54 protein-coding genes and 1 pseudogene (1 of these 55 running past the window's edge) are annotated in these 56,081 nt (G+C 70.9%); 32 read left to right on the plus strand and 23 right to left on the minus strand.

What is annotated here, in order from left to right:
- The first annotated feature begins 117 nt into the window (after positions 1-117).
- From ACWD3E_RS30155 to ACWD3E_RS30190, 8 genes are all read left to right on the plus strand, one after another.
- On the plus strand, positions 118-762 hold the full coding sequence (locus ACWD3E_RS30155; RefSeq protein WP_451390732.1) for an HAD family hydrolase: 645 nt from the start codon (positions 118-120) through the stop codon (positions 760-762).
- A gap of 99 nt (positions 763-861) precedes the next feature.
- Positions 862-2,097, plus strand: coding sequence for an MFS transporter (locus ACWD3E_RS30160; protein ID WP_451390906.1), 1,236 nt, complete (start codon positions 862-864; stop codon positions 2,095-2,097).
- Positions 2,048-3,220, plus strand: coding sequence for an acetoin utilization protein AcuC (locus ACWD3E_RS30165; RefSeq protein WP_451390733.1), 1,173 nt, complete (start codon positions 2,048-2,050; stop codon positions 3,218-3,220). Before ACWD3E_RS30160 ends, ACWD3E_RS30165 begins: the two co-directional genes overlap by 50 nt.
- A 104-nt stretch (positions 3,221-3,324) precedes the next feature.
- Positions 3,325-4,140 carry a phosphatase gene (locus ACWD3E_RS30170; protein ID WP_451390734.1) on the plus strand — a complete coding sequence of 272 codons (816 nt, stop codon included), beginning with the start codon at positions 3,325-3,327 and terminating at the stop codon, positions 4,138-4,140.
- A 129-nt stretch (positions 4,141-4,269) separates the two neighbouring features.
- Entirely contained in the window at positions 4,270-4,482 is a 213-nt protein-coding gene (locus tag ACWD3E_RS30175) for a helix-turn-helix domain-containing protein (protein ID WP_004984898.1), read from the plus strand.
- 133 nt (positions 4,483-4,615) lie between these two features.
- Positions 4,616-4,714 carry a 30S ribosomal protein bS22 gene (locus ACWD3E_RS30180; protein WP_003948845.1) on the plus strand — a complete coding sequence of 33 codons (99 nt, stop codon included), beginning with the start codon at positions 4,616-4,618 and terminating at the stop codon, positions 4,712-4,714.
- Positions 4,715-4,891: 177 nt separating this feature from the next.
- Positions 4,892-5,950 (plus strand): NAD-dependent epimerase/dehydratase family protein, encoded by a 1,059-nt coding sequence (locus ACWD3E_RS30185; RefSeq protein WP_451390735.1) that lies wholly within the window; start codon positions 4,892-4,894, stop codon positions 5,948-5,950.
- A 69-nt stretch (positions 5,951-6,019) separates the two neighbouring features.
- Positions 6,020-7,129 carry a lysophospholipid acyltransferase family protein gene (locus tag ACWD3E_RS30190; RefSeq protein ID WP_451390736.1) on the plus strand — a complete coding sequence of 370 codons (1,110 nt, stop codon included), beginning with the start codon at positions 6,020-6,022 and terminating at the stop codon, positions 7,127-7,129.
- Between the two features lie 69 nt (positions 7,130-7,198).
- Here ACWD3E_RS30190 and ACWD3E_RS30195 read toward each other — a convergent pair whose 3' ends face one another.
- From ACWD3E_RS30195 to ACWD3E_RS30205, 3 genes are all read right to left on the minus strand, one after another.
- Entirely contained in the window at positions 7,199-8,425 is a 1,227-nt protein-coding gene (locus ACWD3E_RS30195; RefSeq protein WP_451390737.1) for a DUF5667 domain-containing protein, read from the minus strand.
- A 265-nt stretch (positions 8,426-8,690) separates the two neighbouring features.
- The gene (locus ACWD3E_RS30200) at positions 8,691-9,467 is read right to left on the minus strand and encodes an ECF subfamily RNA polymerase sigma factor, BldN family (RefSeq protein ID WP_451390738.1); all 777 of its coding nucleotides are present in this window, start codon (positions 9,465-9,467) and stop codon (positions 8,691-8,693) included.
- 328 nt (positions 9,468-9,795) lie between these two features.
- Entirely contained in the window at positions 9,796-10,737 is a 942-nt protein-coding gene (locus tag ACWD3E_RS30205) for an HAD family hydrolase (protein WP_451390739.1), read from the minus strand.
- A gap of 114 nt (positions 10,738-10,851) precedes the next feature.
- On the opposite strand from ACWD3E_RS30205, the gene ACWD3E_RS30210 reads away from it, so the two are divergent.
- From ACWD3E_RS30210 to ACWD3E_RS30250, 9 genes are all read left to right on the plus strand, one after another.
- Positions 10,852-11,127 (plus strand): glutaredoxin family protein, encoded by a 276-nt coding sequence (locus ACWD3E_RS30210; protein WP_451356165.1) that lies wholly within the window; start codon positions 10,852-10,854, stop codon positions 11,125-11,127.
- Positions 11,128-11,424: 297 nt separating this feature from the next.
- Positions 11,425-12,216, plus strand: a complete 792-nt coding sequence (locus ACWD3E_RS30215; protein ID WP_451390740.1) for a redox-sensing transcriptional repressor Rex — start codon at positions 11,425-11,427, stop codon at positions 12,214-12,216.
- Positions 12,213-13,946 (plus strand): glutamyl-tRNA reductase, encoded by a 1,734-nt coding sequence (locus ACWD3E_RS30220; protein ID WP_451390741.1) that lies wholly within the window; start codon positions 12,213-12,215, stop codon positions 13,944-13,946. Before ACWD3E_RS30215 ends, ACWD3E_RS30220 begins: the two co-directional genes overlap by 4 nt.
- Positions 13,943-14,902: a hydroxymethylbilane synthase gene (hemC, locus tag ACWD3E_RS30225; RefSeq protein ID WP_451390742.1), complete on the plus strand. Its 960-nt coding sequence runs from the start codon at positions 13,943-13,945 to the stop codon at positions 14,900-14,902. Before ACWD3E_RS30220 ends, hemC begins: the two co-directional genes overlap by 4 nt.
- On the plus strand, positions 14,899-16,605 hold the full coding sequence (locus ACWD3E_RS30230) for a uroporphyrinogen-III synthase (protein ID WP_451390743.1): 1,707 nt from the start codon (positions 14,899-14,901) through the stop codon (positions 16,603-16,605). The genes hemC and ACWD3E_RS30230 overlap by 4 nt, the downstream gene beginning before the upstream one ends.
- A 91-nt stretch (positions 16,606-16,696) precedes the next feature.
- Positions 16,697-17,689 carry a porphobilinogen synthase gene (gene hemB, locus ACWD3E_RS30235; RefSeq protein ID WP_451390744.1) on the plus strand — a complete coding sequence of 331 codons (993 nt, stop codon included), beginning with the start codon at positions 16,697-16,699 and terminating at the stop codon, positions 17,687-17,689.
- 104 nt (positions 17,690-17,793) lie between these two features.
- Complete coding sequence (locus tag ACWD3E_RS30240) at positions 17,794-18,999, plus strand: aminotransferase-like domain-containing protein (RefSeq protein WP_451390745.1); 1,206 nt, start codon at positions 17,794-17,796, stop codon at positions 18,997-18,999.
- Positions 19,000-19,147: 148 nt separating this feature from the next.
- Positions 19,148-20,614, plus strand: coding sequence for an FG-GAP-like repeat-containing protein (locus ACWD3E_RS30245; protein WP_451390746.1), 1,467 nt, complete (start codon positions 19,148-19,150; stop codon positions 20,612-20,614).
- A gap of 100 nt (positions 20,615-20,714) precedes the next feature.
- On the plus strand, positions 20,715-21,467 hold the full coding sequence (locus tag ACWD3E_RS30250) for a DUF3592 domain-containing protein (RefSeq protein ID WP_451390747.1): 753 nt from the start codon (positions 20,715-20,717) through the stop codon (positions 21,465-21,467).
- A gap of 12 nt (positions 21,468-21,479) precedes the next feature.
- Here the strand turns inward: ACWD3E_RS30250 and ACWD3E_RS30255 are convergent, their stop codons facing one another.
- The gene (locus ACWD3E_RS30255; protein WP_451390748.1) at positions 21,480-21,665 is read right to left on the minus strand and encodes a DUF397 domain-containing protein; all 186 of its coding nucleotides are present in this window, start codon (positions 21,663-21,665) and stop codon (positions 21,480-21,482) included.
- A complete protein-coding gene (locus ACWD3E_RS30260) occupies positions 21,662-22,447 on the minus strand; it encodes a helix-turn-helix domain-containing protein (protein ID WP_451390749.1) in 786 nt (261 codons plus the stop codon). The genes ACWD3E_RS30255 and ACWD3E_RS30260 overlap by 4 nt, the downstream gene beginning before the upstream one ends.
- 145 nt (positions 22,448-22,592) lie before the next feature.
- Here ACWD3E_RS30260 and ACWD3E_RS30265 point away from each other — a divergent pair, with 145 nt between their 5' ends.
- Entirely contained in the window at positions 22,593-22,994 is a 402-nt protein-coding gene (locus ACWD3E_RS30265) for an ATP-binding protein (protein ID WP_451390750.1), read from the plus strand.
- On the opposite strand, the gene ACWD3E_RS30270 is transcribed toward ACWD3E_RS30265, so the two are convergent.
- Entirely contained in the window at positions 22,991-23,377 is a 387-nt protein-coding gene (locus ACWD3E_RS30270) for a VOC family protein (protein ID WP_451390751.1), read from the minus strand. The two genes, ACWD3E_RS30265 and ACWD3E_RS30270, sit on opposite strands and share 4 nt — an antisense overlap.
- Positions 23,378-23,450: 73 nt before the next feature.
- On the opposite strand from ACWD3E_RS30270, the gene ACWD3E_RS30275 reads away from it, so the two are divergent.
- Positions 23,451-24,437: a helix-turn-helix transcriptional regulator gene (locus ACWD3E_RS30275; protein ID WP_451390752.1), complete on the plus strand. Its 987-nt coding sequence runs from the start codon at positions 23,451-23,453 to the stop codon at positions 24,435-24,437.
- Positions 24,438-24,468: 31 nt separating this feature from the next.
- Here ACWD3E_RS30275 and ACWD3E_RS30280 read toward each other — a convergent pair whose 3' ends face one another.
- Entirely contained in the window at positions 24,469-25,149 is a 681-nt protein-coding gene (locus tag ACWD3E_RS30280; RefSeq protein ID WP_451390753.1) for a DUF4232 domain-containing protein, read from the minus strand.
- 194 nt (positions 25,150-25,343) lie between these two features.
- Between ACWD3E_RS30280 and ACWD3E_RS30285 the strand changes: the two genes are divergently transcribed.
- Positions 25,344-26,705, plus strand: a complete 1,362-nt coding sequence (locus tag ACWD3E_RS30285; protein ID WP_451390754.1) for a helix-turn-helix domain-containing protein — start codon at positions 25,344-25,346, stop codon at positions 26,703-26,705.
- Positions 26,706-26,769: 64 nt separating this feature from the next.
- On the opposite strand, the gene argS is transcribed toward ACWD3E_RS30285, so the two are convergent.
- Positions 26,770-28,533: an arginine--tRNA ligase gene (argS, locus tag ACWD3E_RS30290; protein ID WP_451390755.1), complete on the minus strand. Its 1,764-nt coding sequence runs from the start codon at positions 28,531-28,533 to the stop codon at positions 26,770-26,772.
- Between the two features lie 127 nt (positions 28,534-28,660).
- Here argS and lysS point away from each other — a divergent pair, with 127 nt between their 5' ends.
- Positions 28,661-30,406, plus strand: coding sequence for a lysine--tRNA ligase (gene lysS, locus ACWD3E_RS30295; RefSeq protein WP_451390756.1), 1,746 nt, complete (start codon positions 28,661-28,663; stop codon positions 30,404-30,406).
- Between the two features lie 50 nt (positions 30,407-30,456).
- Here lysS and ACWD3E_RS30300 read toward each other — a convergent pair whose 3' ends face one another.
- The 3 genes from ACWD3E_RS30300 to ACWD3E_RS30310 all read right to left on the minus strand — a co-directional run bounded on the left by ACWD3E_RS30300 (position 30,457) and on the right by ACWD3E_RS30310 (position 33,624).
- A complete protein-coding gene (locus ACWD3E_RS30300; RefSeq protein ID WP_451390757.1) occupies positions 30,457-31,728 on the minus strand; it encodes a DUF2637 domain-containing protein in 1,272 nt (423 codons plus the stop codon).
- Between the two features lie 102 nt (positions 31,729-31,830).
- On the minus strand, positions 31,831-32,682 hold the full coding sequence (locus ACWD3E_RS30305; protein ID WP_451390758.1) for a DUF3558 family protein: 852 nt from the start codon (positions 32,680-32,682) through the stop codon (positions 31,831-31,833).
- Positions 32,683-32,793: 111 nt separating this feature from the next.
- The gene (locus ACWD3E_RS30310) at positions 32,794-33,624 is read right to left on the minus strand and encodes a DUF3558 domain-containing protein (RefSeq protein ID WP_451390759.1); all 831 of its coding nucleotides are present in this window, start codon (positions 33,622-33,624) and stop codon (positions 32,794-32,796) included.
- Between the two features lie 230 nt (positions 33,625-33,854).
- Here ACWD3E_RS30310 and ACWD3E_RS30315 point away from each other — a divergent pair, with 230 nt between their 5' ends.
- The 3 genes from ACWD3E_RS30315 to ACWD3E_RS30325 all read left to right on the plus strand — a co-directional run bounded on the left by ACWD3E_RS30315 (position 33,855) and on the right by ACWD3E_RS30325 (position 35,741).
- Positions 33,855-35,048 carry an RtcB family protein gene (locus ACWD3E_RS30315; protein WP_451390760.1) on the plus strand — a complete coding sequence of 398 codons (1,194 nt, stop codon included), beginning with the start codon at positions 33,855-33,857 and terminating at the stop codon, positions 35,046-35,048.
- Between the two features lie 118 nt (positions 35,049-35,166).
- Complete coding sequence (locus ACWD3E_RS30320) at positions 35,167-35,457, plus strand: hypothetical protein (RefSeq protein WP_451390761.1); 291 nt, start codon at positions 35,167-35,169, stop codon at positions 35,455-35,457.
- On the plus strand, positions 35,445-35,741 hold the full coding sequence (locus ACWD3E_RS30325; RefSeq protein ID WP_451352812.1) for a hypothetical protein: 297 nt from the start codon (positions 35,445-35,447) through the stop codon (positions 35,739-35,741). The genes ACWD3E_RS30320 and ACWD3E_RS30325 overlap by 13 nt, the downstream gene beginning before the upstream one ends.
- Here the strand turns inward: ACWD3E_RS30325 and ACWD3E_RS30330 are convergent, their stop codons facing one another.
- The 4 genes from ACWD3E_RS30330 to ACWD3E_RS30345 all read right to left on the minus strand — a co-directional run bounded on the left by ACWD3E_RS30330 (position 35,742) and on the right by ACWD3E_RS30345 (position 37,553).
- Positions 35,742-35,921 carry a hypothetical protein gene (locus ACWD3E_RS30330; RefSeq protein ID WP_451390762.1) on the minus strand — a complete coding sequence of 60 codons (180 nt, stop codon included), beginning with the start codon at positions 35,919-35,921 and terminating at the stop codon, positions 35,742-35,744.
- Positions 35,921-36,697 (minus strand): SDR family NAD(P)-dependent oxidoreductase, encoded by a 777-nt coding sequence (locus ACWD3E_RS30335; protein WP_451390763.1) that lies wholly within the window; start codon positions 36,695-36,697, stop codon positions 35,921-35,923. Before ACWD3E_RS30335 ends, ACWD3E_RS30330 begins: the two co-directional genes overlap by 1 nt.
- Before the next feature lie 64 nt (positions 36,698-36,761).
- Positions 36,762-37,100 carry a YnfA family protein gene (locus tag ACWD3E_RS30340; protein ID WP_451390764.1) on the minus strand — a complete coding sequence of 113 codons (339 nt, stop codon included), beginning with the start codon at positions 37,098-37,100 and terminating at the stop codon, positions 36,762-36,764.
- Between the two features lie 30 nt (positions 37,101-37,130).
- Complete coding sequence (locus ACWD3E_RS30345) at positions 37,131-37,553, minus strand: winged helix-turn-helix transcriptional regulator (RefSeq protein ID WP_451390765.1); 423 nt, start codon at positions 37,551-37,553, stop codon at positions 37,131-37,133.
- A gap of 138 nt (positions 37,554-37,691) precedes the next feature.
- Here ACWD3E_RS30345 and ACWD3E_RS30350 point away from each other — a divergent pair, with 138 nt between their 5' ends.
- From ACWD3E_RS30350 to ACWD3E_RS30375, 6 genes are all read left to right on the plus strand, one after another.
- Complete coding sequence (locus ACWD3E_RS30350; RefSeq protein ID WP_451390766.1) at positions 37,692-38,582, plus strand: NADP-dependent oxidoreductase; 891 nt, start codon at positions 37,692-37,694, stop codon at positions 38,580-38,582.
- A gap of 136 nt (positions 38,583-38,718) precedes the next feature.
- Positions 38,719-39,804, plus strand: coding sequence for an LLM class flavin-dependent oxidoreductase (locus tag ACWD3E_RS30355; RefSeq protein ID WP_451390767.1), 1,086 nt, complete (start codon positions 38,719-38,721; stop codon positions 39,802-39,804).
- Positions 39,801-40,373 carry an FMN reductase gene (locus ACWD3E_RS30360; RefSeq protein WP_451390768.1) on the plus strand — a complete coding sequence of 191 codons (573 nt, stop codon included), beginning with the start codon at positions 39,801-39,803 and terminating at the stop codon, positions 40,371-40,373. Before ACWD3E_RS30355 ends, ACWD3E_RS30360 begins: the two co-directional genes overlap by 4 nt.
- A gap of 384 nt (positions 40,374-40,757) precedes the next feature.
- Positions 40,758-41,489, plus strand: coding sequence for a response regulator transcription factor (locus ACWD3E_RS30365; RefSeq protein ID WP_451390769.1), 732 nt, complete (start codon positions 40,758-40,760; stop codon positions 41,487-41,489).
- Entirely contained in the window at positions 41,490-42,926 is a 1,437-nt protein-coding gene (locus ACWD3E_RS30370) for a HAMP domain-containing sensor histidine kinase (protein WP_451390770.1), read from the plus strand.
- 87 nt (positions 42,927-43,013) lie between these two features.
- A complete protein-coding gene (locus ACWD3E_RS30375) occupies positions 43,014-44,282 on the plus strand; it encodes an ArgE/DapE family deacylase (RefSeq protein WP_451390771.1) in 1,269 nt (422 codons plus the stop codon).
- On the opposite strand, the gene ACWD3E_RS30380 is transcribed toward ACWD3E_RS30375, so the two are convergent.
- Together ACWD3E_RS30380 and ACWD3E_RS30385 are read right to left on the minus strand one after the other, a co-directional pair.
- Positions 44,251-46,095, minus strand: a complete 1,845-nt coding sequence (locus ACWD3E_RS30380) for a phosphatidylglycerol lysyltransferase domain-containing protein (protein ID WP_451390772.1) — start codon at positions 46,093-46,095, stop codon at positions 44,251-44,253. The two genes, ACWD3E_RS30375 and ACWD3E_RS30380, sit on opposite strands and share 32 nt — an antisense overlap.
- Positions 46,096-46,197: 102 nt before the next feature.
- Complete coding sequence (locus ACWD3E_RS30385; RefSeq protein ID WP_451390773.1) at positions 46,198-46,434, minus strand: hypothetical protein; 237 nt, start codon at positions 46,432-46,434, stop codon at positions 46,198-46,200.
- Between the two features lie 122 nt (positions 46,435-46,556).
- On the opposite strand from ACWD3E_RS30385, the pseudogene ACWD3E_RS30390 reads away from it, so the two are divergent.
- Positions 46,557-46,700, plus strand: a pseudogene (locus ACWD3E_RS30390) (M55 family metallopeptidase); the annotation flags it as partial.
- Between the two features lie 98 nt (positions 46,701-46,798).
- Here the strand turns inward: ACWD3E_RS30390 and ACWD3E_RS30395 are convergent.
- The gene (locus tag ACWD3E_RS30395; protein WP_451390774.1) at positions 46,799-47,410 is read right to left on the minus strand and encodes a CGNR zinc finger domain-containing protein; all 612 of its coding nucleotides are present in this window, start codon (positions 47,408-47,410) and stop codon (positions 46,799-46,801) included.
- 79 nt (positions 47,411-47,489) lie between these two features.
- Here ACWD3E_RS30395 and ACWD3E_RS30400 point away from each other — a divergent pair, with 79 nt between their 5' ends.
- Complete coding sequence (locus ACWD3E_RS30400) at positions 47,490-48,275, plus strand: MBL fold metallo-hydrolase (RefSeq protein WP_451390775.1); 786 nt, start codon at positions 47,490-47,492, stop codon at positions 48,273-48,275.
- Between the two features lie 15 nt (positions 48,276-48,290).
- On the opposite strand, the gene ACWD3E_RS30405 is transcribed toward ACWD3E_RS30400, so the two are convergent.
- The 5 genes from ACWD3E_RS30405 to ACWD3E_RS30425 form a co-directional block, all read right to left on the minus strand.
- Complete coding sequence (locus ACWD3E_RS30405; protein WP_451390776.1) at positions 48,291-51,500, minus strand: type I restriction endonuclease subunit R; 3,210 nt, start codon at positions 51,498-51,500, stop codon at positions 48,291-48,293.
- Complete coding sequence (locus ACWD3E_RS30410) at positions 51,497-52,666, minus strand: restriction endonuclease subunit S (RefSeq protein WP_451390907.1); 1,170 nt, start codon at positions 52,664-52,666, stop codon at positions 51,497-51,499. The genes ACWD3E_RS30405 and ACWD3E_RS30410 overlap by 4 nt, the downstream gene beginning before the upstream one ends.
- Before the next feature lies 1 nt (position 52,667).
- The gene (locus ACWD3E_RS30415; protein ID WP_451390777.1) at positions 52,668-54,308 is read right to left on the minus strand and encodes an N-6 DNA methylase; all 1,641 of its coding nucleotides are present in this window, start codon (positions 54,306-54,308) and stop codon (positions 52,668-52,670) included.
- A 98-nt stretch (positions 54,309-54,406) separates the two neighbouring features.
- Positions 54,407-55,861: an argininosuccinate synthase gene (gene argG, locus ACWD3E_RS30420; protein ID WP_451390778.1), complete on the minus strand. Its 1,455-nt coding sequence runs from the start codon at positions 55,859-55,861 to the stop codon at positions 54,407-54,409.
- A 67-nt stretch (positions 55,862-55,928) separates the two neighbouring features.
- Positions 55,929-56,081, minus strand: the end of a protein-coding gene (locus ACWD3E_RS30425; protein ID WP_451390779.1) for a LysR family transcriptional regulator. Its footprint extends 750 nt past the window's final position; 153 of the gene's 903 nt are visible here — the last part of the coding sequence; its start codon lies off the right edge, out of view; the stop codon is at positions 55,929-55,931.

A 56,081-nucleotide genomic window follows, 5' to 3' on the forward strand; every position in this document is an offset into this window, starting at 1 on the left:
GGTACTGCAGGGGGGACCCTGTGGGAGAGTAGGACGCCGCCGAACAAATTTTGGGAAAACCCCCGCATCTCCGGATGCGGGGGTTTTCTGCGTTCGGGGTCGCTTACGCTCGTGCTCATGCGCTATGACCTCATCATCTTCGACAATGACGGCGTTCTGGTCGACAGTGAGCCCATCTCCAACCGGATCCTCGCGGCCTATCTGACCGAGCTGGGGCACCCGACGTCGTACGAGGACTCCATCCGGGACTACATGGGGTCGGCGATGCACCGCATCCATGAGCTGGTGCTGGAGCGGACCGGGCAGCGGCTGCCGGAGGAATTCGACGACGTCTTCCATGCTCGCGTGTTCGCCGCGTTCGAGCGGGAGTTGAAGGCCGTGGCCGGCGTCGACGGCGTGCTGGAGAAGCTGGCCGCCGGCGAGGTGCCGTACTGCGTGGCCTCCTCCGGGAGTCATGAGCGGATCCGGGTGGGGCATCGGACGACGGGGCTCGACCGGTGGTTCGAGGACGAGCGGATCTTCAGTGCGCAGGACGTGGGGCGGGGGAAGCCGGCGCCCGATCTCTTCCTCTACGCGGCCGAGCGGATGGGGGTCCCGCCGCGGCGGTGCCTGGTCATCGAGGACTCTCCGCTGGGCGTACAGGCGGCCGTGGCTGCCGGGATGGACGTGTACGGGTTCACCGCGATGACCCCGGCCGCGAAGCTCGCCGGTGCCCAGCAACTCTTCTCCACCATGGGGGAGTTGGCTGACCTGCTGGTATGACCGGCTCGGTCGACCAGCCAAAGATGAAAGCAATTCATCTTTGGCTGGATCTACCCACAGGTAGCCCGGGGCCCTACGCTCGCCGCCATGGCTGATGTCATGACTGATGTGCTGCGGCGCGGTAGGGCCTCGCTGGCGTTCAGCTTCTTCGCCCAGGGCGCCACCTTCGCCCTCCTGGTGACGCGGATCCCCGCCATCCAGGACCGGTACGGCATCTCGGACGCGCTGCTGCCCGTCTTTCTGGCCGCGGTGCCGATCCTCGCCGGGATCGGGAGCGTGACCACCGAGCAGCTGGTGAAGCGGGTACGGCCCAGCCGGCTGCTGCGCTGGTCCCAGCCGCTCGTGCTGCTGGCGCTGCTCGGCGCCGGGGCCGGCGGGCACGGGCAGGTGGCCGAGGTGGCGGTCGCGCTGGGCGCGTTCGGGCTGGCCGTGGGGGCGCTGGACGCCTCCATGAACATGCTCGGGGTGAGCCTGCAGCGGACGTACGGGCGCAGCATCATGCTCAGCTTCCATGCCGCGTACAGCCTGGGCGGGATCGTGGGGGCCTCGCTCGCGTGGGTGGGGGCGCACTGGCACCTCGCGCTGTGGGTGTCGTACCTGCCGGTGGTGGCCGTGCTGCTGCCGGCGACGCTGGCGGGGAGCCGGTGGTACGTCGACGGGGAGCCGGGGCCCGTGGCGGCCGGCCAGGAGCAGGGCGGGGACCAGGAGCGGGGCGGGGAGCTCGTCTTCAAGCTGTTGCTGCCGCTGTGCCTGGTGATGACCTTCGCCTACATCGGGGACTCGACCGTCTCCAACTGGAGCGCGAAGTACCTGAAGGACGTGCTGGGCAGCTCCGAACAGCTCGCGACCGTGCCGTACAACGTGTACATGGTGACCACGCTGGTGGGGCGGGCCGTCGGGGACCTCGGGGTGCGGCGGTTCGGGGCGGTGGCCGTCGTACGTCTGGGGGCGCTGGTGGCGGCCGGCGGGTTCGCGGTGGTGGCCTCGGCGCCCGGGGCGTGGGTGGGGATGCTCGGGTTCACTCTGCTGGGGCTGGGTCTGTGCGTGCTCGTGCCGCAGACTTTCGCGGCGGCCGGGCGGTTGTTTCCGGGGGCTTCCGATGCGGCGATCGCGCGGCTCAACATCTTCAACTACGTCGGATTCCTCGTCGGTTCGCCCTTGGTGGGGGCGCTCGGGGACTCCTGGAGCTATCGCGGCGCCATGCTGGTGCCGATGGTGTTGGTGCTGGTGACACTGGTGTACGCCAGGTCGTTCGCGACTCAACCGGACCGATACGGTGGCGGGCATGAGCGGCGGCGCACGGCTGATGTGGGACGAGGCAGTAACGGGCTATGACTTCGGCCCGGACCATCCGATGGATCCGGTCCGGCTGGAGCTGACCCGGAAACTGGTGGGGGCCTTCGGGCTCGACCGGGAGCTGGAGGTCGTCGCGGCGAAGCCCGCCGGTGAGTCGACGCTGCGACTCGTCCACCGGGAGGACTACATCGAGGCCGTGAAGGCCGCGTCGGCGGATCCGGCGGGGGCCGACGGGTCGTATGGGCTGGGTACGGTCGACGATCCCGCCTTTGCCGGGATGCACGAGGTGTCGGCGCTGATCGCCGGGCAGTCGGTGGGGGCGGCGGAGGCCGTGTGGCGTGGGGACGTCGAGCACGCCGTGAACTTCGCGGGCGGGCTGCACCACGCGATGCCGGGCGGTGCGGCGGGCTTCTGCATCTACAACGACGCCGCGCTGGCCATCGCGCGGCTGCTGGAGCTGGGGGCCGAGCGGGTCGCGTACGTAGACGTGGACGTGCACCACGGGGACGGGGTGCAGGCCGCGTTCTGGGAGGACCCGCGGGTGCTGACGATCTCGCTGCACGAGCATCCCCGTACGTTGTTCCCGCAGACCGGGTGGCCGCAGGAGACCGGGGCCGGGGCCGGGGAGGGGGCCGCGGTGAATGTCGCGCTGCCGGCGGGGACCGGGGACGCGGGGTGGCTGCGAGCGTTTCATGCGGTGGTGCCGGAGCTGCTCGCGGAGTTCCGGCCGCAGGTGCTGGTCTCGCAGCACGGGGCCGACACGCACTTCGAGGATCCGCTGGCGCATCTCGCCGTCTCGCTGGACGCGCAGCGGGCGGTGCAGGTGGCGTGCCATGAGCTGGCGCACGAGTACGCCGGGGGGAAGTGGGTCGCCCTTGGGGGCGGGGGGTACGCGGTGGTGGACGTCGTGCCGCGGTCGTGGACGCATCTGGTGGGGATCGCGGCGGGGAGGGACGTGGCTCCCGAGACGATGATCCCTGAGGGGTGGCGGCAGGAAGTGTTCGCGCGGACTCGGCAGTTGGGGCCGCAGCGGATGACTGACGGGCGGTGGCCGGTGTCGTTCGCCGCGTGGGAGTCGGGGTACGACCCCGCTGATCGCCTGGACCAGGCGGTGCTGGCGACGCGGCGTGCGGTGTTTCCGTTGCGAGGCCTGCTGGCCTGAGCGGGTGGGCCGACTCGGTGGTCGAAAGTTTGCCCGTTACTCCAACCGTGCGGTGTTCCCCCGTTCTCCGGGTGACCGTCCGGGCGATCCGTCACCATCGCTACGTGTTGGGCGTGGGCGCTCTTCGGGCGCATCTGTTGGCTGCTCGGCTGGCCGGGGTCGTCGGTACCTCGCGGGAGGTCAGTCTTCGTAGCTATCGGCTGTTCGCGGCCCGGGACCCTCGGATGTTGATCGGGATCGATCCCGAGTGGGCCTGGGGGCAGCGGGAGTTGCTCGCGTTGATGGCGCAGAAGTGCGGGGTCTCCGGTGATCCCGCGCTCACCTCCGGGCCGGACGTGATCGATCCCGAGCTGACCCTGGCCGCGCTGGACGCGTTCGCGGAGCGGATCGGGGCCGTGGCCCGGCGCGGGGCGCCGGTGCTGTTCGGGACCGGGCATCCGCACCGGCTGCTCGGGTTCTACGCAGGCTTGGCGGACGCGTTGTCGGCGGCGGGGTGTGAGGTGCTCACCCCCGCGCAGGGTCGCTGTGTCGACATATTGACCCGGTTCGGTCTACGTACGTGCAACCTCGACTACATCAGAGGTGTCGCTGTGGTGCGAGAAGACGAGGGCGAGCGCCCCGGTTGTGAGCCGGGTCTGCACAGCCACTCGCCGCTGCCGGTTCGGGTGGTGCTGGGTGCCGCGGCCGAGAGCGGCGGACCTCTGCCCGAGCTGGTCGTAGGGGACCACGGATGGGTCTGTGGCGCAGGTCAGCTGGGGTTCGAGGCCATCGGGCTGGCCGACACCGACGACCCCGCGCCCTTCGTGGGGGAGGCGGAGGGGGTCGTGTCCGTCGTCGTTCCGCTTGATGACGGCGTGCGGTCTGATTACTACTATCCGCTCATCCGCTACGTACTCAAACGAGCGTGTCTGTCACAGTAGGCCGCCGATACGTGCACCTCTTCCCCACTCGCATCATCCGCCCCTACATTGGGGAGTGAGCACGCAGCGACGAAGAGTCACCGGAAGGGGAAGCCGGTGGCCGTCGAGTGCGGAAGGTTCAGGTGTGTCATGGCTGCAGCTGGCGAGAGGCCTCTGAACGAGGTTCAGTTCCTTACCGTGGCGGAGGTTGCCTCGGTGATGCGAGTGTCGAAGATGACCGTGTACCGGCTGGTGCACAGCGGTCATCTGCCCGCGATCCGGGTGGGACGGTCCTTCCGTGTCCCGGAGCAGGCGGTTCACGAGTACCTTCGCGAGAGCTATGTGGGGGTGGAAACGGCCTGACGGCACTTCCGGTGAACACCGGGACATCCCTCGATTACGACCTCAGCGCTCGGGCGGGTAGGCTGGCCCCTCGTAGGTCGTATGGGCCCATGGCGCCCAAACACCGAGTGATGAGAAGTGAGCGAGGGTAGTCGTGGGCTCTGTTATCAAGAAGCGGCGCAAGCGGATGGCCAAGAAGAAGCACCGCAAGCTGCTCAAGCGCACGCGCGTTCAGCGCCGCAACAAGAAGTAAGCGGCGGCGACGTCAGAGCGTGTCCCCTGTGGCCCTCCATCCCGATGGGATGGGGGGCCACAGGCATATTCCGATAGGGGAATTTCCCTCACCTCGTGCATGAGGCGGTCATCACAGCGCAACACCGAACCGCTAGGTTGGCCGTACACGGGTAACGCGGGAAGGAAGGCGCGGATCTTGGGGAAGGTCGTGCTCGTCACCGGAGTCGCCCGGCAGCTGGGCGGCCGGTTCGTCCGACGGATCCAACGGGACCCGGACGTCGACCGGGTGATCGCCGTGGACGCGGTGCCGCCCGCGCACCACCTCGGCGGCGCCGACTTCGTCCAGGCCGACATCCGGCAGCCCACCATCGCGCGTGTGCTGGCCGAGACCGGCGCCGACACGGTCGTCCACATGGACGTGACGGGCACCGCGCTGCGCGGCGGCAGCCGGGCCACGGTCAAGGAGACCAACGTCATCGGCACCATGCAGCTGCTCGGCGCCTGCCAGAAGTCGCCGACCGTGCAGCGGCTGGTGGTGAAGTCCAGTACGAATGTGTACGGGTCCGCGTCCCGGGATCCCGCCGTGTTCTCGGAGACCACCTCGCCCAAGTCGCTGCCCAGCGGCGGCTTCGCGAAGGACGCCGTGGAGGTCGAGGGGTATGTGCGCGGGTTCGCCCGGCGGCGGCCCGATGTCGCCGTGTGTGTGCTGCGGTTCGCGAACATCCTGGGGCCGGCCGCCGAGACCCCGCTCGCCTCGTACTTCGCGCTGCCGGTGCTGCCTACCGTGTTCGGCTACGACCCGCGGCTGCAGTTCGTGCACGAGGACGACGTCATCGAGGTGCTGCGGATCGCCTCGCACGAGCCGCGCCGGTCCACGCTGAACAGCGGCACCTTCAACATCGCCGGGGACGGCGTCCTGCTGCTCTCGCAGTGCTCCCGGCGCCTGGGCCGCCCCACCGTGCCGCTGCTGCTGCCCGCGGTCACCTGGACCGGCTCCCTGGTGCGCACGCTCGGGATGACGGACTTCTCGCCCGAGCAGATCCGGCTGCTCACCCACGGCCGGGTGGTGGACACCGTCCAGATGCGCGAGACGCTGGGCTTCACGCCCAAGTACACGACGGCGGAGACGTTCGCGGACTTCGCACGCGGGCAGGCCCCCGGGCTGCTGCCGCCGGAGGCCCTCGCGGGGGCCGTCGACCGGATCGCCGCGCTGTCCGCGAGAAGCGGCGGCCACCCCTCGGCGCACACCCCGTAAACGCACATTCCGTAGACGCACACCCCCTCGACGCACACCCTCTAGCGCCAACCGAGGAGCGCAGCAACGATGGCGGACGCCAAGGTCATTCCGTTCGACGACGGGTCCGACCGGGCCGACCGGTCCGACCGGTCCCGTGGGAGCACCGTGCCGCGCCCGGCGCGGCGCCGGAGCAGGGGGAGCCGGGGCAAGGGCGGCGAGCACGTGGGGGTGCGCGAGGTCGCCGAGGTCGCTGACGTCCAGCCCCTGCCGGGGCGGGCCACCGCGCAGGATGATGGGTCTGTGAGCCGCGAGGAGGAGCCACGGGACCAGGCGCCGGAGCAGGGCGCGGTGGACGAAGGAGTTCTGGAGCGGCGCGTGGCGGCCGGGCTGGCCTTTCTGCGCCGCCGGCTGACCGGGGACTACCAGGTCGACGACTTCGGCTACGACGAGGAGTTGACCGACCAGGTCCTGATGTCGCTGCTACGGCCGCTGTACGAGAAGTACTTCCGTGTCGAGGTGAAGGGCATCGAGAACATCCCGGCCGAGGGCGGGGCGCTGCTCGTCGCCAACCACTCCGGGACGCTGCCGCTGGACGGCCTGATGATGCAGGTGGCCGTGCACGACCACCATCCGGCGGGGCGGCATCTGCGGCTGCTCGCGGCCGACCTGGTCTTCGTCCTGCCGGTGGTCAACGAACTGGCCCGCAAGCTCGGCCACACCCTCGCCTGCACGGAGGACGCCGAACGGCTGCTGGGGCAGGGCGAGCTGGTCGGGGTGATGCCGGAGGGCTTCAAAGGCATCGGGAAGCCCTTCAGCGAGCGGTACAAGCTCCAGCGTTTCGGGCGGGGCGGCTTCGTCTCCACGGCCCTGCGCAAGGGGGCACCGATCATTCCGTGTTCGATCGTCGGGGCCGAGGAGATCTACCCGATGATCGGCAACAGCAAGACCCTCGCACGGGTGCTCGGTTTCCCGTACTTCCCGCTGACGCCGACCTTCCCGTGGCTGGGTCCGCTGGGGGCGATCCCGCTGCCCACGAAGTGGACCATCCAGTTCGGCGAGCCGATCCCCACGGACGGCTATCCGCCGGAGGCGGCCGAGGACCCGATGCTGATGTTCAACCTGACCGACCAGGTGCGGGAGCAGATCCAGCACACGCTGTACAAGTTGCTGGTGCAGCGACGGTCGGTGTTTTTCTGAGCCTTCCGGACGTACGACATCGGGGGCGCCCCGCTCGGGTGGGCGCCCCCGATGCCGTTGCCGTACGGCCTAGTTCGCGTCGTGGTCGTCGATGCCCAGGCCCGGGAGGAGGCCTGGGAGGAGGGGCGGGAGGGTGACGTCCGGCTCGGGGATGGGGGGTTTGCTGATGGACGGGGTGGAGCCGGTACCGCCGGTCTTCGGCGGGTCGAGCAGGCCGCCCGTGCTGCCCCCGATCAGGCCCTCGTCGCTGCTGCCGGTGGCCGACTCGCTCGGGCTGCCGGTCTTCGCGTGCCTGCCGGAGGAGGGGGCGTTGCCGGCGGACGGCGCGGTCGACCGGTGGGTGCCGGGGGAGCCGGTGGATGCCGAGCCGGAGCCCTGTTGCCCGCTGCCGCCGGTGTGGTCGGGCGGTTGCGGGAGCAGGGACTGCAGCGGGGCGACCTCTTCGTCTATGGCGTCGAAGACCGACGAGACCTCGTCTTTGACGTCACCGAGCTGTACGGGCAGCCTGTCGCTGAGCGCGCTCCAGGCGTCCCGGTGCGAGCGGGAGAACGCCGAGAGCGCCTGGATGGGGCCCAGGGAGCCGGGATCGCGCTGGTAGGCCGCGTGCAGCAGGCGATGGCCCTCGGTGACGTCGTGCCGCATCCCGGACAGGGTGCGGCGGATCTCGCCGATGGACTCGTGGTCGAGGTGGCCGCCCCGGTCGCGCTCCATCAGCCGGCGCGCCTCGCTCAGCCGGGTGGAGGCCTGGTCGAGGTAGGTCTGGCCGCGCTCGTCGTCGCCATCGCTCAGGTAGTTGAGCTTGAAGTCCTCGATGCCGCGCTTGAGGCCGTACAGCGAGTCGCCGGGCAGGGCGTCGGAGCTGGCGGCGGCGACCCCGCCGAAGGCTCCTGCGGCCACGCCGACGCTGAGCCCGCCGGCCGCGAGGCCCTTGGTCAGCCGGGAACGCGGCCGGAGTTTGCCGAGCGGGCTCGCCCGGTGTGCGCCCCGGCCCCGGGCCCGTTGCTCGGGTACCGGCGGATCAGCCGCCCCCGTGCCCTCCAGGAGCATGGCCTCCATCGCTGCCACTAGCTGGGCGCGCTGGACGACCTTGACCTCAGGGTCGAGCTGCGGCTTCGGCAGCGCGCCGAGTTCCGCCGCGAGGGCCAACAGCTTGCCCTGTTCGCGCGGTTCCTGGGCGGTCGGCGGCGAGCCCGCCGGTGCTGCGGACTGCTCGGCCGCCGGGTCCCGGTCGTACTGCTCCTCCAGGGCCTGGGCGAAGGCGTTCGCCCGCCGGTGCGCCGATACGTTCGCGATCACTGGCGGCACCTCCTCTCGTCATGACGGTCGACTCCCCAGGGGGTCCTGAGGGTTGCACGCCCACGACCACTTCCACACGATCGAGCGATCAGGGTCGGCCAGGACGTGACCACAGGGAGCCTGTATCCCGCACAACGAGCGGCTCGGCACTTGGGTTACGGACGGCGGATGATCGGATCAGAAAAGCAACGGGCTTTCACGGAACGTGAGTTGGTCGTCGCCGAGGGTGGCCGGTCGGGCCGGGGGTGGCCGGGTGCGGCCGGGCTCAGCGGGCGTCGTCCGGCAGGAGCCGGGCGAGGGTGCGCACGGCCCGGTACTGAAGGGTCTTGATGGCACCCTCGTTCTTGCCCATCACTCGGGCGGTCTCGGCGACCGAGAGGCCCTGGAGGAAGCGGAGCGTCACGCACTCCTGCTGCTGCGGGTTCAGCCGTCGTACGGCGTCGAGCAGCGCGGCGTTGGAGAGGGACTCCAGGACGGAGTCCTCCGGGGAGCGCTCGACCTCGTTGGCGTCGAGCATCTCGCCGGTGGTGACCTCGAGGCGGAAGCGGCTGGACTTGAAGTGGTCGGCGACGAGGTTGCGGGCGATCGTGACCAGCCAGGCGCCGAAGTCGCGGCCCTGCCAGGTGAAGGTGCCGATGCGGCGCAGGGCCCGCAGAAAGGTCTCGCTGGTGAGGTCCTCGGCGGTCGCCTTGCCGCCCACCCGGTAGTAGATGTACCGGTACACGGTGTCGCTGTACTGGTCGTAGAGCCGCCCGAAGGCCTCGGCCTCGCCGGCCTGGGCGCGCTCGACGAGGTCCATCATCCGGGCGCTGTCACTGTCGGCGGCCGGGCGGCGGGCGGTGGCCGCGCCGGTGGCGCGCGTTCGTCTGCCGACCGCGGCGCTGCCCTCGGCCAGTGCGTAGCACGGGCCTACGGGCGCGGCGGCGAAGGCGGGCACGGCGTACGCGGTGGGGACGCAGCCGCGCAGCGTCTCTTTGACCGCCGCGACTGTTGCGCGCAGCGTAGCCAGGCCCGAGGCGTCAACCCCGACGTGTGGGTACACGGGACTCCCAGAGGCAGAGCTTCCATCACGTGCAGTGCGGGACCGTTCACCCGTCGTAGCGACGGAGGGGTACCGGTTTGCGTCTGAGGAGAATAACGCTTCGTGCAGGCACTGCTACACCCAGTTGCTCAAATCATCGATTACGTCGCTTCTGTAACCGATTGACGCCACATCAAGTGCCCAAGACTGACCGCTTGTTGATCGAAAAAGGGCTGGTTTCGGCGAAGAGGGGGCGTGTTGGGGGAGGGCAGGCATAATCGCGCGGCAGGCGACACGTTTCGGCACCGAGGCGCACATGCCAAAGCCGGTGCTGTTGCCGGGAGTGCTGCTATCGACGGCGCCGGCTCAGCGCGATCGCCGCCGCCGTGCCACCGGCCACCGCGCCGACGCCCGCCGCCGCCGGAATGCCGACCTTCGCCGCCTTGCGGCCCGTGCGGTAGTCCCGCAGGCGCCAGTCCTGTTCGCGGGCGTGCTTGCGCAGCTTGGCGTCCGGGTTGATGGCGTAGGGGTGGCCGACCAGCGACAGCATCGGGATGTCGTTGTGGGAGTCGCTGTACGCGGCGCAGCGCGAGAGGTCGAGGCCCTCGGCCGCGGACAGCGCGCGGACCGCCTCCGCCTTGGCCGGGCCGTGCAGCGGCTCGCCCACCAGCTTGCCGGTGTAGATGCCGTCGACGGACTCCGCGACCGTGCCGAGCGCGCCGGTGAGGCCGAGGCGGCGGGCGATCACCGTGGCGATCTCCATCGGCGCGGCGGTGACGAGCCACACCTTCTGGCCCGCGTCCAGGTGGGCCTGGGCGAGCGCCCGGGTGCCCGGCCAGATGCGCTCGGCCATGTACTCGTCGTAGATCTCCTCGCCGATCGACTGCAGTTCGGCGACCCGGTGGCCCTTGACGATCGACAGGGCCGAGTCGCGGGCGTCCTGCATGTGCTCGGGGTCCTCGACGCCGGCCAGCCGGAACCAGGCCTGCTGCCAGGCGAACCGGACGAGGTCGCGGGTCTCGAAGAACTTCCGCTTGTACAGGCCCCGGCCGAAGTGGAACAGGGACGCGCCCTGCATCACGGTGTTGTCGAGGTCGAAGAAGGCCGCCGCCTTGTCGTCGCCGATGACCGGGAACTCCGGTTCCTTCTCCTCGGCGGCCTCAGGGGCTTCCTGGACTTCCTGGGCTTCCTGCGAGGACTTGCGGGCGGCCTCCGCCGATGCCTCGCCTGCCAACACGCTCCGCGCCGTGGCGGAGCGCCTACGGGGAGTGAGCCATCCTAGAGCGGCCATGCCGTGAGCATAGCCAGTTTGTTCGGGGCTTCCGGAGTCGAGAGGTTGGAAGGGTGTGAACTCTCCGCGACCGGGCCGTTAAGCGGGCGCGGGGACCGGCGCGAGAATGGCGCCATGACTCCACTTTTCCGACGCAAGCCCGCCCCCGGTGAGCGGTTGGTCACCCTCGTCCGCAAGCCCGGCTGCCATCTGTGCGACGACGCGCAGGCCGTGATCGAGAAGGTCTGCGGCGAACTCGGCGTGCCCTGGGAGCAGCAGGACATCACCGAGGACAAGGAGCTGTACGACCAGTACTGGGAGCAGATCCCCGTCGTCCTCGTGGACGGGAAGCAGCACACCTTCTGGCGGGTGGACGAGGGCCGGCTCCGCAAGGAGCTGACCGGGAACTGATCGTGAACGGGCAGGGAATCCCCCGTGAACCGGAACCGAACTGACCGATCGGTACAAGCCCTGTCGAACGTCGCTTAGGATCGATGGCGGTTTGGTCTCGGGGGCGGGATTCACGAGGAGCGTGTCGTTTTGCCCCCAGGCGGAGCCCCGGGTTTGACCTGCGTGACCCCGGTCACGTTGGCCGGGCAAATCGGACACCATCTTTGTGCACGCGTTCACAAAGACATAGCCTGCTGTCGACGGGGCGGTCTGGGGACGCACGACCGCCCGCAGCCCCGCTCTACCCGCAGGAGCACCGTGGCAACTGGCCGAACACACCGACCGGCGACCCGTAGCCGAGGGATTCCCGAGGCCACCGTCGCCAGGCTTCCGCTGTACCTCCGAGCCCTGACCGCACTGTCGGAGCGCTCGGTCCCCACGGTCTCCTCCGAGGAACTGGCCGCGGCGGCGGGGGTCAACTCCGCCAAGCTGCGCAAGGACTTCTCGTACCTGGGCTCCTACGGAACGCGCGGTGTCGGCTACGACGTGGAGTATCTCGTCTACCAGATCTCCCGCGAACTCGGCCTCACCCAGGACTGGCCGGTCGTCATCGTCGGTATCGGTAATCTCGGCGCCGCCCTGGCCAACTACGGCGGGTTCGCCTCCCGTGGCTTCCGCGTGGCCGCGCTGATCGACGCCGACCCGGCGATGGCCGGGAAGCCCGTCGCCGGTATCCCGGTGCAGCACACGGACGACCTGGAAAAGATCATCAAGGACAACGGGGTGTCCATCGGCGTGATCGCCACCCCGGCCGGCGCCGCCCAGCAGGTCTGCGACCGCCTGGTGGCCGCCGGGGTCACCTCCATCCTGAACTTCGCGCCGACCGTGCTGTCCGTCCCGGACGGCGTCGACGTGCGCAAGGTCGACCTCTCCATCGAGCTGCAGATCCTCGCCTTCCACGAGCAGCGCAAGGCCGGCGAGGAGACCACCGTGGGCGAGGCCGCGCTGCCCGCGGCCGCCACGCGCGAGGACCGCGGCGCGCGCGGGGAGCGCGACGAATCCTCCGACCAGGGGCCCGACGGGGACGTACCCGCCGTGATGCCGGCATGAGTCTCCTCGTCGTCGGGCTGAGCCACCGCAGCGCCCCGGTCAGCGTGCTGGAGCGGGCCGCGCTGAGCGCGGACGCCCAGGTCAAGCTGGTCCAGGACACGGTCGCCGCCGAACCCGCCACCGAGGCCGCGGTGCTCGCCACCTGCAACCGCATCGAGCTGTACGCCGACGTGGACAAGTTCCACGCCGGTGTCGCCGAGCTGTCCACGCTGCTCGCCCAGCACAGCGGGGTCGGCCTGGATGAGCTGACGCCCTACCTCTACGTGCACTACGAGGACCGGGCCGTCCACCACCTGTTCTCGGTGGCCTGCGGGCTCGACTCCATGGTCGTCGGCGAGGGCCAGATCCTCGCTCAGATCAAGGACTCCCTCGCCCGCGCCCAGGAGCTGCACTCCGCCGGCAAGCTGATGAACGACCTGTTCCAGCAGGGCCTGCGGGTCGGCAAGCGCGCCCACTCCGAGACCGGCATCGACCGGGCCGGACAGTCCCTGGTCACCTTCGGTCTGGAGCAGCTGGCCGCGGGCGGGCCCGTGCCGGAGTGGGCCGCGGGCAAGAAGGCGCTGGTCATCGGTGCCGGTTCGATGTCCTCCCTGGCCGCCGCGACGCTCGCGCGGGCCGGTGTGGCCGAGGTGGTCGTCGCCAACCGCACCTTCGAGCGCGCCGAGCGGCTCGCCACGATCCTCACCGAGGCCGACGACAACGCGGTGACCGCCCGCGCGGTACGGATGGACGCCGTGCCGGACGAGCTGACACGTGCCGACATCGTCGTCTCCTGCACCGGGGCGACGGGCCTGGTGCTCACGGCGGAGGCCGTCGCGCAGGCCGTCGAGGGCCGCACGGGCGCGTCCGCCGCCGAGGCCGCCGACACCGCTCGTACGGCCGTGCAGGCCAAGGTGTCGCCGGTGTCCGCCGGCGTCGGCACCGACGAGAACTGCCCGCTGGACCTGGCTTCCGTACAGCCCGGCTTCTCCCTCATGGGCGAGGCCGCCGTGGCCGGCATGGACGCGGCCACGCTGGAGCAGCACGCGGCCTGGGTCGACAACGGCACCGTGGACCGCCGTGGTGGGGGTACCTCCCACGCCGTCCAGGCAGTGGGGGAGTCCCGTCGCAGCCCCGAGGCCGACGCCGAGCTGATCACCGCGCTCGCCGCGACCGTCGCCACCGTCGGCCGCATCCCCGAGCGCCGCAAGCCCGAGCCTGCCGCCCGGATCCCGCGCCCGGCCCCGGCCGTCTTCCTCCTCGACCTCGCCATGCCCCGCGACATCGACGCGGCCGTGCACCGGCTGGCCGGGGTGCGCCTGGTGGACATCGAGTCGCTCGCGGAGGCCTCCGCGGACGCTCCGATGGCGGCCGACGTCGACCAGGTCCGGCGTATCGTCTCCGACGAGGTCGCGGCCTTCGGCGCGGCGCAGCGGGCGGCGCACATCACGCCGACCGTGGTCGCGCTGCGCACCATGGCCGCCGACGTCGTCGCCGGCGAGATAGCGCGGCTCGACGGCCGCCTGCCCGACCTGGACGAGCGCCAGCGCGGCGAGATCCGGCAGGCCGTGCACCGGGTCGTCGACAAGCTGCTGCACGCGCCGACCGTACGGGTCAAGCAGCTCGCGGCCGAGCCCGGCGGCGCCGGGTACGCGGACGCGCTGCGCACCCTGTTCGACCTCGACCCCGAGACGGTCGCCGCCGTCTCCCGGGCCGAGGACAGCACAGAGGAGAAGGACCGACCGGCATGAGTGAGAAGGCTTTGAGGCTGGGGACGCGGCGCAGCAAGCTCGCCATGGCCCAGTCCGGGCAGGTGGCGGACGCCGTCAGCCGGGTGACCGGACGGCCGGTCGAGCTGGTCGAGATCACCACGTACGGCGATGTGTCCCGCGAGAGCCTCGCCCAGATCGGCGGCACGGGCGTGTTCGTCACGGCGTTGCGTGACGCGCTGCTCAAGGGCGAGGTCGACTTCGCGGTTCATTCGCTCAAGGACCTGCCCACCGCGCAGCCCGAGGAACTGGTCCTGGCGGCCGTACCGCCGCGCGAGGACCCCCGGGACGTGATCGTCGCGCGCGACGACCTCAAGTTCACCGACCTCCCGCGCGGGGCGCGCATAGGCACCGGCTCGCCGCGCCGCATGGCCCAGCTGAACGCGTACGCCCGCGCCCACGGCCTGGACATCGAGACGGTCGCGATCCGCGGCAACGTCGACACCCGCATCCGGTACGTCCGCGACGGCGAACTGGACGCGGTCGTGCTGGCCGCCGCCGGACTGAACCGGATGGGCCGGATCGACGAGGTGACCGACTTCCTGTCGGTCGACACGGTTTTGCCCGCCCCCGGCCAGGGGGCCCTGGCGATCGAGTGTGCCGCGGACAACGCGGACCTGATCGCGGCGCTCGGCGCGCTGGACGACCCGTTCACGCGGGTCGCCGTCACCGCCGAGCGATCACTGCTCGCCGCCCTGGAGGCCGGCTGCAGCGCCCCTGTGGGCGCGCTGGCCGACCTTCTGGCCGGCGGGCAGATTGTCAAGGAATTGCGCCTGCGTGGCGTCGTCGGCACGACCGACGGCACCCGCATGGTGCAGTTGTCCACCACCGGTCCCGTGCCCCAGACGCACGAGGAGGCGATGGCATTCGGTCGCGAACTCGCCACCGAGATGCTCGCCCAGGGCGCGGCCGGTCTGATGGGGGAGCGAGCACATTGAGCCCCACCACCCTTCCCGCCGGCCTTGAACACGGGCACGTCACCTTCCTGGGTGCCGGACCCGGGGATCCGGGGCTGCTGACTCTGCGCGCCGTGGAGGCGCTGTCCCACGCGGACGTCCTGATCGCCGAGCACGAGGTGCTCGATGTGATCCGGACGCATGCGCGGCCGGGCGTCTCCGTGGTGCCGACAGACGCCGACGGATCCTCGGAGTCGCTTCCGGGCACGGGCACGCCACAGCTGTCGGTCGTTGACGGCACGTCAAGAACCGTTGCTGTCCCGCCCGCGCGGGATGCCGCTCATCTTGTCATGGAGGCTGTGCGGGGCGGCAGGCGGGTCGTCCGTGCGGTGTCCGGGGACCCCGGACTCGACACGTACGCGGCCGAGGAGATGCTTGCCTGCGCCGCGTCGGGCGTCCCCTTCGAGGTGGTGCCCGGTGTCGCCGCCGCCGTCGGTGTGCCCGCGTACGCGGGTGTGCCGCTGCGGGACGCGCAGGGCGCGGACGTCCGCTTCGTGGACGCCCGGACCGCCTCCGACCGCTGCTGGACGGAGGTGGGCGCCTCCGACGGCACGGTGGTCGTCTCGACGACGCTGGACTCGGTGGCCGCCGCGGCCGGCGAGCTGGTCTCCGCGGGCCGCAAGCCGGACACCCCGCTGACGGTGACGATCGCCGGTACGACGACCCGCCAGCGCACCTGGACGGCGACCCTCGGCACGATCGCGCAGACGCTGAAGCAGGCGAAGGTCCTGCCGTCCCCGGACGGCGGCCGGTCCGTCATAGCCGTGGTCGGTGAGCGTTCCGCCGCCGCCCAGCGCGACCAGCTGTCGTGGTTCGAGTCCAAGCCGCTGTTCGGCTGGAAGGTGCTCGTGCCGCGCACGAAGGAGCAGGCGGCCTCGCTCTCCGACCAGCTGCGGTCCTACGGCGCCGTGCCGCACGAGGTCCCGACGATCGCGGTGGAGCCCCCGCGTACGCCCCAGCAGATGGAGCGCGCGGTCAAGGGTCTGGTGACGGGCCGCTACGAGTGGATCGCCTTCACCTCGGTGAACGCCGTCAAGGCGGTCCGGGAGAAGTTCGAGGAGTACGGCCTTGATGCTCGGGCTTTTGCGGGTATCAAGGTGGCTGCGGTGGGCGAGCAGACGGCCAAGGCGCTGATCGCCTTCGGCGTGAAGCCGGACCTGGTGCCGAGCGGTGAGCAGTCGGCGGCGGGTCTGCTGGAGGACTGGCCGCCGTACGACCCGGTCTTCGACCCGATCGACCGTGTCTTCCTGCCGCGCGCCGACATCGCCACGGAGACGCTGGTCGCCGGGCTCATCGAGCTGGGCTGGGAGGTCGACGACGTCACGGCCTACCGGACCGTGCGGGCCTCGCCGCCGCCGGCGGATACGCGGGAGGCGATCAAGGGCGGTGGCTTCGACGCGGTGCTCTTCACGTCCTCGTCGACGGTCCGGAACCTGGTGGGTATCGCGGGCAAGCCGCACAACGTCACCGTGATCGCGTGCATCGGTCCCGCTACGGCGAAGACGGCCGAGGAGCACGGGCTGCGGGTCGACGTCATGGCACCCGAGCCGTCCGTGCACAAGCTGGCCGAGGCGCTGGCGGAGTTCGGCATGAAGCGGCGCGCTGCCGCGGTGGAGGCCGGGGACCCGGTGACTCGGCCGAGTGAGCGGCGGCCCGGGGCTCGGCGGCGGCGTTCGACTACCTGAGGTGCCAGGGGGCTCTGCCCCCTGGCACCCCCGTCCTGGGCCGACAGGGCGTCGGCAAAGGAAGGGTCCGTGCGGGCGTAGCGTAGACGGCATGACGAAGTACGGATCCTTTCCCGGTGCCCGTCCCCGGCGGCTGCGGACCTCGCCCGTCATGCGGCGGATGGTCGCCGAGACGCGGCTGCACCCCGCCGACTTCATCCTCCCGGCGTTCGTGCGCGAGGGCGTGAGCGAGCCGGTGCCGATCACCGCCATGCCCGGCGTCGTCCAGCACACGCGCGACAGCCTGAAGAAGGCCGCGCTGGAGGCCGTGCAGGCCGGCGTCTCCGGGATCATGCTGTTCGGCGTGCCGGAGGAGAGCAAGAAGGACGCCCTAGGGACCCCGGGCACCGACCCGGACGGGATCCTCCAGGTCGCCATCCGGGACGTGCGCGCCGAGGTCGGCGACGAACTGCTCGTCATGTCCGACCTGTGCCTGGACGAGACCATCGACCACGGCCACTGCGGTGTCCTCGACGCCCAGGGGCGCGTGGACAACGACGCCACCTTGGAGCGGTACGCCGAGATGGCCCAGGTGCAGGCCGACGCGGGCGCCCACGTCGTCGGGCCCAGCGGCATGATGGACGGCCAGATCGGCGTCATCCGCGACGCGCTGGACCAGATCGGCCGCGAGGACGTGGCGATCCTCGCCTACACCGCCAAGTACTCCTCCGCCTTCTACGGCCCCTTCCGCGAGGCCGTCGGCTCCTCCCTCCAGGGCGACCGCAAGACCTACCAGCAGGACCCCGCCAACTGGCGTGAGTCCCTGCGGGAGTTGGCCCTGGACCTTGAGGAGGGCGCGGACATGGTCATGGTCAAGCCGGCCGGTCCCTACCTCGACATCCTCGCGCGCGTCGCGGACGCCGTGGACGTGCCCGTGGCGGCGTACCAGATCTCCGGCGAGTACTCGATGGTCGAGGCCGCCGCCGAGAAGGGCTGGGTGGACCGGGACCGGGCCATCTTCGAGACCCTGACCGGCATCAAGCGCGCAGGGGCGCGGAACATCCTGACCTACTGGGCCACCGAGGTCGCGCAGAAGCTGCGCTGAGGTTCGCGGTCCGGATCTCGGAATGCCGGGTGTAGACGGCACGTAAATCCCTAGGCTGCGGAGCGGTGGGACACACCGCCCCGCAGCCGAAGGAGAGCCGTGCCATGACCGTCGCCGAGTCGCCCGCATCAACCCGCGCCGCCGTCCCGCCGCTCGCCGCCCGTGCCCGCACGGTCGGCGGTTCGCCGGTGCGGGACATCCTCGCGGTCACCGCGCGCCCCGAGGTGATCAACTTTGCGGGCGGGCTCCCGGCACCCGAACTGTTCGACAGGGACGGCATAGCGGCAGCGTTCGAGGCCGTCCTGGCCGAGACCCCCGCCCAGGCCCTCCAGTACTCCGCGACAGAGGGCGAACCGGCGCTCAGGGCCGGCCTGGCGTCCCGCATCACCGCCCAGGGCCTGCCGACGGCGTCCGACGACCTCCTCATCACCACGGGCTCCCAGCAGGCCCTGTCGCTGCTGGCGATGGCGCTGCTCGAACCCGGCGACACGGTCCTGGTCGAAAACCCCTGCTATCTGGCGGCACTTCAGGTCTTCGGCCTGGCGGGCGCGCGGGTGGTGGCGGTGCCGGGGGACGAGGCGGGAATCGACCCGGCGGCCCTGGAGGAACTGATCCTCTCCGAGCGCCCGAAACTCCTCTACCTGGTCCCGACCTTCCAGAACCCCACCGGCCGTACGATGCCCGCGCAGCGCCGCGAGGAGATCGCAGCGGTGGCCGCCCGCCGGGGCCTGTGGCTGATCGAGGACGACCCCTACGGCGAACTCCGCTACGACGGCGAGCGCGTCCCCTGGATCGCGTCCTGCCCCGGAGCCGAGGACCGCACCGTCCTCCTGGGCTCCTTCTCCAAGGTCATGGCCCCGGGCCTGCGCCTGGGCTGGCTGCGCGCCCCGGCGGAACTGCGACGGGCCTGCGCCGTGGCCAAGCAGGCGGTGGACCTCCACACGCCGACGCTCAACCAGCTTGCGGCGGCGAGGTACTTGACGTCCCTCGACGCTCACGTGGCCCGCATCCGCGAGGTCTACGGCGCCCGCAGGGACGCCATGCTGGCAGGCCTCCCCGAAGCCCTCCCGGAGGGTTCGGCGTGGACCCGTCCCGAGGGCGGAATGTTCCTCTGGGTGCGCCTCCCGGAGCCGTACGACACGACTGCCCTCCTGCCTCAGGTGGTGAAGCAGGACGTGGCCTACGTCCCCGGCGCCCCCTTCTACGCCACCGCCCCCGACCCCTCCACCCTCCGCCTGTGCTTCGTGACCCAGACCCCGCCGGAGATCGCGGAGGGGCTGCGGAGGCTGTCCCGAGCCCTACGGGGCTGACGCCGGCCTGGGCCGGTCAGGTCACCCCTCGTCCCCCTGGCCCGTCTGGCCCGTCTGGCCCGTATGATCCGGTCGTATTCGATCATTCGAATACTTGGATTCGATGCCTGGCGGCCCAGGCCACCGGGCAGAACCTGTGGGGGGTTCCATGCGCAGAAGTGCGCTCGTCACGGCTGCCGTTGCGGCGGCAGTCGTGTTCGGTGTCACTGGTACGGCCTCGGCCGCGCCGGCCGGCACGGTCACCGCTGCGGCAGCCGCGGGGGCTGCGGGGGCTGCGGGGGGCAGTAACGCCGACTTCAACGGTGACGGTTACCCGGACCTCGCCATCGGCGCGCACACGGCGTCGGTGGGCGACGTCCAGCGTGCCGGGGTGGTGTCGGTGGCGTACGGGTCCGCGACGGGCCTGCGGTACGACACCGCCCAGATCGTCAGCCAGGCCACGCCGGGCGTGCCGGGCGACGCGGTCACCGACGGCAAGTGGCGCGAGGCCACCGCGGCCGGTGACCTGGACGGCGACGGCTTCGACGACCTGGTGATCCACTGGGTCGACAAGAACACCGTCCTGTGGGGCAGCAAGGACGGCATCACCGGCGCCGGGACCGTCCTCCCGGCGGGCAACACGCCGCGGCTGCTCGGCGGCGGGATCGGCATCGGTGACGTCAACGGGGACGGCGTCGACGACTTCGTCAGCCGTGCCATCTACGGCGGCTACGACGGTGGCGGCTCCTCGTACGGCGCCGCCGTGCTGCTGGGCCCGATCGACCGTGCCACCGGCAAGGCCGCCGGCACCTGGTTCCGCGCCAGCGACAGGCTGGACGACCTGGTCATCGGCACCGTCTTCGTGGGCGACATGACGGGCGACGGCATCGCCGACGTGGTCACCAGCGGCTACAAGGGGCTGGGCGGCGGCGCGCCCGCCGGAACGGTGCTGAAGGGCTCGAAGACCGGGCTGGTGAAGGGTTCCGCGTTTCCGGCCCCGTACGTCTACGACGGCGGTCACCACGCGTCGGCCTTCGCCGATCTGGACAAGGACGGTTACCAGGACCTGGTCACCGGGCACGCGGAGACGAACCAGATCTTCGTGACCTACGGCGGCCCCAACGGTGTCAGCACCACCCGCACCTCGCGCTCGTACCAGCAGGGTTCCAGTGGTGTCCCCGGCATGAACGAGACCGGTGACAAGTTCGGCTCCTCGCTGGCCGTCGGCGACACCAACAAGGACGGTTACCCGGACATCGCGGTCGGCATCCCGTACGAGACGGGGCTGGACGACGTGAACTCCAAGGAGTCGGGCGCCATCGACGTGCTGTGGGGCAGCCCGACCGGGGTGAGCACCGTGAACGCCAAGGGCTTCACGCAGAACACCAAGGGCATCCCGAGCACCTCCGAGTCCGGCGACCACTTCGGCTCGGCGCTCGCCCTGCTGGACAGCGACCGTGACGGCGCCCCCGAGCTGTACGTCGGCGGCAACGGCGAGGACGGCTACAAGGGCCGCGTCTGGCACCTGCCCACCGACGCGAGTGGCGTCACCGGCACCGGCGCCACCAGCTTCTCCCTCGGCACCCTGGGCGGGCCGAGCGGGGGCGGCAACTTCGGGTACCGGATGGTGGGGTGACCCACCGGGCCGCACGGCCCGTCGTTTGCACGTGGCTCGCCGGGAAACTTCCGGCGGGCCACGCCTGCAACCCTCCGCTTCTCCCGCTGGTCATCTGATCATGTCCCAGATACTCAACGGCCGAGGATCGTCAGCACAGTTCGACGCCGACGGCGTCCACCTCGAACTCCGCCGCCGGCGTGTCGACATCCCCCTCGTGGCGATCCGTGAGGTCCGTACCACCGAGCGCGTCCTCGTGATCGTGCTCACCGACGGCGCCACCCACCGCGTCCAGGGCGACAACCCGACCGCCACCGCCGCCTTCGCCACCGCCCTCACCGCGAAGCTGCCCCTGCGGCGGGACCAGGACTCCGCGGGCAGCGCCCTCGTCACCACCACCGAGCACGGCGGGAACGCCGACGGCTGGGCCTTCCTGGCACTGCTCGCCGCCTTCCCGCTCGCCTACATCGGATACGCCGTGTGGGTCGGCGTCACCCACGGCGCCCGCGTCCTCGCGGTGATCGTCGGCACCCTGCCCCTCGGCTTCGGCCTGGGGGTCCTCTTCGGGACCGGCGAGGAAACCTTCCGCCGGATCGTCCTGGCCCGGCGCGGCATCACCGTCATCGCCCGCGCGGTCGGCACGGACGGCAAGAAGACCGTCTACCAGTACTCCGATGCCGAAGGACGCGTCCACAAGTACCGCTGCGGGCGCAAGGCCCAGCGCACGCAGCTCGCCTACGATCCGCTCAACCCCGAGCGGGCCGCGCACGCGATGTGGCCGCCCTTCGCCGTGATCAAGTTGCTGACCCTCTTCTGCGGTTCGCTGTTCTGGCTGTACGTCGGCGGCTACCTGGCCTTCAGCCTGCTGTGGTGACCTGCCCGACGGTCACTTGAGGGAAGAGGTGAATGCGGCCCAGGTGGTGGGGGTGAGGCGCAGGGTGCCCTCGTCGGAGGGGTTCAGCTTCGAGTCGCGGACGTGGATGGTTTGGGGGCAGGTGGCGACTTCCACGCACTGGCCGCCCTCGTCACCGCTGTACGTCGACTTGAACCACTGAAGCGCTTCGCTGCTCATTGCTCTCCTAGCAGGCGGTCGAGCAGGCCCATCGAGTCCTGAGTGGTCAGGGCCTGTGACCGCAGCATCGCATACTTGCGCGCCAGGATGGACACCTCTTCTGGGTCGGAAACCCACTGGCTTCCGCGTTGCGACTCGGTGTAGGCGAGGTGCTGGTGGTCTGGGGTTTCGATGAGCGTGAATGGGCCGTTGAGTCCCGCGTGGAAGGGGCTGTCGAGTGGCAGCACCTGGAGTGACACACAAGGGAGTTCGGTCATTTCGCGGAGAGAGCGGAGCTGGTCCCTGCGTACGTCCTTGGTGCCGATCTTCAAGCGCAGCGTGGGCTCCCAAACGACGAAGCTCAGCGTCGGCGGGTACTTGCGGTGCAGGATCTCCTGGCGGTCGAGACGCAGTCGTAGCGTCGTCTCCAGGTCCTCCTCGTCGTACGCCGGAACGCGGTTCTGCAGGACCGCGCGTGCGTACGGCTCGTTCTGGAGCAGACCCGGAATGACGGCGTTGTCGTACCACGACAGGGCGATGGCGACCTTCTCCTGGTCCATGTACTCCTCCGCCCACAACGGAAACTGGTCCACCTCCGGCAGGTTCATCACCCCCGCCGCCAACATCCCCTTCGTTTCCAGGAACTCGTCGAAGATCTCGGCGATGTCCAGTTTCAGTACCCGTCGCCCCTGCTCGATGCTGGCGACCGTCTCCTCGTGCATTCCCAGCGCGGCAGCCAGGGCAGCCTGGCTGAGGCCTTTCGCCCGTCGAGCCGCGGCCAGTTGACGGCCCAGCATCTTCATGGCCGACTGGTTCTTCTTCCGTGTAGGCGTCATGCCTGCTGAACTCCCCACGCTGCCCGTGCACCACCCCGCAGCAACCCGTACAAAAACCCTGTACGGGCTCACTCACTGATCCAGGCTAATTACTCTGCGCCACATTCGCCCTGTGAATGCGCACATTGAACTCCCCTACCAGCGCGACCAGTTCTATGGCCGCGCCCGCCAGTCCGTCCCCGCCGCCAGGCGATTCACGGAATGGTCGCTGGAGTACTGGGGGCTCGGAGCATGGCAACGGGCCGCCGACCTGTCGCTCTGCGTAAGCGAGTTGGCCACGAATGCCCTGCTGCACGGGGTCCCGCCAGGGCGTGGCTTCCTGCTGAGGCTGCGGTACGACGGGGATCTCGTGCGCGCGGAAGTGCACGACAGCGGCCCCGGCACCCCCCTCATCGCGGAGGAACCGGACGAGGGCGGGCGGGGGCTGCTGCTGGTCGCGGCGCTCAGTGACAAGTGGGGGGTCGGGGAGCGCGACCCCGGCAAGACGGTGTGGTGCGAGTTCGGCCTGCCCTAGACCAGCGTCGTGATGCAGAACGGGTGGCCCGCCGGGTCCAGCAGGACCCGCCAGCGGTCGGGCTGCGGCTGGAACCCGGGCTTGGTGGCCCCCAGGTCGAGCAGGTGCTTCTCGGCGGTGTCCAGGTCGTCCACGCCGAGTTCGATGTGCGCCTGCTTCCCCTGCGCGGGGTCCGGCCAGGTGGGCGGGCGGTAGTCGGCCAGGCGGTTGAAGCCGAGGCCGGCCGAGCCCTCCTTGCCGAGCAGGACGAAGTCGTCGCTGGAGTACAGGACCGGGAAGCCGAGCAACTCGCCGTAGAAACGGGCCATTTCGGCGGGGTCGGCGCAGTCGAAGGTGACGGCGGCGTAGCGGAACGCGGGTGCGGACGTGGTGTCTGTGCTCATGAGGAGGACGCTAGAACGTGACCAGGACAGTTCCGGTCCTGGTTGTGCGGGATCGTGTGCCAGACTTCCGGCCGTGCTCAGCTCCTCCGCCCGCCTGCTGCGCCTGCTCTCCCTGCTCGCCGCCCGGCCGTCCTGGACCTGCGCCGAACTGGCCGAGCGCATGGAGGTCACCGACCGGACCGTGCGGCGTGACATCGCCAAGCTGCGGGACCTCGGCTACACCGTCGACTCCGACGCCGGGCCCTGGGGCGGTTACCGCCTCCGCGCCGGATCCCGGGTGCCGCCGCTCATCCTCGACGACGAAGAAGCCCTCGCCGTGGCGGTCGGGCTGCGCGAGGCGGCGCTGAGCGACGCGCTCGGAGGTGACCAGGCCGCCCTGTCAGCGCTGTTGAAGCTCCGTCAGGTGCTGCCCCGACGCGTCGCGGACCGTCTCGGCGAGCTGGACGACGCCTTCGTTCGCCTCCCCGGCCCCGACGCGGCGCAGATCAGACCCGGCCTGCTGCTGGAGCTGGCCACGGCCTGCCGACAGGGTGAGCGTGCCCGGCTGTCGTACACCGACGGAGAGGGGCGGGCCACGGTCCGGGACGTCGATCCGTACCGTCTCGTCCACGCCGGACGACGCTGGTATTTCGTCGCGCGGGACGTGTCCCGGGGGCAGTGGCGGACGTTCCGGGCCGACCGGGTCGACCGCCTCCAGCCCATGGGACAGTCGGCGGACCTCACCGATCCCCCCGACCCGGCACTCCTGGTCTCCCGCAACATCGCGAACGGCCCCTACCCCCTGTCCGTGACCATCCGCCTCCCGCTCCCCCTGGAGCAGGCGCTACGGCTCGTCCCCCCTACCGTCGGCACCCACCGCCCCGACGGTCCGGACGCGACGATCGTCGACGTCGGGGGGCCCGACCCGGACGGCCTCGCCCGCTACCTTCTCGGCCTGGCGACGCCGCTGCGCGTCCTCGAACCGGAGTCGGTACGGCAGGCACTCGTACGCCGTACCCGGGAACTCCTTGAGGCTCATACGCATGAGGGCGGGACGCACGACAGCCCGCCCTCGAAGTGAGAGCGGGCTGTGCGTGAGGCACCTCGGACGCCTACGCGGCGGAGAGGGCGTCGGCCGCGGAGGGCTCCCACACCGAGATGTGCGGGGCGTGAACATGTGCCTTCACCGGGATGCGAACGGTGTCGCCGCCGTCCAACTTCACGGTCAGGTAGGAGGTATTGCGGCCCGCCCCCGGGGCGTCCTGCTGGTCGAGCGCGACGCCCTCGAAGTTCGCCTGGCCGGGGCGCAGGATGTTGGGCCCGCCGCCGATGCCGTCGGGGGTGGTGGCCCGGATGCGGCCGTCGAAGGTGACCAGGCCGATGATGCCGAGGTCGCAGGGGGCGCCGCTGGTGTTCTTGGCGGTGATCAGCAGATGGTTGAGCGGCTGTGAGACCGGCGCGGCCGTGATCGTCAGCTGGCCGGCCCGGCACAGCCCCGGCCGGGTGCCGGTGCCCGAACCGGACGCGGTGCCCGCACCGTGCGAGCCGGTCTGCTTCGCGGCCGTGGGCACGGCCTTGACCGTGCCGCCGCCCCCGCCCGTGGTGCCGGCGGAGCCGTGCGAGGCCCCGGCGCTGGGCGTGGCCGAGGCGGGGGAGTGGGACGGTGCCGAGGCGGCGGTGGCCGTGCCGGTGGGGGCGGCGGAACCCGTGTCGGAACCGGAGTTGCAGGCGACGAGGGCGAGGGAGCCGAGGGCCAGGGTGGCCGCGGAGGTCAGAACGCGCTGGACGGACATGTGGTGCTTCTCCCGTTGGGTGGTTCGGTCGGGGCCGGATCGGGTGAACCGGCCGATGACCAGAACCGTGCGGCCTGATCCGTCCCACCCGCCATATTTCCCGGGCAGTTGGGAACCCTGGAACGGTTCCAACCCGTCTGAACTGGGGAAACAACGTGGCCTGGAACGCCGTTCCGGGACGGTGGGGAGAGGCGATGGCCGACGAGTCCCGGGAACTGGCGGAGCTGCTGCTCGCGTTGAAGGAGCGGTCCGGCCGTAGCTATGGCGTGCTGGGCAAGCGGCTCCACGTCAGTACGTCGACGCTGCACCGCTACTGCAACGGCACGACGGTGCCGAACGAGTACGCGCCGCTGGAGCGGTTCGCGCGTGTGTGCGGAGCCACCCCCGACGAGCTGGTGGAGCTGCACCGCCGATGGATCCTGGCGGACGCCGCGCGCCGGAGAGGAACGGAGGCGCCGGGTGCGTCCGGGGCCCGCGAGGAGGACATGGCCGAACCCGCCGCCGGTCTCGACGAAGTGACTGCTCCCGATGTCACGGATGCCGCCACGGGCGAGCCGCCGGTTCCGGACGCGCTCATGGACCTCTCGCCGGTGACCCCGCCCGCCGCCCGGCCCCGGCGACGGCGAGCGGCCGTCGTGGCCGCTATCGCCGCGAGCGCCGTCACCGTCTCGGCGGCCGTGGTCGCCGTGGCCGCGCAGTCCGGCTCGGACTCCGGCGGCGGGCACGCATCCGCGGTGCACGCGGGCGGACGGTCCGTCGCGGCGCGCCACGCGGCGACCCCCTCCGGCCGTGCCACGGCCAGAACCTCCGCCCCGGCCTCCACCGGGTCACCGTCCCCGTCGGTGGACGCCACACCCTCGGCCAAGGCCACGGCGGACGCCCGCGAGTCCTCGGACGGCGGCAGCACGGACGCCGGCACCACGCAGCCGTTCCACGTGAACGTCCTCACGAACAACTGGGACAGCCCCTGCGACCAGTGGTTCCTCCTCCAGCGCCCGCCCGGCAGCGTGCCTCCACCACCGGCGAGTCAGGCCACCGACGGCTGGGCCGCCGCGCTCGGTGCCGTACCGGCCGGGCACCTGCGGCTCCAGGTCACCGTGCAGGGCAGCAGCAGCCGGCCCGTCGTGCTGCACGCGCTGCGTGTCGTGACCACCAGCACCCGTACGGCCTCGAAGGGGAACGCCTACATGATGGGCAGCGGGTGCGGCGGCGACCTGGCACCCTCCTCGTTCGCCGTCGACCTCGACACACCGTCCCCGAGCGCCAAGCCGGTGCCCGGTCACGAGGGCAACATCGAGACGCGGGCGACGAACTTCCCGTACAAGGTGTCCGTCGACGACCCGGAAGTCCTCAACATCGACGCGAGCACCGTCACCAAGGACGTCGGCTGGTACCTCGAACTGACCTGGAGCAGCGGCGACCGGCAGGACACGGCCCGGATCGACGACCACGGAAGACCGTTCCGCACCGTCGGCATGCACGGCGACGAGGCCTACTGGTACAACGCCGCCGGTGTCGGCCAGTGGGAGCCCTACACCGGCCCGGACGCGGGTTAGACGGGCGCGGCCCCGGCCCCTCCGAGGAGTGGGCCGGGGCCGCGCGGACATGACGTGGTGGGTCTCAGAGCTTCTCGGGCGTCCTGATGCCCAGCAGGGCCATGCCCTGGTGCAGGGTGCGGGCCGTGACGTCGCACAGGAAGAGGCGGTTCTCCACCTGCTCCGGCGTCTCGGCCTTCAGGACCGGGCACTTGTCGTAGAACGTCGTGTACAGCGACGCCAGCTGGTACAGGTACGCCGCCAGCTTGTGCGGGGCGTACTCCGCCGCCGACTCCGCCACCGTCTCCGCGAAGGCGTCGGCGTGCAGGCCCAGCGCCCGCTCCGCGTCCGCCAGTTCCAGCTCCGGGTGGGCCGCCGGGCGGACCTCGCCCGCCTTGCGGAGGATGGACTGGATACGGGCGTACGCGTACTGGAGGTAGACGGACGTGTCGCCGTTCAGCGAGACCATCTGGTCCAGGTCGAACTTGTAGTCCCGGTTCGCCGACGTGGACAGGTCCGCGTACTTCACCGCGCCGATGCCCACCTGGGCACCCCGCTCGGCGATCTCCTCCGCGGACAGGTCCTGGGCCTTCTCCCGGACGACGGCCGACGCGCGGTCGATCGCCTCGTCCAGCAGGTCGACCAGGCGGACCGTCTCGCCCTCACGCGTCTTGAACGGCTTGCCGTCCTTGCCGAGGACCGTGCCGAACGCCAGCTGCATCGCCGTGACGTCCTCGCCCAGCCAGCCGGCCCGCCGCGCCGTCTCGAAGACCATCTTGAAGTGCAGGGCCTGACGGGCGTCCACCACGTAGACGAGCGTGTTCGCCTTCAGGTTGAAGACACGGTCGCGGATGGCCGACAGGTCGGTCGCCGCGTAGCCGTAGCCGCCGTCCGACTTCTGGACGATCAGCGGGACCAGGTTGCCGTCCGGGCCCTTGATGTCGTCGAAGAAGACGCACAGGGCGCCCTCGGAGCGGACCGCGACGCCGGACTCCTCCAGGAGGCGGCAGGTCTCGGCCAGCATGTCGTTGTAGCCGGACTCGCCGACGATGTCGGGGTCCCGGATCTCCATGTCCAGCTTCTCGAAGACGGAGAAGAAGTAGATCTTCGACTCGTCCACGAACTTCTGCCACATGGCAAGCGTGTGCGGGTCGCCGGCCTGGAGGTCCACCACCCGGCGGCGCGAGCGCGTCTTGAACTCCTCGTCCGCGTCGAACTTCTTCCGCGCGGCCTTGTAGAGGCGGTCGAGGTTCGACATCGCCTCCTCGCCGGAGATCTGGGCAGCCTTGTGGTCCAGCTCGTGCGGGTGCTCGTCCAGGTACTGGATGAGCATGCCGAACTGGGTGCCCCAGTCGCCGATGTGGTGGCGCCGGACCACGTTCTCGCCCGTGAATTCGAGGAGCTGCACGACCGAGTCGCCGATGACGGCGGACCGCAGGTGGCCGACGTGCATCTCCTTCGCCACGTTCGGCTGCGCGTAGTCGATCACCGTCGTGCCCGGGTTCGCGGCGAGCGGCACGCCGAGGCGGCCCGTCTCGTCCGCGTACCGCGCGGCCAGGTTCTCCGTGATCGCCCGGTCCGAGACCGTGATGTTCAGGAAGCCGGGGCCGGAGACCTCGATGTCCTGGATCACGCCACCCGATTCGACCTGCGCGACGACCTGCGTCGCCAGCTCCCGCGGGTTCGACTTGGCCTTCTTGGCCAGCGCGAGGATGCCGTTGGCCTGGAAGTCCGCCCGGTCGCTACGTCGCAGCAGCGGGTCGGCGTCGGCGGCCTCCGGCAGGGTGGCCGTGAGGGCGGACGCGAGGCGCTGCTGGACGGAATCGCTGAGGGACGTGACCGAGGCCATAGGAATGGGTGCCGTTCTCCTCGTGGGGATGGATAGTCCCGGCCAGTATCCCACGGGAGGTAAAGCGGTTTTCGCGGTCGCATCCCGGTCTGTGAGAATGGAGTATCACCCGTTCAGAAAGAAGGACGTGCCGATCGTGGCTCAGAGCACCGAGACCACCGACTGGGTCTCCCGTTTCGCGGATGAGGTCATCGAGGAGTCGGAGCGCCGGGCCCCGGGCAAACCGGTCGTCGTCGCGTCCGGACTCTCCCCCTCCGGGCCGATTCACCTCGGCAACCTCCGCGAGGTCATGACCCCGCACCTCGTAGCCGACGAGATCCGGCGGCGCGGCCACCAGGTCCGGCACCTGATCTCCTGGGACGACTACGACCGCTACCGGAAGGTGCCGGCGGGCATCGCGGGCATCGACGAGTCGTGGGCCGAGCACATCGGCAAGCCGCTGACCTCCGTCCCGGCACCGAAGGGCTCCGCCTACCCGAACTGGGCCGAGCACTTCAAGGCCGCGATGATCGAGTCGCTGGCCGAGATGGGCGTCGAGTTCGACGGGATCAGCCAGACCGAGCAGTACACCTCCGGTGTCTACCGCGAGCAGATCCTGCACGCGATGAAGCACCGAGGCGACATCGACGCCGTCCTCGCCCAGTACCGGACGAAGCAGAAGCCCGCCGCCAAGAAGCAGCAGCAGAAGCCCGTCGACGAGGCCGAGCTGGAGGCCGAGGAGGGCTCGGGCGCGGCGAGCGAGGACGACGGCAGCTCCGGCTCCGCCGGGTACTTCCCGTACAAGCCGTACTGCGGCAACTGCGAGAAGGACCTGACGACCGTCACCTCGTACGACGACGACACCACCGAGCTGTCGTACACCTGCAACGAGTGCGGCTTCTCGGAGACCGTCCGGCTGAGCGAGTTCAACCGCGGCAAGCTGGTCTGGAAGGTCGACTGGCCGATGCGCTGGGCGTACGAGGGCGTCGTCTTCGAGCCCAGCGGCGTCGACCACTCCTCGCCGGGGTCCTCGTTCCAGGTCGGCGGGCAGATCGTCGGGATCTTCGGCGGCAAGCAGCCGATCGGCCCGATGTACGCCTTCGTGGGCATCAGCGGCATGGCGAAGATGTCGTCCTCGCGCGGTGGGGTTCCCACTCCCGGCGACGCCATGAAGATCATGGAGCCGCAGATCCTGCGCTGGCTCTACGCCCGCCGCAAGCCCAACCAGTCCTTCAAGATCGCCTTCGACCAGGAGATCCAGCGGCTGTACGACGAGTGGGACAAGCTCGCGGCCAAGGTCGCCGACGGTTCCGCCCTCCCGGCCGACATGGCCGCGTACACGCGTGCCGTCGGCACCGCCGCCCATGAGCTGCCGAAGACGGCGCGCCCGCTGCCGTACCGCACGCTCGCGTCCGTCGCCGACATCACCGCCGGGCACGAGGACCAGGCGCTGCGCATCCTGAGCGAACTGGACCCCGACCAGCCGCTGGCCTCCCTCGACGAGGTCCGGCCCCGGTACGACAAGGCCGAGGCGTGGATCAACACGCACGTGCCGGCCGACCAGCGCACCATCGTGCGCGAGGAGCCCGACACCGAGCTGCTGAAGTCCCTCGACGAGGCGTCCCAGCAGTCGGTACGGCTGCTGCTCGACGGGCTCGCCGAGCACTGGTCGCTGGACGGGCTGACCCACCTCGTCTACGGCGTGCCGAAGGTGCAGGCCGGGTTCTCGGCCGACGCCACTCCCAAGGAGCTGCCGCCGGAGATCAAGACGGCCCAGCGGACGTTCTTCGCGCTGCTGTACCACCTGCTGGTCGGGCGTGACACCGGTCCGCGGCTGCCCACGCTGCTGCTGGCGGTCGGGCAGGAGCGGGTGCGGCGCCTGCTCGGCGAGTAAGCCGTAAACGAAAGGGGCCCTCTTCCGAGGGCCCCTTTTCGTGTGCGTGCCTACGCGATGTGGTCCGCTTCGAGTTCCTGGTTGAAGCGGTTGGTGAAGTGGCTGACCATGCGCTTGGCCTCCGGAACGTCGAGGCTGGTGCCGAACTCCGCCTGCACGTTGTCGGCGAACTGGCCGGGCGTGGGGTAGCTGCCGTTTATCGACTGGCGGAAGACCTGGTAGTAGGCCTCCTCGTCCGGCTCGGCCGGCGGGGTGCCGCCGCCCTCGCCCAGTTCACGGGTGCGGTTCGGGCCCACCGGGATGGGGAAGCTGCCGGTTTCCTCCGGGGAGGGCTGCTGGAAGTCTTCCGGCTGCTGCTCCTCGTACCACTCCTCGTACTCTTCCTCCGGGACGTACTGGGGCTCCGGGGGCGGTTCGTAGGCGGGGTCGTAGTTGCCGTGGTACTCGATCTCGCGCTGGGCGTGGAACCAGGGGCTCTCTTCGTCGACCGGGGGGTTTTCCGGCTGCCCGGTGCGCTGGCCGGGCAGTTGGGGGCGCTGCTCGCCGGGAGGTGCCGTTCTCTGTGGGACGGGCGCTGCCCCAGCGGCACGACCGCCCGCAACCACAGGCGCTACGCGAGGCATCAGCGTCGGCTCTATCCCAGCCGCCGCCAAGCCCGCCGGTGCCGTCTGTGCCAGGGGCACGCCGTAGCGGGCCAGGCGCAGCGGCATCAGGGACTCGACCGGCGCCTTGCGCTTCCACGCACGCCCGAAGCGGGCGTGGAGGCGGGCCTGGTAGACGAGACGCTCCTGCTCCAGCTTGATGACCTGGTCGTAGGAGCGCAGCTCCCACAGCTTCATGCGGCGCCAGAGCAGGAACGTGGGGACCGGGGAGAGCAGCCAGCGCGTGATGCGCACGCCCTCCATGTGCTTGTCGGCCGTGATGTCCGCGATACGGCCGATCGCGTGCCGGGCCGCCTCGACGGCGACGACGAAGAGCACCGGGATCACCGCGTGCATGCCCACGCCCAGCGGGTCCGGCCAGGCGGCGGCCCCGTTGAAGGCGATCGTCGCCGCCGTCAGGAGCCAGGCCGTCTGCCGCAGCAGCGGGAACGGGATGCGGATCCAGGTCAGCAGCAGGTCCAGGGCCAGCAGGACACAGATACCCGCGTCGATGCCGATCGGGAACACATACGCGAAGTTCCCGAAGCCCTTCTTGAGTGCCAGCTCACGGACGGCTGCGTACGAACCGGCGAAGCCGATGCCGGCGATGATCAAGGCGCCGCCAACGACCACGCCGATGAGAATGCGGTGCAACCGAGTCAGCTGCGGTGGCGCGGCCACTCGTACTCCCCTCCCATTGCGTGCTCTTGCGCGCTACAGGGTGGCACATGTGTGCGTCGAACGCGGTACCGGTCCTTCCGGTCGGCCCCGGTCGCCCTCTGATCAGGCCTTCTTCGCGGCCGACTTGGAGGGGGACGCGGAGGGCGTCGTCGACGAACCGGCACCCGCACCACCGTCGTTGGCCCGCGACACCGCCGCCACGACCTCCTTGACGGCCTTCTCCGCGGCCTTGGCCAGCTCGGCGCCGTCCGGGGTCTTCTCGCCCGCGAGACCGGCACCGTTGTAGTCGAGGGTGACGACGACGTTCTCGACGCGGGAGACGACCGTCTGCTGCTTGAAGGCGCCTTCCTTCTTCTTCAGGTCATAGCGCACGACCATCGCCTCGTCGCCCGCCCCGGACATCGGCGTCGAACTGGCGTGCGTGGCACCGGTCACCGCCTCGGCGCCCTTGACCTGCTGGTTGTAGTAGGTGTGCGCCTGGGTGTTGCCGGAGCCACGGTTGGCGTCCGAGTCGAAGCGGAGCAGGGAGACGTTCAGCCAGCGGAACTGCGAGCCCTTGACGCCGTTGTTGTCCAGGCTGCTCCAGGAGCAGGACGAACGGGACGCCGTGTCGTCGGTGGCGCCCTCCTTGGCGGAGCCGGTGCCCTTGGGGACGAGGGCGCCCAGGGTCTTGGCCGACAGCACCGAGCACGGCTTGGGCAGCTTCTTGAACGCGGCGGGCTGCACGGTCGGGGAGGCGCTGGCGGAGGGCTTCTCGGAGACGCCGGCGCTCGGCGAGGCGCTGTCGCTGCCCTTGCCCTTGCTGTCGCCCGAGTCGGAGGAGCAGCCGGCGGCGATCAGCACCACGGGGACGGTGGCCGCGCAGACAAGGGCGCGGCGGAGGCGCTTGGCTCGCTGGTCACGGTGGGCACGGTCGACTCGCTGGGCTGCTCGCTGCATGGTTCCTTCACTCATGACGCCGGGTGTTCGTGCGGGTTCCTGCGGGGCCACCGTACGCGGTGAAGGAGCTGCGCGGTTTCCGTTCACGCGCTTTGCGGGCGGCGGCGGAAGCGGCCGCGGGGGGCGTCAGGCGTTGAGTGCGCCGTCCAGTTGGGAGGCCAGATTTCGGGCCCTGTCCTGCATTTCCTTGCTGTCCGGGGCCGCGCCGACGGTCATCGGCTGCTCCTCGTACTCGATGGTGACGATGACGTTGGACGTGCGGAACACCACAGTCACCGTCCGCTGTTCGACCGTCGAACCGGAGTCACCGACCTGGTCGTCCAGGTATGCCTCGTCGCCGAGTCCGGACAGCACGCGGGGCTGGAGGTCGGCGGAGGAGGACGGGTCGCCACTCGGGGTGCCTGTGGAGGTCGAGGGCGCCGACGAGGAGGACGTCGGGGAGTGGGAAGCGGAGGGAGTGGAGGCCCCGGTGGTGGGCGTGGTGGGCGTGGTGGGCGTGGCGCTGGGGCCGGGGATGCCGGCCGCCGTCCGCTTGTCCTGGAACAGGTTCATCGCCTGGTCGTCGTCACTGACCGTGTTGTCGTACGACACCACGCGCTCGAAGTCGACGGAGAGCCGGTCGGTGGCCCCGGCGGAGTCGACCTTCCAGCGGCAGCCCACCTTGCGGTCGGTGTCGTAGGTGAGCGCGGCGTCGCCGGCGTAGGCCTTGTCGCGCTGCTGCGGGTCGGCGATCTGCTGGATGCCGGGCAGCAGCGTGTCGAGGGTGTCGTGGTCGACCGCACCGCAGGGCTCGGGGAGGCTGCGGTACCGGCCGGGCTGGGCCGCGACCGTGGCCGTGCCGGCGCCGTCCGGGTTGGCGTCGTCCGCGGGGCTCTCCCCGCCGGAGCCGCTCGTGCAGCCGGCCAGCAACGCCGCGAGGAGGGCGGCGGTACCGGTTACGTACGCCTTCCGCTGCACGGTCGGGCTCCTCTCGACGTGGGCGATCCGACGGTGCGCGATCGCTCGGTGCTCCAGTGTCCCCGCTGGTTATTCGCTTGCCGCAGCGGGGCGTCCCCTGGAGACAATGTGTATCGCACGCACTGCTGTGAACGCCGGTCCCATGTCCCTTTTCGACGACCTTGGCGCTGCTTTTGCGTTTTGCTGCTCTTAAGCCTTTTTGTTGTTGTTTTCGGGGGAACGAGGAAGATATGTCGTACGTAGAAATGCCGGGCGCCAAGGTCCCGATCCGCATGTGGACGGACCCGGCGACGGTGGAGGACGTGGCCCTGCGGCAGCTCCAGAACGTGGCCACCCTGCCGTGGATCAAGGGTCTGGCGGTCATGCCGGACGTCCACTACGGGAAGGGCGCGACGGTCGGGTCGGTCATCGCCATGAAGGACGCGGTGTGCCCGGCGGCGGTGGGTGTGGACATCGGCTGCGGGATGTCCGCGGTGAAGACGTCGCTGACGGTGAATGATCTCCCCGGAGACCTGTCCCGCCTGCGCTCGAAGATCGAGCAGGCGATTCCGGTGGGGCGGGGGATGCACGACGACCCCGTCTGGCCGGGAGAGTTCCATGGTCTGGCCACCGCTGGGTGGGACGAGTTCTGGGGGCGGTTCGACGGGGTCGCGGAGGCGGTGAAGTTCCGGGAGGAGCGGGCGCACAAGCAGATGGGGACGCTCGGAGCGGGCAACCACTTCATCGAGGTCTGCACGGACACCGAAGGCGCCGTCTGGCTGATGCTGCACTCCGGTTCCCGGAACATCGGCAAGGAACTCGCCGAGCACCACATCGGCGTGGCCCATAAGCTCCCGCACAACCAGGGCCTGGTCGACCGCGACCTCGCTGTGTTCATCGCTCAGACCCCGCAGATGGCGGCGTACGAGCACGATCTCTACTGGGCTCAGCAGTACGCGAAGTACAACCGGTCGCTCATGATGGCACTCCTCAAGGACGTGATCCGCAAGGAGTTCAAGAAGGCCAAGGTGACCTTCGAGCCCGAGGTGAGCTGCCACCACAACTATGTGAGCCGGGAGCGCTACGAGGGCATGGACCTGCTCGTCACCCGCAAGGGCGCGATCCGGGCGGGCTCCGGCGAGTACGGCATCATCCCGGGCTCGATGGGCACGGGGTCGTACATCGTGAAGGGCCTCGGGAACGAGAAGGCCTTCAACTCGGCGTCCCATGGCGCGGGTCGGCGTATGAGCCGTAACGCGGCGAAGCGTCGCTTCTCGACGAAGGATCTGGAGGAGCAGACGCAGGGAGTGGAGTGCCGTAAGGACTCCGGCGTCGTGGACGAGATCCCGGGTGCGTACAAGCCGATCGATCAGGTCATCGACCAGCAGCGGGACCTCGTGGAGGTCGTGGCGAAGCTGAAGCAGGTCGTGTGCGTCAAGGGCTGACGCGAGAGGCCCCCGGTTGCCACCGGGGGTCTTCCTTGCCGTGAGTCACCGCAACCGCGTCGGCCCGCTTGCTGTCTACCTCCTCGCCGGGCAACCGTCTGTCGGGGAGGGCCAGTTGATGAAGCACACAGGTAGGCGTGCGGGGATATGGGCCGTCGGGCTCGTCGTGGTCGCGGGGAGTCTGCTCGCGGGGTGTTCGCAGAAGTACAACGACGAGCGGGGGAAGGGGGACGCCCCCGTGCGGGGGCGGGCGGGGGACAACACGCCTGCCGAGGTCTACAACATGCCCGACGGCTTCGGGAACCTCGCCACCAAGTGTGTGGGGCACGGGTTCCGGGCGTATGTGACCACCAACGCGTCCGGGCCGTCGAACGTGCAGATCGTGGAGGACAAGGCGTGCGCCGGCTGAGCGCCGTACTCGGTGTCTGCGCCGTGCTGCTGCTCAGCGGGTGTTCCCGGCAGTACTACGACGAGCGCGGCAAGGCGGACGCGCCCGTGAAGGGGCGCGCGGGAGAGAACAGCGCCGCCGAGGTCTACAACTTCCCGGACGGCTTCGGGAACCTCGCCACCAAGTGCGTGGGCAAGGGGAAGCGGGGCTACGCCACGACCAAGTTCGTGCAGGCCGAGGACGAGGACGACGTCAAGATCGTGCCGGCGAACGCCGTCATCGTCGACGACCCCTCGTGCCCCTGATCAGTGCCCGTGGCGTACGGCGTAGATCATCACGAACGCCAGGATGTGGATGCCGAAGAGGAAGTACGCCAGGAAGTACCAGACCTGGCGTTCGTCCTTCTTCTCCTGGGCCAGGCGGCGCTTCTCGGCGGATTCCGGGATGCCGGGGGACTCTGCGGGCTCCGAGGACTGCTGTGTCATCACAGTTCCCTGTGCACCTTCGTGTTGGACGCCTGGGCGCGCGGGCGCAGGACGAGGAGGTCCACGTTGACGTGGCTGGGGCGGGTGACCGCCCAGGTGATCGTCTCGGCGACGTCGTCGGCGGTGAGGGGCTCGGCGACGCCCTGGTAGACCTTCGCGGCCTTGTCCGCGTCGCCGCCGAAGCGGGTCAGCGCGAACTCGTCGGTCTTGACCATGCCGGGCGCGATCTCGATGACCCGCACCGGCTGGCCGACGATCTCCAGGCGCAGCGTCTCGGCGAGGACGTGGGCGCCGTGCTTGGCGGCCACATAGCCCGCGCCGCCCTCGTACGTGCCGTGCCCGGCGGTGGAGGACACCACGACCACCACTCCGTCGCCGCTCGCGACCAGCTTGGGCAGCAGGGCCTGGGTGAGGTTCAGGGTGCCGATGACGTTCGTCTCGTACATCGTGCGCCAGTCCGCGGGATCACCGGTGGCCACCGGGTCCGCGCCGAGCGCGCCGCCCGCGTTGTTGACCAGGACGCCGATCGTCTTGAAGGCCGTCGCGAACTCGTCGACCGCCGCGCGGTCGGTCACGTCCAGCGGGTAGGCCGTCACCGAGTGCCCGGCCGCGCCCAGCTCCTCGGCCAGCTCCTCGATGCGGTCCTTGCGGCGGGCGGTGAGGACCACGCGGTAGCCCGCCGCGGCGAGCTGCCGGGCCGTGGCGGCGCCGATACCGCTGCTCGCACCGGTGACGACGGCGATGCGGGAGGCGGCGGACGGGGCGGCGGTGGCCATGGGCAGCTCCGGGCTCGTTCGGTGGCGTGTTCGGTGGTCGGGCTCTGTCCAATGTAAGTGAGCCTCAGCCCGTGCTTCGCGGCGCCCACATGATCACGGCCATTCCGGCGAGACAGATCAGGGCCCCGGTGATGTCCCAGCGGTCGGGGCGGAAGCCGTCGGCGACCACGCCCCACAGGAGCGAGCCGGCCACGAAGATCCCGCCGTACGCGGCCAGGATGCGGCCGAAGTGGGCGTCGGGCTGGAAGGTGGCGACGAAGCCGTAGGCGCCGAGGGCGAGGACTCCGCCGGTGATCCACAGCCAGCCGCGGTGTTCCCGCAGGCCCTGCCAGACCAGCCAGGCCCCGCCGATCTCGAACAGTGCGGCGAGGACGAACAGGGCGGCGGAGCGGAGGATCGTCATACCCGCAGCTTCGCACGCCGGTGACGGCGTTCAGGCGGCGTTCTCAGCGCCTTCCGCGTTCTCGGTGTCGTAGCGCTCGCGAGCGGACCGGACCTCCTCGAAGTGGGTCTCCGCCCAGTTCTTCACCGCGCTGAGCAGGGCGGCGAGGCTGCTGCCGAGCGGGGTGAGGGCGTAGTCGACGCGGACCGGGACGGAGGGGGTGACGGTGCGGGTGATGATGCCGTCGCGCTCCAGGGTGCGCAGTGTCTGGGTGAGCATCTTGGGGCTGACGCCCGCGATCTTGCGGGAGAGGTCGCTGTAGCGCCTGGGGGCGGGGGCGAGCGCGGCCACGACCAGGCTGACCCACTTGTCGCTGAGCCGGCCGAGGAGCTGGTTGGTGGGGCAGGCGCGCAGGAAGGCGTCGTACTCGACTCGGGCCTGCTCGCGGCGCTGGGCCGCGGTCGTGGTGGCCATGGGATCGCTCTCCTTCGGGACAGCTACGCACTCTCAGGTAACTACTTACTTATGGATAGTACCTCTCCTAGGGTTGGTGTCGCGGCCGGGAAAACGCCGTGAAGTACATCAAATGCCTTGCAATCGGGGAGAGTTGACATGCGTGCTGCTGTGGTGACGACGTTCGGTGGTCCGGAGGCCGTGGAGCTCGCGGACGTGGCGGTGCCGGAGCCGGGGGCCGGACAGGTGCGGATCAAGGTGGCGGCCAGCGCGGTGAACCCCGTGGACCTGGCCGTGCGGGCCGGCATCTTCGGCGGGGCGGGCCGGACGCTGGGGCTCGGCTGGGACGTGGCCGGGACGGTGGACGCGGTGGGGGTGGCCGCGGCCTGGCAGGCCGGCGACGAGGTGGTGGCGCTCGCGGCGGGCGTGGCCGATCCGCTGGGCGCGCACGCCGAGTATGTCGTCGTGCCGGCGGACGCGGTGGCCAAGGCGCCGGGCACGGTGGACGCCGTGCATGCGGGCACCCTGCCGCTGAACGGGCTGACCGCCGTCCAGGCCCTCGACCTGCTGGACCTGGCGCCGGGTGCGTCGCTGCTGGTGACCGGTGCCGCGGGTGCTGTCGGCGGGTTCGCCGTCCAGCTGGCCGCGCAGCGGGGGATCGTGGTGACCGGGCAGGCCCGGGCGGTGGACGAGGAGCTGGTGCGGTCGCTGGGGGCCGCGGAGTTCACGGCCGACGGGGTCGCGCCGGGCAGTGTGGACGCCGTGCTGGACGCGGCGATGCTCGGGGAGCCGGCGCTGGAGTGGGTGCGGGACGGGGGTGTCTTCGTCAGTGCCCAGCCCGGCCGGCAGCCCGCCCCGGCGCACGGGGTGCGGACCACGGCCGTGGAGGTGAGCGCCGACGGTGCACGGCTGTCGGAGCTGGTCCGGCTGGTGGACGAGGGCGCGCTGACCCTCCGGGTGGCCGAGACCTACGGCCTGGACGAGGCCGCCAAGGCGCATGCCCGGCTGGCCGAGGGCGGTGTGCGGGGGCGGCTGGTGCTGGTGCCCTGAGGGGGCGGTCGGGGCGCCCTTGACGGTGCTGTCGGGGGCGCCGCCGGGGGTGGGGTGCCGGGGTGGAATATTCGCCGGTGGGTGACTGTTGCAAGGGCTTAGTTGAACGGTCAACAAGCCTGGAGGGTGAACGACCATGCAGTTCGGGATCTTCACGGTCGGCGACGTCACGCCGGACCCCACGACGGGGCGTACGCCGACCGAGCGCGAGCGGATCAAGGCCATGGTCGCCATCGCGCTGAAGGCCGAGGAGGTCGGCCTGGACGTCTTCGCGACCGGTGAGCACCACAACCCGCCGTTCGTGCCGTCGTCCCCGACCACGATGCTCGGCTACATAGCGGCGCAGACGGAGAAGCTGATCCTCTCCACCTCCACCACCCTGATCACCACCAACGACCCGGTGAAGATCGCGGAGGACTTCGCGATGCTCCAGCACCTGGCCGACGGGCGTGTCGACCTGATGATGGGCCGCGGCAACACCGGGCCGGTCTACCCCTGGTTCGGGCAGGACATCCGGCAGGGCATCAACCTCGCCGTCGAGAACTACGCGCTGCTGCACCGGCTGTGGCGCGAGGACGTCGTCGACTGGGAGGGGAAGTTCCGTACGGCGCTGCAGGGGTTCACGTCGACGCCGCGCCCGCTGGACGGGGTGCCGCCGTTCGTCTGGCACGGGTCGATCCGCTCGCCGGAGATCGCCGAGCAGGCCGCGTACTACGGCGACGGGTTCTTCCACAACAACATCTTCTGGCCGGCCGACCACACCAAGCGGATGGTCGAGCTGTACCGGAGCCGGTACGCCCACTACGGGCACGGCATGCCGGAGCAGGCGATCGTCGGGCTCGGCGGCCAGGTGTTCATGCGGCGCAACTCGCAGGACGCGGTGCGCGAGTTCCGGCCGTACTTCGACAACGCGCCGGTGTACGGTCACGGGCCCTCGCTGGAGGACTTCACCGAGCAGACCCCGCTGACGGTCGGCTCCCCGCAGCAGGTGATCGAGAAGACGCTGTCCTTCCGGGAGTACGCCGGTGACTACCAGCGCCAGCTGTTCCTGATGGACCACGCGGGGCTGCCCCTGAAGACCGTGCTGGAGCAGCTCGACCTGCTCGGCGAGGAGGTCGTACCAGTGCTGCGCAAGGAGTTCGCGAAGGGCCGTCCGGCGGATGTGCCGGATGCGCCGACGCACGCTTCCCTGCTCGCCGAGGATGAGGTGACCGCCGCATGAAGCTCGTCGTCGTCTCGGCGGGGCTGAGTGTTCCGTCGTCCACGCGGCTGCTGGGTGACCGGCTGGCCGCGGCGGTGGACCGGCAGAGGCCGGTGGATGTACAGGTCGTCGAGTTGCGCGACCTCGCGGTCGAGATCGCGCACAACTTCACCAACGGGTTCGCCGGAACGGCTCTGACCGCCGCGCAGGACGCGGTGGCGGGGGCCGACGGGCTGATCGTCGTCACGCCCGTGTTCAGCGCGTCCTACAGCGGGCTGTTCAAGTCGTTCTTCGACGTGCTCGACAAGGACGCGCTGGCGGGCAAGCCGGTGCTGATCGCGGCGACCGGGGGTACGGGGCGGCACTCGCTGGTGCTGGAGCATGCGCTGCGGCCGTTGTTCGCGTACCTGAGGGCCGTGGTCGTGCCGACCGCTGTCTACGCCGCCTCGGAGGACTGGGGCGCGCAGGGGCTGCCCGAGCGGATCGAACGAGCGGCGGGGGAGCTGGCCGCGCTCATGCCTACGGCGGCTCGGCCGAGGGAGGCGGTTGTCGTGCCCTTCGCAGAACAGCTGGCGGCACTGCGCCCCTAGTTTTCTTTCCCACCCACCCGACTCGGTCGGCCGCGAGGTTGCCGGGTCGGGTGAGTGGCGCGTGCCGGGGGTGGGTGACGGTTGCGGCTGGCGCCGGTGCAGGCTCGGTCGGGGCGGGTGCCGTGTGTAGGCCCCGGCTTCGGGGGGCGACCGGGGGTGCCGATTCCCGGGTGGGGGCGGCTGGCCCTGGGGGGCTGGGCGCCGACTCGGTGGGCGGGGTGCCGGCGTACGGAGGGGGCCGCTCGGTCGCGGGTGAGGGCGGCGGTGAGAAGACGGTAGGGGCCGGGCGCGGGTTCCGCTGTGACGGTGAGAGGGGGGTAAAAAGCGTGATCGTAGGCCTGCTCGTCCCGGCCGAACCGCCGGAGGCCTTGGCAGACTGGGTGCGTGCCCCAGACTGTGCTGCTCGCCGAAGACGACCGTGCCATCCGTCATGCCCTGGAGCGTGCCCTGACGCTGGAAGGGTACGAGGTGACGGCGGTCGCCGACGGCATCGAGGCGCTCGCTCAGGCCCACACGACGCCGCCGGACGTTCTCGTCCTTGACGTGATGATGCCTGGTATCGACGGGCTCCAGGTCTGCAGGGTGCTGCGTGCCGAGGGCGACCGCACGCCGATCCTGATGCTCACCGCCCTCGTGGAGACCGCCGACCGGATCGCCGGCCTGGACGCCGGTGCCGATGACTACGTCGTCAAGCCGTTCGATGTCGAAGAGGTCTTTGCCCGGCTGCGGGCTCTGTTGCGTCGTACGACGCCCGTGGCCGCCACGGCGGCAGGCGCGAACGGCGGGGACGGCGGACGGGAGCCGCAGCTCTCCGACCGGCAGATCGAGGCCGCCGGGATCCGCATGGACCTCCAGGCCCGCCGCGCCTGGCGCGGCACCCGCGAGCTGGAGCTGACCCGTACCGAGTTCGAGCTGCTGGAGCTGCTCGTGCGGAACGCCGGCATCGTGCTCGATCATTCGACGATCTACGACCGGATCTGGGGCTACGACTTCGGGCCCGGCTCCAAGAATCTCGCTGTCTACGTCGGCTACCTGCGCCGCAAGCTGGACGAACCCGGCGCGTCGCAGCTGATCCACACCGTGCGGGGCGTGGGTTACGTGTTGCGGGAGGACTGAGTGAGCCGCCGCCGGCGGCTGCTGGACCGGCCGCGGCCGAAGCTGGTCTCCCTGCGGACCACCTTCGCCGTCTCCTTCGCGGCCGTCACCGCGGCCGTCGCGATCCTGGTCGGCATCGTGTCGTACGGCTCCGCCGCCCGCCTGGTCCGGGTCGACCAGCAGTCGGTGTTCACGCAGGTCGTGCAGGACGTCCGGGACGAGGTGCGCCAGCATGAGATGGTCCCGGAGGACTTCTCCTCCTCCCGGCCCGGCCATGACCTGGTCCGGCCCGCCCGCACCGACGTACAGGTGCTCGGCGATCAGGGGCAGATCGTCGACCACGGCAACCCCGTGCTGCCCGTCACCGGCCACGACAAGTCCGTCGCGCGGGCGGCTACGGCCGGGAAGGTGGTCGAGCACAAGGACGTCGGGGTCGACAGTGACCTTTTCCGCGTCGCCACGGTGTCGCTGGGCGACGGGCGGGGCGCGGTGCAGGTCGCGCAGGAGTTCAGCGACACCGAGGATCTGCTGCGCACGCTCCAGCAGCGGACGCTGATCCTGATGGCGGCGGTCGTGGTGCTGGCCGGTCTGTTCGGCTGGTGGCTGGCCCGGCGGATCACCATGCGGCTGGTGATACTGACCTCCGCCGCGGAGGACGTGGCGCGCACCCGGCAGCTGGGCATCCAGGTGCCGGTCGTCGGGCTCGACGAGGTGGGGCGGCTCGGCCGGGCGTTCGACCGGATGCTGGGGCGGCTCGCGCAGTCGGAGGAGGACCAGCGGCGCCTGGTGCAGGACGCGGGGCACGAGCTGCGTACGCCGCTCACGTCGTTGCGTACGAACATCTCGCTGCTGCGGCGGATCGACGAGCTGCCGCCCGCGACCCGGGAGGACCTCGTCGCCGACCTCACCCAGGAGGCCCGCGAGCTGACCGACCTGGTCAACGAGCTGGTCGACCTCGCCGCCGGGCAGTCCGACACCGAGCCGCCGCAGCGGGTGGACCTCGCCGACATCGCGGAGGACGTGGTGGGGCTGGCGAAGCGGCGTACCGGGCGGGAGATCGTGCTGCGCACCAGCGGCGACACGAGTACGGACGGGCGGCCGGGGATGTTGCAGCGGGCCATCTCCAACCTGGTGGAGAACGCGGCGAAGTTCGACCGGGGCGGGAAGGCGCCGATCGAGATCCACATCGCGGGGCCGGCGCGGCCGGGGGCGGTGCGGGTGGAGGTGCTGGACCGCGGGCCCGGGATCGCCGAGGGGGATCTGATCCGGATCTTCGACCGGTTCTACCGGGCTGCGGATGCGCGGTCCCTGCCGGGGTCCGGGCTGGGGCTGTCGATCGTGCGTGAGGTTGCCATGGCGCACGGGGGCGCGCCGTTCGCCTTCCGGCGGGAAGGGGGCGGGGCGGTGATCGGGTTCACGGTGGGCGGGGGACCCGCCTCGGCTTCGCCTTCGGCGTAGTCGTCTCCCGCCTGCGCTCGGGGGTAGCCCCGGAGTGCGGGCCGGGCCATGATCTGAGCGGGAGCTTGGCCCGGGAGGGGAGGTTCCGTGCTCAGTGATCAGGAGGCTGCCGCCCTTGCCTGCATCGATGAGGCGGCGATCGGGCGGACGCTGCTCAAGTTGATCGCGGTGCCCAGTGTGACCGGGAGCGCTGCCGAGTCGGAGCTTCAGCATCTGCTCGCCGGGCGGCTGGAGCGGCTGGGCCTGGACGTCGATCTGTGGGCCATGGATCTGCCTGCGCTCCGCGCCGACCCGGAATTTCCCGGGATGGAGGTCCCGCGGGACGAGGCCTGGGGGCTGGTCGGCCATACCGCGGGCGAGGGCGACGGGCCCACGCTGATCCTCCAGGGGCACGTGGACGTCGTACCGCCCGGGGATCTTCGCGCCTGGGACGGGGATCCGTTCGTGCCGCGGGTCACCGGGGACGTCGTGCACGGGCGCGGGGCCTGTGACATGAAGGCGGGGCTGGTCGCGCATCTGGCCGCGCTCGATGCGATCCGGGCGGCCGGGGTGCGGCTGCGCGGGCGGGTTGCCGTCCACTTCGTCGTCGGGGAGGAGGACGGCGGGATCGGCGCCTTCGGGACCCTGAAGCGGGGGTACGGCGGGGACGCCTGTGTCGTCACCGAGCCGACCGGCGGGACCCTCGTCACGGCCAACGCAGGGGCGCTGACCTTCCGCCTCTCCGTGCCGGGCCGGGCCGCCCACGCCAGTTCACGGGACGCCGGGGTCAGCGCCGTCGACGCGTATCTGCCGCTCCATGAGGCGCTGGCCCGCCTGGAGACGGCCCGCAACGCCGACCCCTCCCCGCTGATGGCCGAGTATCCGATCCCGTACGCCCTCTCGGTCGGGACCCTGCGGGCGGGGGACTGGGCCAGCAGCGTGCCCGATCTGCTGGTTGCGGAAGGGCGGCTGGGGGTGCGGCTGGGGGAGGACGTCGCCGCCGCCCGTGCGGAGTTCGAGCGGTGTGTGGCCGAGGCCTGCGCCGGCCACCCCTGGCTGCGGGAGCATCCGGCGAGTGTGAGCTGGCCGGGCGGGCAGTTCGCGAGCGGACGCCTCCCGGAGGGGCATCCGCTGCGCGACGAGGTGCGCGACGCCTGCGCCGACGCCAACGGCTGGGCCACCCGGCCGCGCGAGCGCGGGGCGCCGTACGGCAGCGATCTGCGGCTCTACGCGGGAGCCGGGATACCGACGCTGCAGTACGGGCCGGGCGACATACGGGTCGCGCACAGCCCCCAGGAGTGTGTGTCCCTGCGTGAGGTGGTGGAGGCGGCGCGGACCCTCGTGCTCACCGTGATGCGGTCGGTCGGGGTGAAGTGACTGCGTCGGCGCAGCTCTGCTGACGGCGCCGGGTGAAGGCCGGCAGGCTCGGCGGGGTCAGGAAGCCCTCCGCGCGGGCGCTCGCCAGGCCGATGCGCGGGATGTCGGCGCTCTTGGCGAAGAGCAGGAAGCGGGGTTCCCACACCGGGCGGTACTTGGCGTTCGCGCGGTACAGGGACTCGATCTGCCACCAGCGTGAGAAGAAGGTGAGGATCGAGCGCCACAGCCTCAGCACCGGGCCCGCGCCGAGGCGGGAGCCCCGCTCGAACACCGAGCGGAACATCGCGAAGTTCAGCGAGACCCGTTGTACGCCCAACTCCTCTGCGTGCAGCAGGAGTTCCACGACCATGTACTCCATCAGGCCGTTCTCGCAGGCGCGGTCGCGGCGCATCAGGTCCAGGGACAGGCCGTGCTCGCCCCAGGGGACGAAGCTGAGCAGGGCCCGCGGGCGGTCCTCCGCGTCCCGGCACTCCAGCATCATGCAGCGGCCGTCGGACTCGTCGCCGAGGCGGCCGAGCGCCATGGAGAAGCCGCGCTCGGTGGCGCCGTCGCGCCACTGGTCGGCGCGGTCGATGAGGAGGGCCATCTCGTCGTCGGGGATGTCCTCGTGGCGGCGGACGCGGACGGTGTAGCCGGCCCGCTTGACCCGGTTGTGGGCCTGGCGGACCACGCGCATGGCGCGGCCGTCGAGGGTGAAGTCGGCGAGGTCCACGATCGCCTCGTCGCCGAGTTCGAGGGCGTTCAGACCGTGCCGGGCGTAGATCGTGCCCGCTTCCTCGCTGGCGCCCATCACGGCCGGGGTCCAGGCGTGGCGGCGGGCCTCGGCGAGCCAGGCGTCGATGGCGCCGGGCCAGGCCTCGGGGTCGCCGATGGGGTCGCCGGAGGCGAGGCTGACGCCGCTGACGACACGGTAGGTGATGGCGGCCTTGCCGCTCGGGGAGAAGATGACGGCCTTGTCGCGGCGCAGCGCGAAGTAGCCGAGGGAGTCGCGGTCGCCGTGCCGGTCCAGCAGGGCGCGCAGCCGCTGCTCGTCCTCCGTGTCGAGCAGGCGCTCGCCGCGGGGGGCGCGGAAGCAGGCGTAGAGGACCAGCAGGAAGGTCGCCGCGATCAGGCTGTTGACGATGATGTCGGCCCAGCGTGGCGCGTGGACGGCGTCCACGCGGTCGGCGAGCGGGCCGACGCTGATGCCGCGCAGCAGGGTGTAGGCGACCTCGTCGAGGAGGGTGGCGCCGGGGAGCGTGTTGGTGAGGTGCACCAGCAGCGTGCCGAGCGCGGCGCTGATCAGGGAGCCGCCCGTGCCGACGGCGAGGGCGAGGCGCGGGTTGGAGCGGTCGCCGATCGCGTCGAACTCGCGGCGGCCGATGAGCAGGGCGGCCACGAACAGGGCGGTGAGGCCGGCGGAGGCCCAGTTGAAGAGGTGCTCGTGGTACGGCTCGCGGGTGAGGCCGAGGGTGTACAGGGCCAGGAGGGGGCCGGCCATGAGCAGGTTGAAGACCCAGGCGGCCCGCTTGCGGCGGCGCATCACGATCGCCAGGAACAGCGAGCCGGCCGCGGAGGTGAGGCCGGCGGTGGCCAGGTACGGGGTGAAGAACTCGCCCGCGTTGTGCTCGTGGATCTCCTGCCGGAAGGGGAGGGAGATCACGCAGGCCATGTTCAGCACGACCATCAGCCGCAGGTACCAGACGGTGGCCGCGGCGGCCCACTTCCGCAGCCGGTCACGGCCGGGGGAGGGGGCGAGGGAGAAGATCGTGCGGAGGGGGTTGCGCTGAGTGGAGACCTGTGGAGGGATCAGGGTCGACTCTGGTGCGGGCATGGTGACTGGTCACCTTGGGGGAGGGGGACGGGGTGAAACACTGACCCTACAGCTCGTAGGGTAGTGGGGATACGGGATTGCGCATATCCGATGCACAGGTTCTCATCCCGGCTCCTGTGTGCCGCGCCGGGCTGCCACCAGGTGCCAGGCCAGGTTGCCCGCCGCCGCCCCGGCCGCCACCGCGGCGACGATCACCCCGCCGGTCGCGAGGCCGTCGCTGAACAGGTGCGGGCGCCGGGCAAGGCTGTGCAGCCCGAAGCCGCACAGCTCGTACACGCCGATCGCGGCGATGATCAGGCTGACGGCCAGCAGGGTCAGCGTCGGCGCGAGACTGCGCACGTCGACCTCCACCGGTGGACTCGCTTCCGCTTGTGTCTCCTGCATGCATCCCCCGTTGAACAGACGTGTGACCGTGGCCGGTTGGGAACCCTACATTACGTAGGGTCGCTGGGCTCGCCGCCGTGCGGATCTACCTGAGCGTGGACATGGAAGGCGTCACCGGACTCGTCGACGCCGACGACGTACAGCCGGGCGGCCGGGACGAGCGCGGCCGTTCCATGATGGCCGAGGACACGAACGCGGCCGTACGGGGCGCACTGGCGGCCTGCTGCGCGGCAGGCCTTCAGTGAACGGTCCATGTCATTTTCGTGGTGAAGTGTGCATGTATTCACCACACGTCGGCGCCCAGGTCTCCGTGCGGGTCCTAGCTCTCCGTACGAGCGGTGCGGCGGGCGTAGGCGCGGGCCGCGCGGGCGCGGTCGCCGCAGCGGGTGGAGCACCAGTGGCGGCGGCCGTGGCGCAGCAGGTAGCGGTTGCAGGGGCTGGAGCCGCAGGCGGTGAGGCGGTCGGCGTCGGCGCCGGTGAGCAGGTCGGCGGCGTCGGCGGCGAGGGCCGCCAGGGCGTGCTCCATGATCTGGGCCGTCGGGTGGGCGGCTTCCCGGTACAGGCCCCGGTCGGGGTCCCAGTGGAGCAGCGAGGCCGCGGGCGCGCGGGTGAGCGCGTCGTTGACGGCGTCCAGGGCGCTCTTCGGGGCCGGGAGGTTCTCGACCCGGGCGGACAGCAGTGCGCGGATCTGCTCGCGCAGGGCGCGCAGCTGGGACGCGCAGGTCTCGCGCAGACCGGCGTCCTCGGGGGCGAGCCCGTGCTCCGTGAGCCAGCGGTTCGCGGCGGCGGGTGTGTCGAGCAGGTCGAGTCTCTGGCCGCCGGCCATGGCGGGGGCGCTGTTGGCGAGGTCGAGGGCGGGGTGCTGCTCCGCGCCCGGCGCCGGGGCGAGTTCGGCGGCCGTGCTCCCGTTGCTCCCATTCATGAATCTCATGGTACGCCTTGCGCCCATCCGTGAGAACGGTCTAATGTCTCTCACGGATAGACGCCACTACATCCGTGAGGTGTTCGTCATGACTTCTGCTGCTCCCACCCTCGACGCGTCCCGCGAGCGCATACCGGTCCGCGTCTTCGGCGGCCCGACCGCCCTGATCGAGTACGGCGGTGTGCGCCTCCTCACCGACCCCACCTTCGACGGCCCGGGCGACTACTCGCGGGGTGACGGCCGGTCCCTCACCAAGACCGCGCCGCCCCGCACGCCGCTGGCCGACCTCGGCCCGGTCGACGTCGTCCTGCTCTCCCACGACGAGCACCCCGACAACCTCGACACCTCCGGCCGCGCCCTGCTCGCCGACGTACCGCGCACCTTCACCACCACCAGCGGCGCGGTCCGCCTCGGCGGCACCGCCGAGGGCCTCGCGCCCTGGCAGTCCGTGGAGCTGGCCCGCCCCGACGGCGGCACCCTCACCGTCACCGGCGCGCCCGCCCTGCACGGCCCCGAGGGCGCCGAGGCGGTCATCGGCCAGGTCATCGGCTTCGTCCTCACCTCGCCCGACCTGCCCACCGTCTACGTCAGCGGTGACAACGCCTCCCTGGACCTGGTGCGGGAGGTCGCCGACCGGTTCGGCCCGGTCGACACCGCCGTCCTGTTCGCCGGGGCGCCCCGCATCCCGCAGATCTTCGACAGCGCCCTGCTCGTCCTGGACTCCGCGCAGGCCGCCACCGCCGCCGGGATCCTGGGCGCCCGCCGGGTCGTGCCGGTCCACTGCGACAGCTGGGGGCACTTCACCGAGAGCCGGGAGGACGTGGTGAAGGCGTTCACGGCGGCCGGCCTCGCGGACCGCCTCCAGCTGGACTGACCCGGCCGCCGGGGCCTAATTCGCCCGTGGCGCCCACTCCTGAGCGAAGGTCTCCATCTGCCTGAGAACGAGGTCGATGGCCTCGCGCTCCTGCTTCGGCGGGTAGTCGAACTTCGCGAGCACCCGGCGGATGCGGGAGCGGAGCTGGGCGCGGACCGGCTCGCGCGAGAGCCAGTCCACCGACAGGTTCTCGCGTATGTCCGCCACCAGGGCGCGGGCCATCTCCGCGAGCCTGTCGTCCCCGCCCGCGATCAGCTCGGCCATGTCCCGCTGCGCGACGGCGTCGTAGAAGGCCAGCTCGGCATGGTCCAGCGGCGGGTCGAAGCGTTCGCCGCGGCGGGCCTCCGCCGCGATCTCCTGGGCCAGCGCCGCGAGTTCGGCGATCACCTGGGCGCTGGTCAGCTGCCGGCGCAGGTACACCTTCATCAGGTCGTCCAGCCGCTTGGCGAAGCTGTCGTGGCGGACGAGGTTGTGCCGGGTCACCTCGCGCAGCTTCTGCCGGATCAGCCGCCGCAGGGCCTCGGTGACCAGGTGCGGGGTCTCCGAGTTCTCCAGCTTGCGCAGCTGGGCCTCGTTGAGGCGGGTGATGTCCAGCCTGCCGATGCCGGCCTCTTCGTACAGGTCGGTGATGGCGTCGGCGTCGATCACCGAGGCGGCGAGCTGCCGGAGGTAGAGCTGGACCTCGGCCGACAGGGGCTCGCCCGAGGCCTCCCGGTCGGCGGCGTCGAGCTTGACCATCCAGGCCCGCACCTCGGTGAAGAAGGCGATGTCGCGCCGCCACGCGGGCAGGTCCCGGCAGCGCTCCACCAGCTCCCGGCTCATGGAGCACAGCCGGTGGTAGCGCTCCAGGCGGTAGGCGCTCTCCTTGAACCGGACCGACAGCGGCTCGGCGTCGCCCGTCACCTGGTTGCCGGGGTTGCGGGGATCGCGCAGGAAGTTGGAGACCAGCCGCAGCGCCCGGCGGCGCGCCTCGGGGCGGGCGGTGTCCGCGAGCAGTTCCCGCCAGCCGCTGCCCGCCAACAGGCCCTCGATCACGGTCAGTTCGTTGCGGACATGGGTGATCGCGCGGTCGATGTCCGCACCGAGGGTCCGGTCCTCGCGGTCGCCCGGCGCATACTCGGCGAGCGCCTTGGTGAGGCTGTCGGTGAGCGGGGCGTAGCCGACGAGCAGGCCGTCCTGCTTGCCGCGGAAGCGGCGGTTGACTCGGGCCAACGCCTGCATCAGGTTCGCGCCCCGCATCGGGCGGTCCATGTACAGGGTGTGGACGGGCGGGGCGTCGTACCCGGTGAGCAGCATCGAGTGGACGATGAGCAGTTCGAGCGGGTCGTCCGGGTCCTTGGCGCGGGCCTGGACGGTCCGCTGCTGCGCCTTGCGCAGGGCGTGCCGGCGCAGGTGCTCCGGGTCGGTGCGCTCACCATGGAAGACGATCTTCATGACGCCGTCGTCCGCCTGGTCGCCCGCCCACCCCGGCCGCCGCTCGGCGAGCGCGTCGTACAGCCGGACGCAGATCTCCCGGCTCGCGCACACGACCATCGCCTTGCCGGGGGAGCCGAGCACCGGCCGCATCAGCTCACGGCGCCGCTCCCAGTGGGCGACCAGGTCGTCGGCCAGCGCGGCTATCCGGTCGGGGGCGCCGTAGACGGTCGTCATGGTGGCCGCGTGGCGCAGGACGCGCCGGCGCTCGGCGTCGTCCATGCCCGCGGTCAGCGCGTCGGCCTCGGCGTCCAGGGCGTCCGGGTCGACGCCGGGCGGCAGCGACACGTCGATGACCCGTGGCTCGTGGTAGACGCGCACGGTTGCGTCGTCGTCCACGGCCCGCTTGAGGTCGTACACGTCGATGTACTCGCCGAACACCGCCCGGGTGTCGGCCTCCGCGGTCGCCACCGGGGTGCCGGTGAAGGCGATGAACGTGGCGTACGGCAGTGCGTCGCGCAGATGGCGGGCGTACCCGTCCAGGCTGTCGTAGTGGGAGCGGTGCGCCTCGTCCACGATCACCAGGATGTTGCGGCGCTCGGAGAGCAGTGGATGGCCCGTGCCCGCGGCCTTCTCCCGCGGGGTGAGCCCGAACTTCTGCAGCGTGGTGAACAGGACACCGCCGGTGCGCCGGTTCAGCAGCTCGGCGCGCAGTTCCTCGCGGGTCTCGACCTGGAGCGGGGACTGGCCGAGCAGGATCCGGCTGTCCCGGAAGGTGTCGTACAGCTGGTCGTCCAGATCGTTGCGGTCGGTGACCACGACGATCGTCGGGTTGTTCAGGGCGGGGTGCCGGGAGACCAGCGCGGCCGTCGCCACCATCTCCTCGGACTTGCCCGCGCCCTGGGTGTGCCAGACCACGCCGGCCCGTCCGCTGTCGCGGGACGCCGCGACGATGCTCTCGACGGCCTTGGTGACCGCGACGTACTGGTGCGGTTTGGCGATGCGCTTGCCGGTCGGCGTGAAGTTGACGAAGTGCGCCGTCAGGGACAGGAACCGGGCCCGCGTGAACAGCCCGTCGAGCGCCAGGTTCAGCGCCTCCTGGCCGTCGTGCTCGGGGGAGTGGGTGTCGACCCGCTCGCCCCGCTCGTCCACGTTCCACGGCGCGAAGTGCTCGTACGGCGTGAACACCGTGCCGTACTTCGCGGTGATCCCGTCCGAGACCAGGCACAGCACGTTGTGGCGGAACGCGACCGGGAACTCGGCGACATACGTCCGCAGTTGGGCGTGCGCGGTCTTCAGGGTCGCCGACTCGGCGGCGGCGCTCTTCAGTTCCACGACGGCGAGCGGCAGGCCGTTGACGTACAGCACGACGTCGAAGCGGCGGTGGGAGCCGCCCGCGTCCCGGACGGTGACCTGGCTGACCGCGTGGTAGGTGTTGGTGTCCGGATCGTCGACGTCCAACAGCCGTACGGTCGGGGCGTGTTCGGTGCCCGATTCGTCGGTGTGGGTGAGGCGGATGCCGGAGACGAGGTGCGCGTGCGCCTGCTTGTTCTCCGGGTACGCCTCCGTGGACGTCGCGTCGGCCGCGATGCGCAGGGCCTCGCCGACGGCCTTGGGCGGCAGCCCCGGGTTCAGCCGCTCGATCGCCGCCCGGAGTTCGTCGTACAGGACCAGGTCGTCCCAGCCTGCCCGCCGACCGGTGCCGGGAGCGATGTCCTCGCCGCGCAGCTCCGTCCAGCCGAGCCCGGCGAGCTGCTGCAGAGCGAGCCGCTCCCACACGGACTCGGTCAGCTTCCCCCCGGCACCGCTCATTCCACCACGTCCTCCAGCAACCGCTCCGCGTCCCCGACGCGCAGCCTGCCGGAGATCAACTGGGGCAGCAAGGTGTCGCGGAACGCGGCGAGCGAGCGGGACTCGGCCGCGGCGGCCACGATCCGGTCGTGCAGCGGCTGGGCCGCCGCCGCGAAGGAGGCGACCGCATCCGGGCCGGGCACCCGCACGGCCAGCGTGGCCAGGTCCCGCTTGTTCAGATGGGCCACGGTCGTGCCCGTCTTGTAGTTCTCGACCTCGGCCAGCGGCCCGCGCAGGGCCTCCCGGCACAGCATGGCACCCCCGCCGACCAGGGACCTCGCATGCAGCACCCGCTGGTTGAGCAGGGCCGGTTCGCCCAGCCAGAAGGTGGGGCGGAACTCCGCGTCCATGCCGGCGACGGTCTCCCCGGGCGCCACGACCAGCTCCTTGTCCAGCCGCTGGGTGGTCCAGATCTGCGGGCGGAACGTCTTCAGATCGCGGATGCGCAGCAACGGCCGCCCGAGCCCCTCGGAGTTGAACTCCGCCGAGGCGAACGGCGCCCCGAAGGTGAGCTCCAGCGCCTCGAACAGCGGCAGTTCGCGGGCGCCCGGCTCCGACAAGGCCGACTGGTAGAGGAGTTGGACCAGCTCGTCGGCGGACGCCGTGATCCGGGCGTTGACGTCGATCTTGTCGTCCAGCGCCCCGAGCACCGCCGCGACGGCCCGCTGCTGCCGCAGCGAGGGGAGCGGCACGGGAAGCCCGCGCAGTTCGCTGCCCCGGATGCCCGCCGCGGCCACCTGATGGATGATCGTCTCCATGCTGCTGCGCCCGGCGGGGGAGCGGAAGTAGTAGTAGTAGAACCGCGGGTCGGCCAGCGACTCCTTGATCCGGGCGCGGATCAGATGGCTCTCCCAGGTGCGCGGACCGCTGCCCGGCCCCACGTACACGCAGTGCCCGGCGCCCTCGTACTTCAGGGACTGGCGGACGAACAGCAGATCGCCCTCCTGGAGCAGGAACCGCTCCTTCTCCTTCTCGGTCAGGGGCGCCAGTTCGCACTCCTGGTCCGTGATCACGTCGTACGCGAAGGCCTCGCCCATGTTGACCATGGGGATGCCGGAGCCGCGCAGCTTGGTCGGGTAGCTGACCCCGTTGCGCAGCGGCTCGCTCAGCAGGTCCCCGAACGGCACCTCACGCAAGGGTGGTCACCTCGCTGAGGCGCTCACGCAGTACGGCGTCCAGCCGCGCGGACTCGTCGAGCTGGGCGAACAGCTGCTTGGTCATCCGCGCGACGCGCTGGTCGAGGGGCTCGGCGTCCGGGTCCTCGGCGGCCTCGGCGGTGCCGACGTACCGGCCCGGGGTGAGCACGTGGTCGTGCCGGGCGATCTCCTCCAGCGTGGCGCTGTAGCAGAAGCCGGGCACGTCCTCGTACGAAAGGCCCTTCTCCTTCGCGGACTTGGTGCCGCGCCAGGCGTGGTAGGCGTCGGAGATGCGCGTGAGGTCCGCGTCCGTGAAGACGCGCTCCGTGCGGTCGACCATCGTGCCGACCGACCGCGCGTCGATGAAGAGCACCTCACCGCGCCGGTCCTCCAGCGCCTTCGCGCCCTGCGGGGTCTTGTCCCTGGTGAGGAACCACAGGCAGGCCGGGATCGCCGTCGTGCGGAACAGGTTGCCGGGCAGGGCGACCATGCAGGCGACCAGGTCGGCGTCGACCAGCGCGGCGCGGATCTCGCCCTCGCCGTTCTGCTGCGAGGTCAGCGTGCCGTTGGACAGCACCACGCCCGCAGAGCCGCGGTCGCCCAGCTTGGACACGATGTGCTGGAGCCAGGCGAAGTTGGCGTTCGACTGGGGCGGGACGCCGTACTTCCAGCGCGGGTCGTCCGCCCTGCGCACCCAGTCGGACATGTTGAACGGCGGGTTCGCCATCACGAAGTCGGCCTGGAGATCAGGCAGTTTGTCCTCGGCGAAGGTGTCGGCCCAGCGCTCGCCGACGCCCTTGGGATCCATGCCGTGGATGGCGAGGTTCATCTTCGCCAGCCGCCAGGTGCGCTCGTTGGCCTCCTGGCCGTAGACCGCGATGTCGTGGCTGTGGTCCCGGCCGCGCCGCTCGGCGACGAACTTGCCGGACTGTACGAACATGCCCCCGGAACCGCAGGCCGGGTCGTACACGCGGCCCTCGTACGGCTCCAGCACCTCCACGATCAGCCGGACCACACTGGCGGGGGTGTAGAACTCGCCGGCCCGCTTGCCCTCGGCGCGCGCGAAGCGCTCCAGGAAGTACTCGTACGTCTCGCCGAGCACGTCCTGCGCCGGGCGGTCGCCGTGCCCGGTGAAGCGGGCGTCGCCGATCAGGTCGACCAGTTCCTTCAGGCGGTGCTGGTCGACGTTGTCCCGATTGAAGATCTTCGGCAGGACACCGGTGAGGGCCTTGTTGGCCCGCATCACCTCGTCCATGGCGTCGTCCAGCAGCAGGCCGATGCCGCCGTCCGCGCCGGCCGCGCGCTCGGCGATGTGCTCCCAGCGGGCGGTCGGCGGCACCCAGAACACGTCCTTGCGGGTGTACTCGTCCCGCTCCTCCAGGAAGGCGCCCCGCCGGTGCTCCGGGATCTGAGCCAGCTCGGGGTCGGCGGCCAGTTCGGCCCGGCGCTCCGCGAACGCGTCGGACACGTACTTCAGGAAGACGAGGCCGAGCACGAACTCCTTGTACTGGGCCGCGTCCATGGAACCGCGGAGCTTGTCCGCCGCCTTCCACAGGATGTCCTGGATCTCCTTGGTGCTGGAGACTCCGGGCAGCTCGGCCTGGGCGGCGGTGGCTCGCTTGCGCGGGGGCATCGGTTCCTCTTCCTGGGGCGGCCGACGCGCCCGGCAACCCGGGGCATCGGCCACCCATTGTCCCTCACGGCCCAGGAGGGATCAGTCCGCGGGAAGGGTCAGTCCGTGCCGGACTCCATCGCGGCGCGGTCCAGGATCTCCTCCTCCTCGGAGACCTCGCCGCGGGAGGCGATGGCCTCGGCACCGCCCTCCGGCATCTCCTGCATGGTGCCGATCAGGCCGGTCGCCGCCGCCTGGTCGGCGCCGATGACGGGGCTGCCGGTGCCGATCAGGCCGAGCCCGGCGTACTGCTCCAGCTTGGCGCGGGAGTCGGCGATGTCGAGGTTGCGCATGGTGAGCTGGCCGATCCGGTCCGCCGGGCCGAAGGCCGAGTCCTCGGTGCGCTCCATCGACAGCTTGTCCGGGTGGTAGCTGAACGCGGGGCCCGTGGTGTCGAGGATCGAGTAGTCCTCGCCGCGCCGCAGCCGCAGCGTCACCTCGCCGGTGACGGCCGCGCCGACCCAGCGCTGGAGCGACTCGCGCACCATCAGCGCCTGCGGGTCCAGCCAGCGGCCCTCGTACATCAGCCGGCCGAGGCGCCGTCCCTCGTTGTGGTACTGGGCGAGGGTGTCCTCGTTGTGGATCGCGTTGACCAGCCGCTCGTACGCCGCGTGCAGCAGGGCCATGCCCGGGGCCTCGTAGATGCCGCGGCTCTTGGCCTCGATGATCCGGTTCTCGATCTGGTCCGACATGCCCATGCCGTGCCGGCCGCCGATGGCGTTCGCCTCCATCACCAGATCGACGGGGGAGCCGAACTCCTTGCCGTTGACCGTCACCGGGCGGCCCTGCTCGAAGCCGATCGTCACGTCCTCGGTGAGGATCTCGACCTCAGGGTCCCAGAACCGTACGCCCATGATCGGCTCGACGGTCTCGATGCCGTTGTCCAGGTGCTCCAGGGTCTTGGCCTCGTGCGTGGCGCCCCAGATGTTGGCGTCGGTGGAGTACGCCTTCTCGGTGCTGTCGCGGTACGGCAGGCCGTGCGCGAGCAGCCACTCGGACATCTCCTTGCGCCCGCCCAGCTCGGTCACGAAGTCCGCGTCCAGCCACGGCTTGTAGATCCGCAGGTGCGGGTTGGCGAGCAGGCCGTAGCGGTAGAACCGCTCGATGTCGTTGCCCTTGAAGGTCGAGCCGTCGCCCCAGATCTGGACGCCGTCCTCGAGCATCGCCCGGACCAGCAGCGTGCCGGTGACGGCACGGCCGAGCGGCGTGGTGTTGAAGTACGTCCGCCCGCCCGAGCGGATGTGGAAGGCGCCGCAGGCGAGCGCGGCCAGGCCCTCCTCGACCAGCGCCGCCCGGCAGTCGACCAGGCGCGCGATCTCGGCGCCGTAGGTCTTCGCGCGGCCGGGCACCGAGGCGATGTCGGGCTCGTCGTACTGGCCGATGTCGGCGGTGTACGTGCACGGGACGGCGCCCTTGTCACGCATCCACGCGACCGCGACGGACGTGTCGAGACCGCCCGAGAAGGCGATGCCGACGCGCTCGCCGGCGGGGAGGGAGGTGAGGACCTTGGACATGGGAAGAGTATGCGCCTTAATGCATGACCATGCAAAGCCTGCTGCGTGTGGGTCGCGACACGGTGAGTCAGGACGGCGTTGACGCCGGTCCGGCCACGCCGAGGACGTCGAGCATCGCGCGGGTGGCCGGGCTCGGGTTGAACCGGCTCCACGCCAGGTACTCCACGCGATGCGGCCCGTCCACCACCGGGACCAGCGCCAGCCCGGGGTCCTCGGCGGC

The organism is Streptomyces sp. NPDC002676, assembly GCF_053592455.1.

Coding starts and splice junctions, on each gene's coding strand:
- ACWD3E_RS30155 (WP_451390732.1), top strand. CDS start 118: ATGCGCTATGACCTCATCATCTTCGACAATGACGGCGTTCTGGTCGAC.
- ACWD3E_RS30160 (WP_451390906.1), top strand. CDS start 862: ATGACTGATGTGCTGCGGCGCGGTAGGGCCTCGCTGGCGTTCAGCTTC.
- ACWD3E_RS30165 (WP_451390733.1), top strand. CDS start 2,048: ATGAGCGGCGGCGCACGGCTGATGTGGGACGAGGCAGTAACGGGCTAT.
- ACWD3E_RS30175 (WP_004984898.1), top strand. CDS start 4,270: ATGGCTGCAGCTGGCGAGAGGCCTCTGAACGAGGTTCAGTTCCTTACC.
- ACWD3E_RS30190 (WP_451390736.1), top strand. CDS start 6,020: ATGGCGGACGCCAAGGTCATTCCGTTCGACGACGGGTCCGACCGGGCC.
- ACWD3E_RS30205 (WP_451390739.1), bottom strand. CDS start 10,737: ATGGCCGCTCTAGGATGGCTCACTCCCCGTAGGCGCTCCGCCACGGCG.
- ACWD3E_RS30210 (WP_451356165.1), top strand. CDS start 10,852: ATGACTCCACTTTTCCGACGCAAGCCCGCCCCCGGTGAGCGGTTGGTC.
- ACWD3E_RS30220 (WP_451390741.1), top strand. CDS start 12,213: ATGAGTCTCCTCGTCGTCGGGCTGAGCCACCGCAGCGCCCCGGTCAGC.
- hemC (WP_451390742.1), top strand. CDS start 13,943: ATGAGTGAGAAGGCTTTGAGGCTGGGGACGCGGCGCAGCAAGCTCGCC.
- hemB (WP_451390744.1), top strand. CDS start 16,697: ATGACGAAGTACGGATCCTTTCCCGGTGCCCGTCCCCGGCGGCTGCGG.
- ACWD3E_RS30240 (WP_451390745.1), top strand. CDS start 17,794: ATGACCGTCGCCGAGTCGCCCGCATCAACCCGCGCCGCCGTCCCGCCG.
- ACWD3E_RS30245 (WP_451390746.1), top strand. CDS start 19,148: ATGCGCAGAAGTGCGCTCGTCACGGCTGCCGTTGCGGCGGCAGTCGTG.
- ACWD3E_RS30250 (WP_451390747.1), top strand. CDS start 20,715: ATGTCCCAGATACTCAACGGCCGAGGATCGTCAGCACAGTTCGACGCC.
- ACWD3E_RS30255 (WP_451390748.1), bottom strand. CDS start 21,665: ATGAGCAGCGAAGCGCTTCAGTGGTTCAAGTCGACGTACAGCGGTGAC.
- ACWD3E_RS30260 (WP_451390749.1), bottom strand. CDS start 22,447: ATGAAGATGCTGGGCCGTCAACTGGCCGCGGCTCGACGGGCGAAAGGC.
- ACWD3E_RS30270 (WP_451390751.1), bottom strand. CDS start 23,377: ATGAGCACAGACACCACGTCCGCACCCGCGTTCCGCTACGCCGCCGTC.
- ACWD3E_RS30280 (WP_451390753.1), bottom strand. CDS start 25,149: ATGTCCGTCCAGCGCGTTCTGACCTCCGCGGCCACCCTGGCCCTCGGC.
- ACWD3E_RS30285 (WP_451390754.1), top strand. CDS start 25,344: ATGGCCGACGAGTCCCGGGAACTGGCGGAGCTGCTGCTCGCGTTGAAG.
- argS (WP_451390755.1), bottom strand. CDS start 28,533: ATGGCCTCGGTCACGTCCCTCAGCGATTCCGTCCAGCAGCGCCTCGCG.
- ACWD3E_RS30305 (WP_451390758.1), bottom strand. CDS start 32,682: ATGAGTGAAGGAACCATGCAGCGAGCAGCCCAGCGAGTCGACCGTGCC.
- ACWD3E_RS30315 (WP_451390760.1), top strand. CDS start 33,855: ATGTCGTACGTAGAAATGCCGGGCGCCAAGGTCCCGATCCGCATGTGG.
- ACWD3E_RS30320 (WP_451390761.1), top strand. CDS start 35,167: ATGAAGCACACAGGTAGGCGTGCGGGGATATGGGCCGTCGGGCTCGTC.
- ACWD3E_RS30330 (WP_451390762.1), bottom strand. CDS start 35,921: ATGACACAGCAGTCCTCGGAGCCCGCAGAGTCCCCCGGCATCCCGGAA.
- ACWD3E_RS30335 (WP_451390763.1), bottom strand. CDS start 36,697: ATGGCCACCGCCGCCCCGTCCGCCGCCTCCCGCATCGCCGTCGTCACC.
- ACWD3E_RS30340 (WP_451390764.1), bottom strand. CDS start 37,100: ATGACGATCCTCCGCTCCGCCGCCCTGTTCGTCCTCGCCGCACTGTTC.
- ACWD3E_RS30345 (WP_451390765.1), bottom strand. CDS start 37,553: ATGGCCACCACGACCGCGGCCCAGCGCCGCGAGCAGGCCCGAGTCGAG.
- ACWD3E_RS30350 (WP_451390766.1), top strand. CDS start 37,692: ATGCGTGCTGCTGTGGTGACGACGTTCGGTGGTCCGGAGGCCGTGGAG.
- ACWD3E_RS30355 (WP_451390767.1), top strand. CDS start 38,719: ATGCAGTTCGGGATCTTCACGGTCGGCGACGTCACGCCGGACCCCACG.
- ACWD3E_RS30360 (WP_451390768.1), top strand. CDS start 39,801: ATGAAGCTCGTCGTCGTCTCGGCGGGGCTGAGTGTTCCGTCGTCCACG.
- ACWD3E_RS30380 (WP_451390772.1), bottom strand. CDS start 46,095: ATGCCCGCACCAGAGTCGACCCTGATCCCTCCACAGGTCTCCACTCAG.
- ACWD3E_RS30395 (WP_451390774.1), bottom strand. CDS start 47,410: ATGAGATTCATGAATGGGAGCAACGGGAGCACGGCCGCCGAACTCGCC.
- ACWD3E_RS30400 (WP_451390775.1), top strand. CDS start 47,490: ATGACTTCTGCTGCTCCCACCCTCGACGCGTCCCGCGAGCGCATACCG.
- ACWD3E_RS30405 (WP_451390776.1), bottom strand. CDS start 51,500: ATGAGCGGTGCCGGGGGGAAGCTGACCGAGTCCGTGTGGGAGCGGCTC.
- ACWD3E_RS30415 (WP_451390777.1), bottom strand. CDS start 54,308: ATGCCCCCGCGCAAGCGAGCCACCGCCGCCCAGGCCGAGCTGCCCGGA.
- argG (WP_451390778.1), bottom strand. CDS start 55,861: ATGTCCAAGGTCCTCACCTCCCTCCCCGCCGGCGAGCGCGTCGGCATC.